A 57,671-nucleotide genomic window follows, 5' to 3' on the forward strand; every position below is an offset into this window, starting at 1 on the left:
CGGGGCAAGGCCGAGACCGGCGTGGACTTCATCTCGGTCGGCCGCATCACCCAGTCGGCGCCCTGCGTCGATATCGGCCTCGACGAGGCCTGAGACCAGGACAAGCGGCAGTACCGGAGCGATCGCCATGGCATTCAAGGGCACCCTGTTTCTCGTCGCCGGACCGAGCGGAGTCGGCAAGGACACCCTGCTCGACGGTGCCCGCGCGGCGCTCGGGGGCCATGAATTCTACCGGTTCTGCCGCCGCTACGTCACCCGCGATGCCGCGGCCGGCGGAGAAGACCACATTCCCGTCGGCGAGGCGGAATTCGCCGCGATGCAGGCGCGCGGCGAATTCTTCCACCATTGGGAGGCGCACGGCCTGCGCTACGGGCTGCCCGGCGACATCCGCAGCGATCTAGGCGCCGGCATCCATGTCATCGCCAATGTCTCGCGCCGCGAACTGGCCGCGCTGGCCGCGCTCTGGGAGGACACCGTCATCGTGTCCATCGAGGCCTCGCCCGAAGTGGTGGCCGCCAGGCTGAGCGCCCGCGGCCGGGAAAGCGCAGGCGAGATCGCCCGCCGCATCGCCCGCCGCGCCGATATCCCCGAGACCGGCCGCACCGTGCTCCGGGTGCTCAATGACGGCACGCCGGAAGCGGGCATCGCCGCCCTCGTCCGCGCCGTCGCCGGCTGCGCCGCGCAGCGGTTCCGGGGCCGTGCCGCCAGCCTGCAGACCGCCGGCGGCAATCTCTGCATCATCTCCGACAGCCATCCGGCGGCGGAGCTGCTGCGCGCGCGCGGCAGCCGGGTGGAGCTGGTCTCGGCCTCCGGACGCAGCCGGGTCGCCGAACTGGCCTACGAGACCGGACCGGGGCTGGAGGGCGATCTGTGCCTGCTCGACCCGAAGCTCGCCCGCGCCCTCGACATCTCCGCCGATCCGGGGCTGGAGCTCCGCCCCGCCCCGTCGCCGGAAAGCCGCGAGGTCCTGCGGCGCAAGATAGGCGGCGGCGAGCTGTCCGGCGCGGATTTCGAGCTGGTCATCGGCGACATGGTCGGCGGCCGCTATTCGCAGGCCGAGCTGGCCGGGTTCCTGGTCAGCGCCGCTGCCTCGCTGAGCACGCCCGAGGTGGTCTCTCTGGCGCGCTCGCGCGCGGCGCGCACCGAGAATGTCCGCTGGGATGCGCCGGTCGTGGTCGACAAGCATTCGATGGGCGGCATCCCCGGCAACCGGATCAGCCCGATCATCATCCCCATCGTCGCCGCGGCGGGCCTGATCATGCCCAAGACCTCGTCGCGGGCGATCACCTCCGCCTCGGGCACGGCCGACGCGATGGAGGTCCTGGCGCGGGTCGACCTGTCGCCGGACGAGCTGAGGCGCGCCGTCGGCGAGGCGGGCGGCTGCATCGCCTGGAACGGCAACCTAACGCATTCCCCGGTGGATGACGTGATGAACGCGATCAACCGCCCGCTCGGGCTGAAATCGGCGCGGCTCGACGTCTCGTCGATCCTGTCGAAGAAGCTGGCGGCCGGATCCACGCATGTCCTGATCGACATGCCGGTCGGCCCCGAAGCCAAGACCCGCGACCGCGCGGAGGCCGCCGAGCTCGAGGCTCTGTTCCGGACCGTCGCGGCCGAGCTCGGCATGTCGGCGCGGGTGATGGCGGTGGACGGCACCGGACCGGTCGGGCGCGGCATCGGTCCGTCGCTGGAGATGCGCGACGTGCTCGCCGTGCTGGGGAACGCGCCCGGCGCGCCGGCCGACCTGCGCGAGAAGGCGCTGCTCTATGCCGGAACCATCCTCGACTGGGCCGATCCGGACGCAACGCAGAGCGGCATGGACCGGGCCCGGCGGCTGCTGGCCGACGGCTCCGCCGCCGCCCGGTTCGAGCGCATTCTCGATGCCCAGGGCCGCGTCCCAGGCGGGCTCCCCGCGCCGGCGCCGCTGACCCGGGAGATCGCGGCCGAACGGGATTTCCGGCTGGAAGGCTTCGGGATCAAGATCGTCTCGGCCATCGCGCGCGCCGCCGGGGCGCCCCTGGTGCCGACCGCCGGGGTCGACCTGCTCTGCGGCCCGGGCGAGGAGGTCGCGGCCGGACAGCCGCTGCTGCGCATCCATGCCGCCACGAGCTACGCTCAGCAGCTGGCCTGCGGCATCGCCCTGAAGGCCCTGGCAGAAGGCACATTGGCGCGGGGCCAGGCCCTGGCCGGCAGCCCCGCACCGGGACCGAAGGCAGAAGAGACGACCTGACCCGGCCGCTCTCCGCAGCCCGCCGCACCGGTGCGGGCTGCGGGCGGCCCCGCCTCCGGCAGTGCCGGTCGCGCCTGCCCGTGCGGATCTGGACCCTCGATGCATGCCGTTCGGCGCGCGCCGTCCTGGCCGGCGCCATGGGATGGCCAACAGCAACCGGAGCAGCCAGCCGCAAATCTGCGGGACGAATGGCGCCGCGCTGCGGAACGCGCGGGGCCGCCTTGCGGTCGCCAAGACCGGACAGCGGCGGATCGCCATCGGCCGCGGCCCCCCTTGATGCGCGCTTGCGGGACCGCCGAGCGGTGCCAGCCGGAGCAGATCTCCCCCGGATCCGGCAACCGGGCATGGCCCTCCCGCCGGAAACTGCAGCATGACCGGCGCCAGAAGGCCGCTCGGGACCGGCCGCAGGAACCAGGCGTCCTCCCGGCGCCGACGGTCCACCGGCGCTGTCTCCATGCCTTCCGCCATGCGACCGGAGCGGGAACTGCCTCTCGGTTCCGTCGCTTCGGACGGCCATCGGCCCGGCGCGGAGGCGGCATCCCGCACATGTCGGCTTCCGGGTCCGCGCGAAGGTTCAGTGCCCCCCGAGAGGCAATGAGATCCGCTTGCGCGGCAAAGCCCGGACGGCGACCCGGGAAGGAGGTCCGGGCCCCCGGCGATGCGGCGCAGGACCGCCGCAAGAGGACAGACGGGGGTGCCGGCGTGTCCTGTTCCCTGCCTTCCGCGGCCACGCCGGGAAGGGCGGCGCCCGCATGCGGCTGCAGGCACGGCGGATTGCCCGCACGGGGCGCGACCCCACCATCGCCGCCTTGCGCCACCGACCATGTCCCGTCGTCCGCCAAAGGCCCGGCCCGGGCGCCTCCCCACCGCGGTCCGGACCAACGCAAAGGTGCGAATGGCGGAATTGAACGGAGGCGCCGGACCTCCTAATGTCGCCGCAGGATCAATTCCCTGCCGGGCAGCGGCCCGCGCAGGCACGGCGCCGGGCGCGGCAAGGATCCGGAAGGAGGAGAAAGATGGCACGGACAGGGCATGCGGAGATCGCAGCGGCGGCGGCAGAGCCGGGTCCGCCCCGCAGGCGGGCGGCGCGCGGCCTGCTGCTGGCCATGGCGCTGCTGCTGCCCCCGGCCGCATGGGCGGCCCCGGACCGCGTGGCGCTGGTCATCGGCATGGGGAAATACGCCGCGCTCAACCAGCTCGACAACCCGGTCCCGGATGCCACCGCGGTTGCCGACACGCTGGAAACCATCGGCTTCGACGTGACCCGCGCGCTCGACGTGCCGCTGGCGGACCTGCGCAAGACCATGCAGAGCTTTGCCTTCGAGTCCGAGACCGCCGATCTGGCGCTGATCTACTTCGCCGGACACGGCGTGCAGGTCGCAGGCGAGAATTTCCTGCTGCCGGTCGATGCCGATGCCCGGACCAATGCCGACGTGCAGCGGCAGTCGGTCTCGCTGAAGGATTTCCTGCAGACCGTGGACGGCGCGCGGCGGATGCGGATCGTCATCCTCGATTCCTGCCGCGACAACCCGCTGGGCGGCCTGATCAAGAACGAGGGCGCCGCGGAGCCCGAGCCGGGAGGGCTCGCCCCCGCCACGCCCGAGCGCGGCACGCTGGTGGCCTTCGCCGCCAAGGACGGGCAGATCGCGCTGGACGGCAGCGGCGGCAACAGCCCCTTCGCCTCCGCGCTGGTCGACAAGCTGCCGATTGCGGGACTGGAGATCAGCCTGATGTTCCGGCAGGTCCGCGACGAGGTGCTCCAGCGCACCCACAACCTGCAGGAGCCGCATACCTACGGCTCGCTCTCCGGCGTGCCGTTCTACATCGCGGGTCCCGCCAAGGGCCAGGACCGCCTGCCCGAAAGCGACCCGGTCGCCGCCTGGGCCTCGCTGCGCCCGCAGGAAGAGGAGCAGCTGGCCGCGCTTGCCACCCAGGGCGACACGCGCTCGATGGTCGGGCTGGCCTACCGCAAGCTGAATGCCGCGGGCGGCGATTTCCGCCCGGCCGAGGCAGTGGACCTGTTCAGCCGCGCCGCGTCTGCCGGATCGCCGGTGGCGGAATTCGAGCTGGGCAAGCTCTACGAGAAGGGCATCGGCGTCGATCCCGACCCGCAGAAGGCGCTGGAGCTCTACCGCAAGTCCGCGGCGCAGGACTTTCCCGACGCGCTGAACGACCTGGGATACCTCTATTTCCAGGGCGGGCTCGGCCTGCCGGTCGACCGCAAGCAGGCGCTTGCCTATTTCGAGCGCGCCGCCGACCAGCGCCATCCCGAGGCGCAGTTCAACTTTGCCGCGCTGATCGATGACGGGCTGGTGCCGGGCAAGGGACCGCAAGACGCGGCGCACTACCTCTATGCGGCGCTGCGCTCGGGCAATTCCAGCGTGCTCGACATCCTCGAAACCCGCTCCGACATGTTCAAGCTCTCCACCCGCAAGGCGCTTCAGGAGCTGCTGCAGGAGAACAACTTCTACAGCCAGGGGATCGACGGCCAGTTCGGCGAGGGCACCAAGCGCGGGCTGCGCCGGGCCTATGGCCAGGAGGGCTGAGCCCGGCGGCGGGCCGGTGCAGCGATGCCGCGCTCCGCAGGTTTGTGCCGCGGGCCGCGAAACAGGCCGGGACAGGGACCGGCGCGATTGCTATCGTGGGGCGAAACAGGCAGGATTTCGACATGGATAAGTTGTTCCGGGGATGGCGCCCCGATCGGTCTTTTTCAATCTGTTCGGGCTGCGCCGCCCCGGTTCTCCTGGCGCTTGCTGCAACCGCGGCCCACGCGCAGGAATCCGCGTCGCTGCCCGCGGCGGTGCCGGACGTTTCGGATGCCTTCCGCAAGAACGTGACGCTGCTGGGCATTCCGCCGGCGACGGTGGCGCCGGACGGGATGGTATTCGCCGCGGTGTCCTGGACAGACCGCCGCGCGGGCGTGCATCCGCAGGACGACGCCTCTGGCGCGGTCGGCTTCGGCCTGGGGCTTGGCGACGGGCTGGTGGACCTGCAGTTCACCGCGAACGTCACCTCCTTCGAGGACGATTTCGGCGATTCCGGCTACTTCAGCGTCAAGGCCTCGCACCGGCTGGATGACGGCGGCATCCCCACCTTTGTCGCGCTCGGCGCGGACTTCCTCGGGGCCTGGGGCGATTCCGAGGACCGGGACGCCGGCTTCGACGCGTCGCTGACGCTCTTCCCGGTGATCGCGCTCGGCGGCGCCTCCTACCCGCTGATGATCACGGTCGGCGGCGGCGACTCGGTGAGCGACTACCGGACCGACCCCGGCATGTTCGCCGGCATCGGCATCGGCCTGACCGAGAATTTCGGCACCAGCATCGCCTTCAACGGCGACAATTACGATCTCGGCGGATCCTTCCGCTTCAAGGCGCTGAAGAACTGGGGCTTCACCGCTGCGGTGGGCGACGTCTTCGACCAGGACGACCAGCAGCGCGTCATTCTCTCCGTCAACTGGATTGCCGCCAATGTTTTCTGAGCCCCGGATTTCCGTCCTCCGCAGCGTCGCGCTCGCCCTGGCCTGCCTGGCGGGCCACGGCGCCGCCTTCGCCGGCGACCTGGCCGTCGCCCCCATGGGGCCGGTATACGGCCCGGTCTTCGTGCCCACTCCCCTCCCGCAGGCCGCCCCGGCCGCCGCGGCCGCCGCGTCCGGCACCATCGGCTACCAGGTCGCCGAGGAGCTGCGCTATGCCGCGAAATTCTGCGGCCAGCTCGGCGACCGCTACCAGGTCGACTGCGTGAGCGAGCGGATCGCCGCCGCGGCGGCGAAACTTCCCAAGACCGGCGACTATGCCGAAAGCTGGGCAGCGCTCGATTCCGCCTCGAAACAGCTCGAGGCCCTGGCGCAGGATGCCTGGGACCGGGACACGCCGCGGATCACCGCGCGGGCCGCGGGGACGACGCCGGTCCGGACCAGCCGCCCGCTGCGCGCGGTCGAGGCCGACAGGATGCCCGCCGTGCGGCAGCAGGCGGCCAGGGTCCTCGAGGAAACCCAGACGGTGCTGCTGCGCTCGGCGTCGCGCTCGGCCGAACGGCAGGGGCAGTTCCTCGAGATCGCCCAGGCGCTCGACTCGAACAAGGTGCTGCTGCGCTCCTGACCCGTGCGCCGGGGGAGTCCCCGGCCGCGGAGCAGCTTTCACGGAAAAGTCATGCCGGGCAGCTAGCTTGCCCGCGGCGGCAGCCGGGCCCCAGCCGCCCGGCGGCAGCCGCCGCCTCTTGACGCCGCCGCCCCGGAGCGGAAGATCGGGGCACAGACACCCTGGCCGTGGAAGAGGGCAGCCCTTTGAAGTTCCGTTTCCCCATCGTCATCATCGACGAGGATTTCCGTTCCGAGAACACCTCCGGACTTGGCATCCGCGCCCTCGCGGACGCGATCGAAAGCGAAGGGTTCGAAGTGCTCGGAGCCACGAGCTACGGCGACCTGTCGCAATTCGCCCAGCAGCAGAGCCGCGCCTCGGCCTTCGTGCTGTCCATCGACGACGAGGAATTCAGCCCCGGCCCGGATCTGGATCCGGCCGTGCTGAACCTGCGCACCTTCATCGAAGAGGTGCGCCGCAAGAATGCCGACGTGCCGATCTATGTCTACGGCGAGACCAAGACATCGCGGCACCTGCCCAATGACATCCTGCGCGAGCTGCACGGCTTCATCCACATGTTCGAGGACACGCCGGAATTCGTCGCCCGCCACATCATCCGCGAGGCCAAGAGCTATCTCGAGGGCATCCAGCCGCCCTTCTTCAAGGCACTGCTCGACTATGCCGAGGACGGCTCCTATTCGTGGCACTGCCCGGGCCATTCCGGCGGCGTCGCATTCCTGAAATCGCCCATCGGCCAGATGTACCACCAGTTCTACGGCGAGAACATGCTGCGCGCCGACGTGTGCAACTCTGTCGAGGAGCTGGGCCAGCTGCTGGACCACAACGGCGCGATCGGCGCCTCCGAACGCAACGCGGCGCGGATCTTCAATTCCGACCACTGCTTCTTCGTGACCAACGGCACCTCGACCTCCAACAAGATCGTCTGGCACCACACCGTCGCGCCCGGCGACGTGGTGGTCGTGGACCGCAACTGCCACAAGTCGATCCTGCACGCGATCATCATGACCGGCGCGATCCCGGTCTTCCTGCGGCCGACCCGCAACGCCTGGGGCATCATCGGCCCGATTCCCCGCGCCGAGTTCGAGCCGGAGGCGATCCGCGCCAAGATGCGCGACAACCCGCTGCTCGAGGGCGTCGATCCCGACACGGTCAAGCCCCGGATCATGACCCTGACCCAGTCGACCTATGACGGGGTGCTCTACAATACCGAGGTGATCAAGGCGGCGCTGGACGGATATGTCGAGAACCTGCATTTCGACGAGGCCTGGCTGCCGCATGCCGCCTTCCATCCGTTCTACGGCAGCTACCACGCGATGGGCCGCAAGCGGGCGCGGACCAGGCATTCGGTGACCTATGCCACCCAGTCGGTTCACAAGCTGCTGGCCGGGATCAGCCAGGCGAGCCACGTGCTGGTGCAGGATTCCGACGAGACCGGGCTCGACCGGCACCTCTTCAACGAATCCTACCTGATGCACACCTCGACCAGCCCGCAATACTCGATCATCGCCTCCTGCGACGTCGCCGCGGCGATGATGGAGCCGCCCGGCGGCACCGCGCTGGTGGAGGAAAGCCTGAACGAGGCGCTCGATTTCCGCCGCGCGATGCGCAAGGTCGACGAGGATTTCGGGCCCGACGAATGGTGGTTCCAGGTCTGGGGGCCCGACGAGCTGGCCGAAGAGGGCATCGGCCGCGCCCGCGCCTGGGAGCTGAAGAAGACCGATGCCGAGGCGGTGGAGACCACCAGCGGAGAGGATGCCTGGCACGGCTTCGGCGACATGGCGCCGGGCTTCAACATGCTCGACCCGATCAAGGCGACGATCATCACGCCCGGCCTGAACATCGACGGCCGCTTCGAGGAAACCGGCATCCCGGCCTCGATCGTGTCGAAATACCTTGCCGAGCATGGCGTCGTGGTCGAGAAGACGGGGCTATATTCCTTCTTCATCATGTTCACCATCGGCATCACCAAGGGCCGCTGGAACACGCTTTTGGCTGCACTGCAGCAGTTCAAGGACGACTATGACCGCAACCAGCCGCTCTGGCGGGTGATGCCGGAATTCTGCGCGGGCCAGCCCAGCTACGAACGCATGGGGCTGCGCGACCTCTGCCAGCATGTCCACGCGCTCTATGCCCGGTTCGACGTGGCGCGGCTGACCACCGAAATCTACCTCTCGGACCATCGTCCGGCGATGACCCCGACAGAGGCCTTCTCGCATATCGCCCGGCGCAAGACCGAGCGCGTGCCGGTCGACCAGCTGGAGGGCCGGATCACGACGAGCCTGGTGACGCCCTATCCGCCGGGCATCCCGCTGCTCATCCCGGGCGAGGTGTTCAACGCGAAGATCGTCGACTACCTGCGGTTCAACCGCGAATTCGCGCGCGACTGCCCCGGCTTCGAGACCGACATCCACGGGCTGGTGCAGGAGCCGGGCGAGGACGGGCAGATCCAGTTCTTCGCGGACTGCGTCGCCGAGTGAGCCAATCGCGGTTCTGCAAGCGGGACCGCATCCCCAAGCGGCAGTCCGGCATCCGGCTTGCCGGCCGGGCGCGGCGTGCCCGCAGCCGCCGGAGAGCCGGCAGCACGGCTCCGGCCCATGGCGGTCCTTCCGCAAAGCGCTCAGGATGACCCACGGCGAGGTCCCGGTGCACCGTCCGGCCAGCCGTTGCAGCCACCGGGTTCCGGGAACAGCCTTTTTGACCACCCATCATGGACAATGAGGCCAGTCGGATGGCGCTGCGCAGAATCGTGCCCAGTGCAGGCCTTTCCTGTGCCCCGCCCGGGCCGGCCACCGGCTTGCCTGGATAGCCCGGACCAAACCAGGCGGGCGCCGGTTCGGCCCGGCCCGGGACGAAGCTATCAGATTTGCATGCCCCGCGGGGCGCGTTCCCCGAGCGCGGGCGGCTCGAGGACACCGCTGCTGCCGCCCGCCGCCCCCTTACCTGCCAGCAGCGGTCTTTAATTGGCACTGCCAATGATTTGTTTGTACAATCATCTCATGCAGAGCGATTCATCTTCCCCGCGCGAGGCCTTCGGCTTCCGCTTCTCGACGACGGCCCGCAACTGGCGGCGCGCCGTCGACCAGCACCTGGCCGCAGAAGGCCTGACCGACACCTCCTGGACGCTGCTCATCCATCTCTCCGAAGGCGGCGACGGGATCTCCCAGACGGCGCTTGCCCAGCGGACGGGGGTGGACACCTCCTCGCTGGTGCGGCTGCTCGACGGGCTTGCCGCCTCGGGCTTCATCGAGCGCAGCATCGACCCGGCCGACCGCCGCGCGCGGCGCATCCACCTGACCGCGGAAGGACGGCACGAGATCGCCGCGATCCGGCGGCGGCTGGAGCCGATCGAGGCCCGGCTGACGGCGGATCTCGACGACGCCGCGCTGGCGCAGCTGGTCGCGGCGCTGGAGCGGATCGGCACGCGCATCGACGAGGTTCTGGGGACCGGCACAGGGGACGGGAAATGAGGGCCGCTCTCGCACGGATGGGCTTCGACCTGCCCCGGCTGGCCTATGCCGGACGCACCGCAGTGGCGGCCTGCATCGCGCTTCTGCTGGCCTGGGCGGCCGGACTCGAACATCCGCAATGGGCGGCGATGACGGTCTGGGCGGCATCGCAGCCGCTGCGCGGGCAGCTGCTGGAGAAGAGCCTGTTCCGCGTTCTCGGCACCATCGCCGGGACCGGTGCGGGGATCGCGCTGGTGCTGGGGATGCAGATCCACCCGGCCCTGCTGGTCGGCGGGCTGGCGCTCTGGGTCGCGGGCTGCACCGCCGCGGGCAACCTCCTGCGCGGCTTCGCGGCCTACGGCACGGTGCTGGCCGGCTATACCGCGGCGATGGTTTCGCTGCTCGACACCACCCATCCCGACCGGGTGCTGCTGCTGGGCGCCGACCGCCTGGCGACCGTGCTGACCGGCGTCCTGGTCGCCGCGGCGTTGGGGCTGGCCTTTGCCCCGGCGGCGGACGGACGGGCGCAGCGGCGGCGGGCCGAGGAACTTCTGGCCGACCTTGCCGCCCATCTCGCGGCGGGGGGCCGGGACGCGGAGACCGAGCGCGACCTGCTGGCGCGGCTTGCCGCGCTGGACGAGACGCTCGACCCGCATGCCGCCGGGAAGCGGGAGGCGAAGGCCGGGGCGCGGGCCATCCGTGCGGCGATGATGGCCGGCATGGCACTGCTCTTCTGGCGCCACGGCAATGACGGCGCGCTGCCCGCGGAGGCGCTCGGCCGGGCCGCGGCATCCCTGCGCGCCGGCGATGCCGGGGGTGCTGCCGCAGCCCTGCGGGACGGCGCGGAGACGCTCCAGCCCGGCACGGAGCGACGCGCGCGGCTCGCAGCTTTCGGCCATGCGCTCGCTACGCTCGGCGGAGCGCCCGCGGAAGGCACCACCCGGAGCCGGCCGCCGGTGGTCCTGCACCGCGACTGGTCCGGCGCCCGCGAGGCCGGGCTGCGCGCAGGGGGATCGATCCTGCTCTTCGGCGCGATCTGGCAGGTCACGGGCTGGAGCTACGGCGGCTTCCTGCTGCTCGGCCTGTCGGTGATGCTCTCCCTGTTCTCCACCTTCGAGAACCCGGCGGGCATGATGCGCAACGTCTGGCGCGGCCAGGTTCTGGGCGTCTGCGGCGCGCTGGCCTGCCGCTGGCTGGCCTGGCCGCTGGCGGGCAGCGAGCTGGACATGATCCTGCTGGTCCTGCCCTTCATCCTGATCGGCCCGCTTTTCGTCGGCCACCGCCGCACCGTCCTGGTCAGCTTCGACTACAACATGGTGATGCTGCTGCTCCTGCAGCCGCACTGGCCCTTGGAGGGCAGTTTCGCGGCCTCTCTCGGCGCGGGCTGCGCGGTGGTCGCCGCGCCCTTCGCGGCAATGGCAGCCTATCGCTGGGTCTATCCGCCGACCATGCGGCGCCGGACCGGGGCGCTGCGGGCGGCAATGCTGCGCAACATCGCGGCGCTGGCGGCCGATGCCGGCGGGCCGGGCCATGCTGGCGTCTGGCGGGCGCGGCTCTATCACCGGGTGCTGCGGCTGATGGCGGCGGCGCGGTCCTCGCGCCCGGCCGAGCTGGCTGCGCTTGAGACCGGCACCGCGCTGCTCGACCTGAACGAGGCGGTGATCCGCTGCCATGCCCTGTGCGACGATGGCGCGACGCCCGGCACGCTGCGCCGCGCGGCGGGACTGGCCCTCGCGCAGGCCTCCGCCTCCGGCACGGCCGGGGCCGCGCGGGCCTTCGCCGATCTCGGCCGCCAGCTGGGACGCGACGGCGGTCCCCTGATGGCGCGCGCGGCCGAGGCCGTCCGCTTCCTCGGAGAGGCGGAGGACAGCCCGCGGGCCGCAGGCTGATCCCGGCCGCGCCGCCTGCCGGCCGCCGACGGAAACCGTCGCAGGCGGGCAGGCCCCGCTTGCGCTTCGACGCGCGCTGGCGGACCCTTCCCGGCGCTCGCTCCAAAAACGAAAAGAATCGAAAGAAAACCGCTTGCGTTGCTGAGTGGTTTCAGCCAGCCTGTCAGCAAGCAGGCCTGGGGAGGATACCTGTGCACACCGGCGGAGAAAGCGAAACGGCCGATCTGTTCGTGATCGGCGGCGGCATCAACGGATGCGGCATTGCCCGCGACGCGGCAGGGCGGGGCATGAAAGTCGCGCTGGCGGAAATGAACGACCTGGCCTCGGCAACGTCCTCGGCCTCGACCAAGCTGTTCCACGGCGGGCTGCGCTATCTTGAGTTCTTCGAGTTCCGCCTCGTCCGCGAGGCCCTGATCGAGCGCGAGGTGCTCCTTCGCGCCATGCCGCATATCGCCTGGCCGATGCGCTTCGTGCTGCCCTACCACAGGGACATGCGCTTCGAGAGCCAGACGCCGACCTCGAAGCTGCTGTCGACCGTCATGCCCTGGATGAAGGGCCGCCGTCCGGCCTGGCTGATCCGCTTCGGCCTGTTCCTCTACGACCATCTCGGCGGGCGGAAGATACTGCCGGGCACGTCCACGCTGGCGCTGAAGGGCACGCCGGAAGGCGCACCGCTGCAGGACAGGTTCGAGACCGCCTATGAATATTCCGACTGCTGGGTCCAGGATTCGCGGCTGGTCGCGCTGAACGCGCGCGATGCCGCCGACCGCGGCGCGCGCATCATGACGCGCACGCGCGTCGTTTCGGCGGAACGCCGCGACGGGCTGTGGGAGATCGTCACCGAGGAGGCCGGGACCGGCGCAACCGCCACGCACCGGGCCCGCATGCTGGTCAATGCCGCCGGTCCCTGGGTCGGCGACATCCTGAAGGGCACGATCCGGCTGAACACCTCCGAAGGCGTCCGGCTGGTGCGCGGCAGCCATATCGTCACCGAGCGGCTGGCGGAGCACGACAAGTGCTATTTCTTCCAGGGCGAGGACGGGCGGATCATCTTCGCGATCCCCTACGAGACCGATTTCACGCTGATCGGCACCACGGACAAGGAGCATCGCGACCCGTCGGAGCGCCCGGTCTGCACGCCGGAGGAACAGCGCTACCTGATCGACTTCGCCAACCGCTATTTCAAGCGCCAGCTGACCGATGCGGATGTCGTCTGGACCTATTCCGGGGTGCGGCCGCTCTACGATGACGGCGCCAAGAGCGCGACGGCGGCGACGCGGGACTACACGCTGAAGGTCGATGCCGCGGGCGGCGCGCCCGTGCTGAACGTCTTCGGCGGCAAGATCACCACCTATCGCCGCCTGGCCGAAAGCGCGCTGGAGAAGATCGGCCGACATGTCGGCCCGGTCGCACCGCCCTGGACCGCGGGCGCGCCTCTGCCGGGCGGCAATTTCCCGGTCGGCGGGGTTCCGGCGCTGGTTGCGGATCTGAGGGCGGCCCACGGCTTCCTGACCGACCGCTGGGCACTGCGGCTGGTGCGGGCTTACGGCACGGAGGCGGCGGCAATCCTCGGGAACGCGACGTCACCTGAAGATCTGGGCCGGGATTTCGGCGCGAGCTTGACGGAAGCCGAAGTCCGGTGGCTGATGAGGAAGGAATACGCGCGCACCGCCGAAGACGTGGCGTGGCGCCGCTCCAAGCTCGGGCTGCATCTGTCGGAGGACCAGATGCAGGCACTCGATGCCTGGATGCAGGAGGAGCGCGCCGCATAGGAGGCGGCGCAGAAACGGGGGGAGACCTATGACGCTCGAACTCAGGGGCGTGACCAGGGTCGTGGAAGGACAGGTACATGTCCACCCGACCGACCTGGTGCTGGAAAAGGGCACGATGAATGTCCTGCTCGGCCCGACCACATCGGGCAAGACGTCGCTGATGCGGCTGATGGCCGGGCTCGACGCGCCGAGCGCCGGACAGGTGATCTGGGAGGGCGCGGACGTCACCGGCAAGCGCGTGCAGGACCGCGGCGTCGCCATGGTCTACCAGCAGTTCATCAACTACCCGTCGATGAGCGTCTACGACAACATCGCCTCGCCGATGCGGCTGCTCGGCCTGCCGAAGGACCAGATCGACGCCCGCGTGCGCGAGACAGCCGGGCTGATGAAGCTGGACGGCATGCTGGACCGGCGCCCGCTGGAACTGTCGGGCGGGCAGCAGCAGCGCTGCGCGCTGGCCCGCGCGCTGGTGAAGAATGCCGGGCTGGTGCTGCTCGACGAGCCGCTGGCCAATCTCGACTACAAGCTGCGCGAGGAGCTGCGGGTCGAGATCCCGCGCATCTTCGAGGCTTCGGGCAGCATCTTCGTCTATGCCACGACCGAACCCGAGGAGGCGCTGCTGCTGGGCGGCAACGTCGCGACGCTCTGGGAAGGGCGGATCACCCAGTTCGGCCCCACCCCGCAGGTCTACCGCCGTCCCGTCGACGCGACGACGGCGCGGGTCTTCTCCGATCCGCCGATGAACTTCCTGCCCATTTCGAAGCAGGGCAGCCGCCTCGCCTTCGGCGACGGCCAGGGCGCGGAGGCCAATGGCAGCCTCGCCGCCCTGCCCGACGGGCGCTACACCGCGGGCTTCCGGGCCAACCACCTGGAGATCCTGCAGCATGCCCCCGACGCGCTGAACTTCACCGCCACGCTGACCGTCACCGAGCTGACCGGGTCGGAGACCTTCGTCCATCTCGACCACCATGGCGAACGCTGGGTCGGGCTGGTCCATGGCGTGCACGACCTGCGGATCGGCGAGAGCCTGGGCGTCTGGCTCGATCCGCGGCATGTCTATGTTTTCGGCGAGGATGGCGGGCTGGTCGCGCCCGCCTCCTACGCCCTGGCCGCGTGAGGGACCCCATGGCGCGCATCACGCTCGACAACCTGGCGCACAGCTACAGGTCCGACCCCGCCTCCGAGGACGACTATGCGCTCAAGGAGCTGAACCATGTCTGGGAGGACGGCGCCGCCTATGCGCTGCTGGGCTCCTCGGGCTGCGGGAAATCCACGCTGCTGAACATCATCTCGGGGCTGCTGCAGCCATCGCAGGGCCGGATCCTGTTCGACGACCGCGACGTGACCCATGCCGAGACGGCGGAGCGCAACATCGCCCAGGTGTTCCAGTTCCCGGTAGTCTACGACACGATGACGGTGCGCGACAACCTGGCCTTCCCGCTGAGGAACCGCGGCCGCGACGAGGCCTATGTCGCCGAACGCGTGAATGAGATCGCCCGGATGATCGGCATGGAGGAGATGCTGGACCGCAAGGCGCGCGGGCTGACCGCGGATGCCAAGCAGAAGATCAGCCTCGGCCGCGGCATGGTCAGGAAGGACGTCAATGCGCTGCTCTTCGACGAGCCGCTGACGGTGATCGACCCGCACATGAAATGGGAGCTCCGGACCCAGCTGAAGAAGCTGCACCACGAATTCGGCCACACCATGATCTACGTGACCCACGACCAGACCGAGGCGCTGACCTTCGCCGACAAGGTGGTGGTGATGTATGACGGCCGCGTCGTGCAGATCGGCACGCCCGAAGAGCTGTTCGAGACGCCCGAGCATACCTTCGTGGGCTACTTCATCGGCTCGCCCGGCATGAACCTGCTTCCCGCCGAGGTGGAGGGCAGCATGGCGCGCGTCGGCGGTCAGCAGATCGGCCTCGGCCGCGGCTACGGCCCGCTGTCGGGCAAGGTGGAGATCGGCATCCGGCCCGAGCACGCGCGGCTGTCGCGCGACGAGGGGCTGCCGGTGACCATCCGCCGGATCGAGGATGTCGGCCGCCACCGGATCATCCGCGCCGATTTCGGAGGGCGCGAGATCAACGTCATCGCGGGCGAGGACGAAAGCGTCGGGCCCGGCATGTCGCGGGTCGCCTTCGACCCGGCGCGGATCAATGTCTATGCCGATGGCTGGCGGGTTCCCGGAACCGCCTGAGCCGGAGCGAACGAGGTCCGGGGCGGGGAGGCTCCGGGGGAGGAAAAGATGAACAAGACGCTGAACAACAAGGCGTGGTTCCTGGTGCTGCCGGTGCTGGTCCTGGTCGCCTTCTCGGCGGTGATCCCGCTGATGACGGTGGTGAACTACTCGGTACAGGACACGTTCGGCAACAACCAGTTCTTCTGGGCCGGGCTCGAATGGTTCGAGGAGATGCTGCACGAGGACCGGATGTGGAACGCGCTGCAGCGGCAGCTGCTGTTCTCGGCCATCATCCTGGCGATCGAGGTGCCGCTGGGCGTGATCGTGGCGCTGAACATGCCGAAATCCGGCATCTGGTCCAGCTTCTGCCTGGTGGTGATGTCGCTGCCCCTGCTGATCCCGTGGAACGTGGTCGGGACGATCTGGCAGATCTTCGGCCGGGTCGACATCGGCCTGCTCGGCCACACGCTGGAGGCCATGGGCATCGACTACAACTACACCCAGAACGTCGTGGACGCCTGGGTGACCATCATCGTGATGGATGTCTGGCACTGGACCTCGCTGGTGGCGCTGCTGGCCTTCGCCGGGCTGAAATCCATCCCCGACGCCTATTACCAGGCGGCGCGGATCGACCAGGCCAGCCGGTGGAAGGTGTTCCGCTACATCGAGCTGCCGAAGATGTCGGGCGTGCTGATGATCGCGGTGCTCCTGCGCTTCATGGACAGCTTCATGATCTATACCGAGCCCTTCGTGGTCACCGGCGGCGGGCCGGGCAACGCGACGACGCTGCTGTCCATCGACCTGGTGAAGATGGCGCTGGGACAGTTCGACCTCGGCCCCGCGGCGGCGTTCTCGCTGATGTACTTCCTGGTGATCCTCGCGATCAGCTGGGTGTTCTACACGGTGATGACCAATCTCGACAAGAAGGGGATGTGAGATGGCTGCTTCCGCCCCCCGCAGGCGCTCGGCGATCAATTCCCGCGCCTTGGTGATGACGCTCTACCTGCTGTTCCTGATGCTGCCGATCTACTGGCTGCTGACCATGAGCCTGAAGACCAATGCCGAGATCCTCGGCGACTTCACGCTCTGGCCGAAGCAGCTGACCTTCCAGAACTACGTGACGATCTTCACCGACCCGGCCTGGTACATGGGCTACGTCAACTCGCTGATCTACGTGGTGATGAACACGGCGATCTCGCTGTCGGTGGCGCTGCCTGCGGCCTATGCCTTCTCGCGCTACAGCTTCATGGGCGACAAGCACCTGTTCTTCTGGCTGCTCACCAACCGGATGGCGCCGCCGGCGGTCTTCGCCCTGCCCTTTTTCCAGCTCTACTCCTCGGTCGGGCTGTTCGACACCCATATTGCCGTGGCGCTGGCGCATTGCCTGTTCAACGTGCCGCTGGCGGTCTGGATCCTCGAGGGCTTCATGCGCGGCGTGCCGCGCGAGATCGACGAGACCGCCTATATCGACGGCTACGGCTTCGGCGCGTTCTTCGTGAAGATCTTCATGCCGCTGATCGCATCGGGCATCGGCGTCGCCGCCTTCTTCTGCTTCATGTTCTCCTGGGTGGAGCTGCTCCTGAGCCGCACCCTGACGACGGTCGACGCCAAGCCGATCGCGGCGATCATGACGCGGACGCAAGGAGCCAGCGGCATCGACTGGGGGCTGCTGGCCGCGGCGGGCATCCTGACCATCCTGCCCGGCGCGCTGGTGATCTGGTTCGTCCGCAACTACATCGCCAAGGGCTTCGCCCTGGGGAGGGTGTGATGACCTCTGCCGACCGCATCCCCATCGAGGCTGCGCTGGAGGTCCGCCCGCCGGGCGAATTCCGCCTGCCCGAGCTGCTCTCCGACTGGGACGGAAGGCCCATCGGCGAGAAGGTCCGGCTCGGAAACGCCTTCCTGCGCGAGGTGCGCAAGGGCGCCTTCGCGGGCATCCGCGATGCCGGCCGCAAGGCCGCAAGCGGCCATCTCTACTGCAAGGAGTCCTGACATGGCGTGGATGGCATGGACCTGGCCGACGGCGATCTTCTTCATGGTCATCGCGGCGCTTCTGGCGCTCTTCACGGTGCTCGCCGTCAAGTTCCCCGAGACCCCGCGCAGGGGCATCCTGCAGATCGAGACCACGCGGGGCGACCGTCTCTTCATCACTCTGCTGGGCTCGGCCTTCATCAATCTCGCCTGGCTCGGGATCATGGGGCCGGACAGCCAGCCCTGGGCGATGGCCGTCTGCCTAGCCTATGCCGCGGCGGTCTTCCGCTGGGTCTGAAACCGGGCGGAAAGCCCAGGCAGCAAGAACAACCAAGAACAACGACGACAAGTTCGAAAGGGAGGAAACTTATGAACTTGAGGAACACGACAGCCCTCGCGCTGGCCCTCGGCCTCATGGGCTCGGGCGCCTTTGCCGACATGGACGCGGCCAAGGCCTTTCTCGACGCCGAGATCGGCGATCTCAGCACGCTGAGCCGCGCCGACCAGGAGGCCGAGATGCAGTGGTTCATCGACGCCGCCAAGCCCTTCGCGGGCATGGACATCAAGGTGGTCTCGGAAACCATCACCACGCATGAATACGAAAGCCAGGTGCTGGCCAAGGCCTTCAGCGAGATCACCGGCATCAACCTGACCCATGACCTGATCGGCGAAGGCGATGTCGTCGAGAAGCTGCAGACCCAGATGCAGTCGGGCGAGAACATCTACGACGCCTATATCAACGACTCCGACCTGATCGGCACCCACTGGCGCTACCAGCAGGCGCGCAACCTGACCGACTGGATGGCGAACGAGGGCGCGGACGTGACCTCGCCGACGCTGGACCTCGCGGATTTCATCGGCACCCAGTTCACCACCGCGCCGGACGGCAAGCTCTACCAGCTGCCCGACCAGCAATTCGCGAACCTCTACTGGTTCCGGTACGACTGGTTCAACGACGAGAAGAACCAGGCCGATTTCAAGGAGAAATACGGCTATGACCTGGGTGTCCCGGTCAACTGGTCGGCCTACGAGGACATCGCCGAGTTCTTCACCGGCCGCGACATGTCCCACATGGGCGTGACCGACAAGGTCTACGGCAACATGGACTACGGCAAGAAGGACCCCTCGCTCGGCTGGCGCTACACCGATGCCTGGCTGTCGATGGCCGGCGTGGGCTCGAAGGGCGAGCCGAACGGCCTGCCGGTCGACGAATGGGGCATCCGGGTGAACGAGAACTCGCAGCCGGTGGGGTCCTGCGTCGCCCGCGGCGGCGCCACCAACGGCCCGGCCGCGGTCTATGCCGTGACCAAGGCGATCGACTGGCTGGAGAACTACGCGCCGCCCGCCGCGATGGGCATGACCTTCTCCGAGGCCGGCCCGGTGCCCGCCCAGGGCAATGTCGCGCAGCAGATGTTCTGGTACACCGCCTTCACCGCGGATATGGTCGGCGACGGCGCCGAGGCGGTGCTGGACGATGACGGCACGCCGAAATGGCGGATGGCCCCCTCGCCGCATGGCGCCTACTGGGAGGAAGGCACCAAGATCGGCTACCAGGACGTTGGCTCCTGGACGCTGATGAAGTCGACCCCCGAGGACCGCGCCAAGGCGGCCTGGCTCTATGCCCAGTTCGTCACCTCGAAGACGGTGGACGTGAAGAAATCCCATGTCGGGCTGACCTTCATCCGCGAATCCACCATCCAGGACGAGAGCTTCACCGAGCGCGCGCCGAAGCTCGGCGGCCTCGTGGAGTTCTACCGCTCGCCCGCCCGCGTGGCCTGGTCGCCGACCGGCACGAACGTCCCGGACTACCCGAAGCTGGCACAGCTCTGGTGGCAGAACATCGGCGACGCGATGTCCGGCGCGAAGACCCCGCAGGAGGCGCTCGACGCGCTCTGCGAGGACCAGGAGAAGGTCATGGAGCGGCTCGAAAGGGCAGGCATCCAGGGCGATATCGGGCCGAAGCTGAACGAGCCGCAGGATCCCGAGGTCTGGCTGGCAGAGGCCGGCTCGCCCAAGGCGAAGCTCGCCAGCGAGGACGAGGAACCCAAGACCATCGCCTATGACGACCTGATCAAGTCCTGGCAGTGACCGGGCCGGCCGGGGTCCCGTCGCGGGCCCCGGCACCTCGCGGCCGGACGGGATGCGGAACGCTTTGCGGATGGCTTCCCGCTGGGGTAGGACTTGCGGACCGAAGCAGAGGCTGCAGGCCCCGGACCCAGATGAAACCCAAGGCAGTGACCCTGAAGGACGTCGCGGCAGCGGCGAACGTCTCGCGCGCGACCGCCGCGCGGGCGCTCAACGGCTACGGCTATGTCGGCGGCGATGCCGCGGAACGGGTGCGCACCGTGGCGCGCGAGCTGGGCTACCGCGGCAACCGCATCGCCCAGGCGCTGCGCCAAGGCGAGCTGCCGCTGATCGGCTTCGTGCCGGGCGACATCCTGAACCCGTTCTTCTCGCAGATCGCCCATGATCTCGACATGGAGCTGCGCGGCAGCCGCCACAACCTGCTGATCGCCGCCAGCCAGGAAGACCCGGAGCAGGAGCGCCAGGTGATCGACAGCCTGCGCGCGCTGGCGCTTCGCGGGCTGATCATCGCCCCGGCCACGAGCGACCCGAACCCGCAGCTCGCGGCGATGCTGGAGGAAGGCTACCCGCTGGTGCTGATCGACCGGGTGCCCGAGGGGCTGGACTGCGACCAGATCACCGTCGACAACCGCGAGGGCGCGCGCAACGCGGTGGACTACCTGATCCGCAGCGGGCACCGCCGCATCGCGCTGATCCATGACGGTTCGCGCATTGGCACGGCACGCGAGCGCCTGGCGGGCTACAGCGAGGCGCTGGAAAGCCGCGGAATCGCCGCCGACCCGGCGCTCATCGCCGAATCGCCCTCGACCGTGTCGCATGCGATCGATGCCACGATCCGCCTGTTCCACCGGCAGGACCCGCCGACCGCGCTGTTCACCGTCGACAGCCTGATGACCCAGGGCGCGATGCTGGCCTTCCGCTCGCTCGGCCTGTCCATGCCGCATGACGTGTCGCTGGTCGGCTTCGACGACTTCGACATGGCGACCTTCTCCGACCCACAGATTACCGTTGTTTCACAGCCGATTAAGAAGATCGGACCGCTCGCGGTCGAGATGATCATGGCACGGATCCAAGGCAGCCGGGCCCCCGCCCGCCACGTGCAGTTCCCCACCCAGCTGACCGTCCGGGGCTCGGTTTCGCGGCCCCGCTCCGCCTGAAATTTTTTTCCCTCCGGGGATCGGAAAGTGCTTGCCAGACGGCACCTGCCTCGTCCTAGACTGCACATGAGACCGATCTCATCCCGCAGGCCGCCGGTGATCCGGCGGCCATTTGACGGCCCCATATGAGACCGGTCTCACAAGATGGACCGACAGCGTTTGCGGCCGCCGCAGGTGCCCTCAGGGCGCGTGCCCGGACAGGCTGCGCGCAGAGAACGAGGACAAGTCCCGATGCTGGACGACAACATGCTGAATTTCGACGGAGAGCGCTTCGTCCGGATCCAGGGCGGCGCGGTTGCGCTGGCCGAAACCGCCCGCCCGCTGATGCGCGGCTTTCTGGATGCCGGGGTGCAGCGCATCTTCTTCATGGGCACCGGCGGCGTCCAGCTGCTGACCCTGCCCGCGATCGAATTCGCGCAGCGCCACACCACCTTCCCGGTCTCCGCCTGCTTCCCGGCCCAGGTCGTGATCGCTCCGCCCGCCGGGCTGGACGAGACCGCGCTGGCCATCCTGCCCTCGCTGTCGGGCACGACCAAGGAAAGCGTCGCGCTGCTCGAGTTCCTCAAGGCGCGCGGCGTGAAGACGCTCAGCCTGACCGGCCATGCCGACACGCCGCTGGGCCAGGACGCCGACCGGACCTTCACCAACTTCGCCGAAGACGACACTTCCTCGGAAAGCTTCTACCTGCAGACGCTGATCCTGATGCTGGCGCTGCTCGAGGAGACCGGACAGGGGCTGGGCTATGACGCGGTGACGGCCGAGCTGGCGCTGCTGCCGGAACTGCTGGTCTCCGCCAAGGCCGCCTTCGAGCCCGAGGCCGCGCGGCTGGCCGCCGAGATCAAGGACGAGGGCTACCACATCTTCACCGGCGCCGGCTCGGTCTGGCCCGAGGCGCACTACTACGGCATGTGCATCCTCGAGGAGATGCAGTGGATCCGCACCCGCCCCGTCCACGCGGCCGATTTCTTCCACGGCACGCTGGAGCTGGTCGAGCCTGGGGTCAGCGTCTTCCTGTTCAAGGGCGAGGATGCCTACCGGCCGCTGGGCGACCGGGTCGAGGCCTTCGCGCGGCGCTACACCGACAAGTTGCGCATCCTCGACACCACCGACACCGCCCTGCCCGGCGTCTCGCCCGAGGTCCGCGCGATGATCTCGCCGGTCGTCCTGGCCACGCTGCTCGAGCGGCTGAGCGCACATCTCGAAGTGCTGCGCGACCACCCTCTGACCACCCGCCGCTACTACAAGCGCGTCGAATACTGAGAAAAACCGGACGCGCCTTTCCCGACAGGAGAAGCAAGATGACACGGAAGACGACGATCGCCGCCCTGCTTGCCGCAGGCACCGCCCTCGCCCCGGCCATGGTTCCGGCGCAAGCGGCCGACCCCGCGGCCGAGGTGGACTATTCGGGCACGCTGACCATCCTGACGAAGTTCGGGATGCAGCGGCTGCAGCCCTATTTCACCGATCTCGCGGCGCAGTACGAGGAGATGCATCCCGATGTCAGCATCGAGCTGATCCAGGAGGATGACGACAGCATCAAGGGCAAGACCAGCACGCTGGTGGCCTCGAACTCGATCCCCGACATCTTCTTCTCCTGGACCGGAACCTGGGGCGGCAATTTCGTGCGCGGCAACCGCGCTGCCGACCTGACCGCAGTGATCGGTCCGGATACCGACTGGGGCAGGACCTTCGCCCCGGCCGCCGTGGACGCCTTCGTCTACAACGGCAGGAACTACGGCATCCCGCTCTATCTCGACGCGAAGTTCATGGGCTACTCCAAGCCGATCTTCGACGCGGCGGGCGTCGGGGTGCCTGCAACCTTCGGCGAACTCCTCTCCGCCTGCGACGCGATCAAGGCGGCGGGCTACCTGCCGGTCTCCTTCGGCAACAAGGAACCCTGGGCCGGGCTGCACTACCTGGGCCAGCTGCTGGCCTACAACGTGCCGCGCGACGTGCTGGAGGCCGATTTCGACCCGGCCACCGCGACCTATGACGATCCCGGCTATGCCGCCGCCCTTGAGCAGTTCGCCGCCTTCGAGGACCGCTGCACCATAGGACCGGACGTCAACGGCGTCTCCTACCAGACCGCCATCCAGCAGCTCAGCGACGGCAAGTCGGCCATGTACTACCAGGAGATCATCGAGTTCGACAGCGCGGCCCGGCCCGATACGGCGCTGACCGCCGACCAGTTCGGCTTCTTCGCCCTGCCCGCCCCGGCAGATGCCGCAGGCGACCCGATGGCGCTGGAAGGCGCGCCGGAGGGCTACATGATCTCCTCGGCCTCGGACAACATCCCGCTGGCGATCGACTTCATGAAATTCGCCACCTCGCCCGGGCATGCCCGCACCCTGTCGGCCCCGCCCTACGGCCAGCCGAGCGCGGTGGTCGGCGGCGGCGACCCGGAGACGATGAACCCCTCGGTCGTGGCAGGTCTCGACGACATCGCAGAGGCGTCCTACCTGGTGCCGTGGCTCGACACGGTGAACCATCCGCGGGTGGCCGCGGCCTGGCTCTCCGAATTCCAGGGCTTCGCCGGCGGCACGTCCTCGGCCGAGGACGTGATGGAGGCCGTGCGCAAGGCGGCCGCCTCGGTGGCGAACTGATCGGCATGGCCCGGAGCAGTTCCCTGCAATTCGACGGAGCCGCGCCCGCCGGCTCCGCCGTCCCTGAGCTCCGCCTGCCGCGGCTGGCGGAACAGCTTCTCTCGTGGCGGTGGGTCGCGCTGGCCGTCCTGATCGTCGGGTGGTTCGTCTATTATCCGATCATCGACAATTTCCGCGTCAGCACGACCACGCAGGACATCTTCACCGGCGAGGTTCAGCATGTCGGGCTGGAGAACTACGCCCGCCTGGCCGGGGATCCGGTGGTGCTGACCGCCCTGTTCAACAATCTCGCCTATGCGGTCCTGTCGATCGTCTTCCAGGTCTTCGGCGCCTTCGTGCTGGCCTCGATCATCGAGGACATCGCCTCGCACCGGATGCGCAACCTGTGGCGGGCAATCTACTTCATCCCCTCGGCAATCTCGACCACGGTCACCGGCCTGCTGTTCTACTTCATCTACCAGCCGGACATCGGCATCCTCGACGGGCTGCTCACCGCCGCGGGCCTCGGCGGCTGGTCGCGGGCCTGGCTGGGCGACCAGTCGACGGCTATCTACGCGGTCATCGCGATGAGCCAGTGGCAGGGCTTCGGCTATTCGACGCTGCTCTTCACCATCGCGATCCAGAAGATCCCGCGGGACCTCTACGATGCCGCGCGGATGGACGGCGCCGGACCGCTGCGCCAGCTCTGGTCGGTGACCCTGCCGATGACCCGCGAGATGACCGGGATGATGATCATCGTGACCATCACAGGCGCCTTCCAGGTCTTCAACGAAGTCATGGTCATGACTTCGGGCGGGCCGAACAATTCCTCGCAGGTGCTAGGCACCTGGCTCTACCAGATGGGGTTCAGCCAGAACGAGATGGGCTATGCCGCCGCCATCGGCTCGCTGATCTTCGCGGTCACCATGGCCTGCGGGCTCGCGCAGCTCTGGCACACCCGCCGAAGGAGGGTCGCCGCATGACCGCCACTGCCGAACACGCGGCCGAGGACGGCATGGGCCCGGCCCCGCGCGCGCCCTGGGCGGTCATCGGCCGCGCGATGCTGCAGGCGCTGCTGGTCGCGATGGCCGTGCTGGTGCTCTATCCGCTGGCCTGGATGGCGCTCAACGGGTTCCGCAGCAACACCGAGATCTTCAACGATCCCTTCGCGCTGCCGCAGCACTGGTCCTTCGCCGCCTATGCCGCCGCCTGGCAGAACGGCGTCAGCCAGTTCGTCGCCTCCAGCCTGCTGGTGACCGGCGTGTCCATCGTGACCACGGTCTTCATCAGCGCCTGGGCGGCCTACGGGCTGACCCGCACCCGCATCCCCGGCCAGCCGCTCGTCACCGGCTTCATCCTCGGCGGCATGATGCTCAGCCCGACCGTGGCGCTGGTGCCCCTGGTGCGCATGATGCAGGATTTCGGCCTCTACAACACGCATTGGGCGCTGATCCTGCTCTACACCGCCTTCCGCGTGCCCTTCACCACCTTCCTGATCCGGGCCTACATGCTCGACCTGCCGCGCGACCTGGACGAGGCGGCGCGGATGGACGGCGCCAGCGAGGGCCAGATCTTCCGCCGGATCATCCTGCCGCTCTGCCGACCCATCCTGGTCTCCTGCGTGATCCTGCACATCCTCTTCGCCTGGAACGAATACCTCTTCGCCATGATCTTCACCAACTCGCCCTCGACCCAGACCCTGCCGGTCGGGCTGACTTCGCTGATGTCCAAGCACGGCACCGATTTCGCCCAGGTCTTCGCCGCGATGACCATCTCGGCCCTGCCGATCGTCATCGTGTTCTTCCTGACCCAGCGCTACTTCGTCCGCGGCCTGACCGAGGGGATCGGCAAATGACCCCGCACGGACAGTTCCGGCGGGACCCTCTGCTCGGGTCGAACTTCGCCTTCCAGCGCCTGCCCTTCGGCGAGTTCCTCGACTGCATGGCCCGCAGCGGCGTCGACCGGATCGAGCTCTGGGGGATCGCGCCCCATCTCGGCATCGCCGGGCCCGGCCCGGCCCGGGTCCGCGCCATCGCCCGGGAGATGGCCGATGCCGGGGTCGCGCTGCACTGCCTGACGCCCGAACAGGTCGCCTATCCGGTCAACATCGCCCCGGGCGACGCCGGGCTGCGGGCGGCGAGCCTGGCGCATTTCATCAAGGCGGCCGGGATCGCCGCCGATCTCGGCGGGCGCTGCCTGTTCCTCACCTGCGGGCGCGGCCACGAAACCGCCCCGGCGCAAGAGGCCTGGGACCGCGCGGCCGAGGCGCTGTCGCGGATTGTCGCGCACGCGGCAAGCCTCGGGCTGCACTGCCTGCTGGAGCCGCTGCAGCGGCGCGAGAGCAACATCGTCAGAACCGCCGCCGAGCTGGATCGGATGATCGCCACGGTCGGCCATCCCGCGCTCGGCGCAGTGCTGGATGTCTGCGCCATGGCCGCGGCGGGCGACGACGTGGCCGCCTATGCCGACCGCTTCGGGCCGCGCCAGTCGCATGTCCACCTCGCCGACGGGACGCCGGCCAGGCACCTGGCCTGGGGCGACGGCAGCCTGCCGCTCGATGCCATTCCGGGCGGACTTGCCGCTGCCGGATACGGGGGCACCTTCGCCTTCGCACCCTTCGGCGACGGCAGCTACGCGCTCTACCCGGTCGCCGCGTGGGACCGCAACCGCGGGGGCCTCGCGCCCTGGCTCGGCGGGGAAAGGCACGCGGCATGACGGACGGACGCAAGCCCCCCGCCCTGATCGCCGTCGGCGACAACTGCCTCGACGTCTACCTCTCCCACGGCAACATGGCGGTCGGCGGCAATGCCCTGAACGTCGCCGTCCAGTGGCGCCGCGCCGGGCGCGAGGCCGCGTATTTCGGCCGCGTCGGAGCGGATGCCGAGGCCGGGATCATCGCCGATGCGCTGCGCCGTGCCGGGCTCGACCCGGAGGATCTGGAAACCGGCGCCGCCGCCACCGCGGTGACGCTGCTCCTGGAGACCGCGGGCGAGCGGGAATTCCTGCTCGAAGACCTCGGGGCCGGGCTGGACTATGTCCCCTGCGCGGCGCGGTTCGAGCAGCTGGCCGCGGCGGGCTGGGTGCATCTGGGCACCAATTCCGCGCCGGAACTGCTGGCGCGCCTGAAGGACCGGGGCATCCCGTTCAGCGTCGACCTCTCCACCCGGCATGGCGAGCACGACCTCGCGGGCGTGCCGCTGGCCGTCGCCTCCGGCCTCCGCGGCGCAACCGCGGCGGAGGACGAGATCGCGGCCCTGAGATCGAAGGGCGCGGAGCAGGTGCTGCTGACCTGCGGCGCGGACGGCGCCTGGCTGCATGACGGCAAGGCGCTCCACAGGGCGGCGGCGCGGCCGATCGCGCCGGTCGACACCTGCGGCGCCGGGGACAGCTTCGTCGCCGCCTTCCTCGCCGCCCGGCTCCTCGACGGCGAAGGTGCCGCCGCGGCGCTGGCCCGGGCCACCGAAGCCGCGGCGGCCACCTGCCTGCACCGCGGCGGCTTCCCGCAGCCGCTCTCGCCGATCCCGGACTGGCTCCTGCGGAAATATTCAAGCTACATCTCCATGGCGGACCGCGCATGACCGAAATCCAACTGCAAATCCCCGTCCCCGCCTCTTCCGCCGAGCGGTCCTACTGGCTGCAGGAGGCCGGGGCCGCCCCGGCAACGCCGCCGCTCTCCGGCACCCACGAGGCCGACATCGCGATCATCGGCGGCGGGTTCTGCGGCCTCTGGACCGCGCTCCGGCTGCGCGAGGCCGATCCCGAACTGCGCATCGCCGTGCTGGAGGCCGATCACTGCGGCGCCGGAGCCTCGGGACGCAACGGCGGGCAGGTCCACAGCTGGTTCGCCGAGATCGACCTCCTGGAACGCGTCGTCGGCGCCGAAGAGGCGCTGTCGCTGTGCACGGCCACGGCGGAAGCGATCGGCGAGCTGGAGGCGCTGCAGGCCGCCGGCACCATCGACATGCAGCTGCGGCTCGACGGCTGGTACTGGACGGCCAGCTCCAAGGCGCAGGAAGGCGCCTGGGACGGCGCGATGGACGGCTGCCGGGCGCGGGGCACGATGCCGTTCGAGACGCTCGATGCCGCCCGCATCGCGGCGGGCACCGGCTCGGACGTTTCCTATGCCGGCATCGCCGAGACACGGGCGGGCACCGTGCATCCGGGGCGGCTGGCACTGGGTCTGCGCGACCTCGCCCTGGCGCGCGGCATCGCGATCCACGAGCGCAGCCCGGTCACCGCCATCGCGCCCGGTCGGCCCCTGGCCGTGAAGACCGCGGCTGGCAGCGTCACCGCGCCGAAAGTGGCGCTCTGCACCAATGCCTGGGCGGCCAGCCTCCCGGAACTGGCGCGCTACATGTATGTCGTCGAAAGCCAGGTCATCGCCACCGAACCCGCCGCCGGCACGCTCGACGCGATGGGCTGGAGCGACGGAAAGTCGATCTGCGACAGCCAGGCCAATGTGCTCTACTATCAGCGCACGACGGACGGACGGGTGATCTTCGGGCGCGGCAGCGGCCACATCGCCTATGCCAACCGCATCGGCAGCAGCTTCAACCGCAGCCCGGAGCGCGGCCGCGGCAACGTGCGGGAACTGGCGCGGGTCTATCCCGGCCTCGCCGGGGTTCCTGTGGCACATGACTGGTCCGGGCCGATCGACTGCACGGCCGAGCACCTGCCGGTCTTCGGCGAGAGCCGCGCCACGCCGGGCCTGTTCTACGGCGCGGGCTTCAACGGCACCGGCATCGCCCAGACGCCGGTCGGCGCGCGCATCCTGGCCAGCCTCCTGCTGGGGCGCGACGACCGCTGGAGCCGCAGCGGGCTGGTCGGGCTGGAGACCCGCACCGCGCTGCCTCCCGAACCGCTGCGCTATCTCGGCGCGCGCATCGTGCGAAGTGCCATCCGCCGCCGCAACGACCTGGAAATCGCCGGCCGGGAGCCGTCGCGCCTGCTGCGCGCGGTGTCCGATCTGAAGCCCGGCCGCTGACCGCAAGGAGTCCACAGGAATGGCACATCTCACGCTCCGCGACGTCCGCAAGACCTATGGCCACATGGAGGTTCTGCACGGCATCGACCTGGACATCCCCTCGGGCGAATTCGTGGTCTTCGTCGGCCCCTCGGGCTGCGGGAAGTCCACGCTCCTGCGCAGCATCGCCGGGCTGGAGGAGATCTCCTCGGGCGAGTTCCGCCTCGACGGGCGGCTGATGAACCGGGTCGCCCCGGCGCGGCGCGGCATCGCCATGGTGTTCCAGAGCTACGCGCTCTACCCGCACATGACGGTGTTCGACAACATGGCCTTCGGGCTAAAGATTGCCGGGCTGCCGCGCCGGGAGATCCGCGCGCGGATCGAACGCGCCGCCGAAAGCCTGCAGCTGGCCCCCTATCTGGACCGCTTCCCCAAGGCGCTCTCCGGCGGCCAGCGCCAGCGGGTCGCCATCGGCCGCGCCATCGTGCGCGATCCCAAGGTCTTCCTCTTCGACGAGCCCTTGTCGAATCTCGACGCGGCGCTGCGCGTGGCGACCCGGATCGAGATCGCGCGGCTCAAGCAGGCCATGCCCGGCACGACGATGATCTACGTTACCCATGACCAAGTGGAGGCGATGACGCTGGCCGACCGGATCGTGGTGATGAACGGCGGCTCGATCGAGCAGGTCGGCACGCCGCTGGAGCTGTACCGCACCCCGGCCAACCTGTTCGTCGCCCGATTCATCGGCTCGCCCGCGATGAACGTGATCGGCGCCGAGAGCCTCGGCGGCACCGCGGTCGCGCTGGACGGCGGCGGCATCACATCGGCCGCGGCTCCGCTGGCCCGGGGCGCCAGGGTGCAATTCGGCATCCGCCCCGAGGATCTGGTGCCCGCGCCCGCCGCCGGGGCGCCCTTCCGCGGCCGGATCGCGCTGGTCGAGCAGCTGGGAGAGGTGCAGATGGTGCATGTCGAGCTGGACGGCACCGGCGCGCCGCTGGTCGCGAAGCTGGCCGGCACGCTCGAACTCGCCGCAGGCGATGCGATCGCGCTCGGCCATGCGCCGGAGGCCGCGCATCTCTTCGGCGCGGACGGGGACAGGCTGCGCCCAGCGGCACGCTCGGCCGCCTGAGGCGCGGCTGCCCCGCCCGTCCGGCGGGGCGGCCGCTCAGAGCGCCAGCACCTGCTCCATCGCGCCGAAGAACACCAGCGCCTCGGCCTCGCCGAAGCACAGCGGCGGGCGGATCTTCAGCACGTTGCCATGCGGGCCCGTCGCGCCCACCAGGACGCCGCGCTCCTTCAGCCCGTTGATCACCTTGCGCGCCATCGCCGCGTCGGGCCGGTTGCTGCCCGGCTCGCTGATCTCGACGCCGAGGAAGCATCCCGCGCCGCGCACGTCGCCGATCGCGGAGCCGCTGCCCTGCATCGCGCGCAGGCCCTCCATCATCGTCTTGCCGGCCGCCCGCGCGTTCTCCAGAAGCCCTTCGCTGCGGATCGTGTCGAGCACGGCAAGCCCGGCCGCCGCCGCCAGCGGGTTGCCGCCGAAGGTGTTGAAATAGCCCGCATGCATCTCGCAGAAAGCGGTCAGCACGTCGGGGCGGGACACCACGCCGGACATCGGGAAGCCGTTGCCCATCGGCTTGCCCATCGTCACCATGTCGGGCATCGCGCCGTGCCGGGCGAAGCCCCACATCGCGTCGCCGGTGCGGGCGAAGCCGGGCTGGACCTCGTCGGCGATGTAGAGCCCGCCCGCCTCGTGCACCGCCGCGACAGCGCCGTCGACCAAGCCGGGCGGCCCCGCATAGACTCCGTCGCTGGAGAAGATCGTGTCGACGATGATCGCGGCGCAGCCATGGCCCTCGGCCTCGAGGCTGGCGATCGCGCCGCGGACCCGCGCGGCGAAGCTGCCGCCGGGATCGTTGTCGCCGGAGCGGAAAGCCTCGGGCGGGGCGACGGTGCGCACATGCGCCGGCACCGATCGGTCGGAGCGCGAGCCCGGCGAGATCGCCGTCGTCGAGGCGCTGTTGCCGTGATAGGCGAGGTCGGTGACGATCACGCCGCGCTTGCCGGTGAAGGCCTCGGCCATGCGCAGCGCCAGGTCGTTGCTTTCCGAGCCGGTGCAGGTCAGCACCACGTTGTCGAGACCGGCGGGATATTCCGCCAGCAGCCGCTCAGCGTAGTCGTGCACGATGTCGACCAGATAGCGGGTGTTGGTGTTCAGCACCGCCGCCTGCCGCCCGATCGCCTCGGCCACCGCCGGATGGGAATGGCCGATGCAGGGCACGTTGTTGTAGAGGTCGAGATAGCGCGTGCCGTCCGCCGCCTGCATCCAGGAGCCGCTGGCGCTGGCCATGTGGATGGGCTTGTCGTAGAACAGCACCGACGAGGCGCCGAAGGTCGCCTTGCGCCGCGCAAGCGCGCGGGCCAGGTCGGGATCATCGACCTGCGAGGTTTCGTCGAAGCGGTTCAGCTCGATGACTTCGCCGATTTCGGTCATGGGAGGTCCTTCCGGAATCTCAGGCATGTTGGGAGAGGAAGCGCTCGGCCAGGGCGAGCGTGTCTTGCGCGAAACCGCCCCCGGCCACCTGGCCGAAGGGCGTCTCGGAATGGGTGGCGGCCCAGGCGCTCAGCTGGATGCGGCGCAGCATGACGAAGGCCGGAATCATCGCCTCGTGTTCCGCCGCCAGCGGCGCGACGCGGCGGTAGCCGTCGAGCCAGGCGGCCAGGCACTCGCCGTAGCGCGGATCGGCTTCCAATGCGCTGACGGAACCGGCGAAATCGACCATGAACCATCCCTGGCCGCAATCGTCGAAATCGATCACCGCCAGGCGGTCCTCCTGCGCCAGCAGGTTGCCGGGCTTCATGTCGGAATGGATCAGCCCCCAGCGGTCAGGCGCGCGGCCATAGGCATCGGTGATCGCGCGCAGCCGCAGCACGGCACGCTCGAGCAGCGCGATGCCCTCGCGGCCGAGGCCGGGCGCGATCCGCCAGTCGCCCCAGTCGGCATCGGGACCGATGCAGCTGTCCCAGTCCCAGGTCCGCCGCGCGAACCCCGCCGGCGGGGTCCAGGCGCGCGCATGGAGATGCAACCGCGCGGTCACGCCGCCGAGCGCGCCGAACCACTGCACGAGATCGCCGGTCTCGTCGGGCGGCACGCCGGGAAAGTACTCGAAGGCCGTCACCAGCATCTCCGTGCCGTCCGCGGCGAAGCGCGACAGGGCCGCGCCCGAGCGGCAGGGAACCGGTGCCGGGGCATGGACCGCGCCGTCCGCGCGCAGGGCCGCGACCCAGGCCAGTTCCGACAGGATTTCCGCCTCGGAGTTGTAGCCCGGGCGCTGCACGCGGAAGACCAGCGGCGCCTCCGGCCGCTCCAGCAGGAACGTGGCGTTCTCGGAGACCGCAAGCAGCCGCACCGGCGCGTCGCCGGGCAGGTCCCAATCCGGCAGGCAGGTCCTCAGCCCCCGCTCCAGCAGCGCGATGTAGGCGGCATCATAGAGCATGGGCGGCGCCCCGGGGAATGCTGCGGGTGGTGGCGGGATCGAAGAGATGCAGCCGCGCCGTGTCGGCATGGAGCGTCACCGGCTGACCGGCCTCCCAGTCGCCGTCGGCAGGCAGGCGCGCGGCAATCTCGGGCCCGTTCCGCCCGAGGCGCAGGTTCAGGATGGTTTCCGGCCCCAGCGCCTCGACCGTCTCGACGGACAGCTGCAGCGCAGCCGGGGCCGGACCTTCGGGCGCTTCGGCAAGATGTTCGGGACGCAGCCCGATGATCACCTCGCGTCCCGCATGTCCGCCCCAGCCCGGCGCGGTTGCCGCCGGGACCGGGATCTCGGCGCCCTCCGCCACCAGCACGAGCGAGTCGCCGCGCGCCTCCAGCCGGCCGGGAAAGAGGTTCATCGGCGGGGTGGCGAGGAAGCCCGCGACGAAGGTGTCGGCGGGATTGCGGTAGACCTCCTGCGGGCGGCCGACCTGCACGATCTCGCCGCCGCGCATGATGCAGATGCGGGTGCCCATGGTCATCGCCTCCACCTGGTCATGGGTGACATGGACCATGGTGGTGCCGAGCTTGCGGTGCAGCTTGACCAGTTCGGTGCGCATCACCGAGCGCAGCTTGGCGTCGAGGTTGGACAGCGGCTCGTCCAGCAGGAAGGCGCGCGGCTCGCGCACCAGCGCCCGCCCCAGCGCGACGCGCTGGCGCTGCCCGCCCGACAGCTGCGCCGGGCGGCGGTTCAGCAGCGGCTCCACCGACAGCACGCGCGCCACGTCGGCGATGCGGGTGTCGATCTCGCTGCGGGGAAGCCCGCGCAGCTTCAGCCCGAAGGCCATGTTGGCCCGCACCGTCATGTGCGGATAGAGGGCGTAGTTCTGGAACACGATCGCCAGGTCGCGCTCGGCCGGATCGACATCGTTGACGCGCGCGCCGTCGATCAGCAGGTCGCCGCCGGAGACGGGTTCCAGCCCCGCGATCATCCTCAGCGTGGTGGACTTGCCGCAGCCCGAGGGGCCGAGGAAGATCATGAACTCGCCGTCCTCGATCTTCAGGTCGATCCCCTTCACGGCATGGACCGCCGAGGCGCCCGAGCCGTAGATGCGGGATACGGAGTTCAGTTCTATGGATGCCATGGTCAGTCGTCCTGGGCGGTGCGCATCGTCCGCCAGAGCAGCGCGGTCATCCCCGCGATGACGATCAGGAGCATGGCCGCCATGGCACAGGCTTCGCCCAGATCGAGGCTCACGAAGGCGCGCCGGTAGATGAAATAGCTGATGAGGTCGGTGGCGGTGCCGGGGCCGCCGCGGGTCATGATGTAGATGATGTCATAGGTCTTGATCGCGAAGATCATCCGGATCAGCAGCGTGATCGCGATGACCGGCTTCATCATCGGCAGGGTGATGTGCCAGAACCGCTGCAGCGCCGAGGCGCCGTCGACGCGCGCGGCCTCGTAGGGTTCGGCCGGCAGCGAGGACAGCCCGGCCAGCAGCAGAACCACCATGAAGGACACCTGGTGCCAGATGTCGACGAGAACGACGGTCCAGAACGCCATGTCCGGCGCGCCGAGCCAGTTCACCGGCTCGATGCCCACGGTCGAGAGCAGCCAGTTCACGATGCCCAGCGTCGGATGCAGGATCATCCGCCACATCAGGCCGACCACCACCGGGTTGATCAGCAGCGGGCACAGCAGGATCAGGTAGTAGACGCCCTTGCCGCGCTCGGTGTCGTTCAGCATCAGCGCGACCAGCAGGCCGATGGCGAACTGGATCGACACCACCGCCAGCACGAAAAGCACCGTGATCCAAGCCGCATGCAGGAACTCTCCGTCCCCTGCCGCCTTGGCATAGTTCCCGAAGCCCGCGAAATTGTCGTAGCCGGGCATGATCAGCGTGTAGTCGAAGAAGGAGGTGGTCCCGGCCCAGAGGATCGGGAACAGGACCACCGCCGCGAGAAGCGCGAGACCCGGCGCCGTCAGCATCCAGCCGAAGCGCCGGTCGCGCATCTCCATCGGAGTCGCAGCCGTCATCGCGTCACTTCTGCCGCCCGTCCTTGGCCGCCATCTCGTCGAATTCCGCCGCCGCGGTGTCGAGCGCCTCCTGCGCGGTCTTCTCGCCCGCAACCGCCAGAGACAGCTCGCGTCCCAGCACTTCGACGAATTGCGGCGTGTAGGTGAAGGTCGGGAAGTTGTGGCTGCCCAGCAGAAGCTCCTTCAGCGCGACGGTCTGCGGGTACTTGGCGATCACCTCCTCGTCGTCGAACACGTCGAGCCGGGTCGGCGAGCCGCCGAGCAGCGCGCGTTTCTTGGCGATCTCGGGGCTTTCGACCCATTGCAGGAATTTCCAGGCGGCATCCGGGTTCGGCGAGGATTTCGGGATCGCCCAGCCCCAGGCGCCGTTGAGCGATCCGCCCTCTTCCGGCGTCTGGCCCGGCACACCCATGATCTCGGCCTTGCCGACCACGGCCGAAGACGACGGATCGTCCACCGCGGCGCGGAAGAAGTTGTAGGTGATGTAGCTGTAGGCCTGGCCCTGGCTGAAGACGTTGAACGCCTCGTCGAAGGAGAAGCTCGCCGCGCCGACCGGACCATAGTCGTTGAGGTTCTTGATGTAGGTCTCCAGCGCGGCGACGCCTTCGGGGCTGTTGAAGGTGGCGTGCCAGCCCTCGTCCATGAAGCTGCCGCCAGAGGCGAAGAGGTAGTTCGACCATTCCATCGCGATCGGGTCGGGCCGCAGCCCCTGGTTGACCACGCCGTACTGGCCGTCCTTGGTGAAGAACGCGACCTGCCTGAGATACTCGTCCCAGGTCTCCGGCGCCTTCAGCTCGCTGCCGGTCGCCTCCAGATAGGCCGCCTTGTTCGCCTCGTCCTCCAGAAGGTCGGTGCGGTACAGGAGCCCCATCGCGTAGTTGTAGAAGGGCAGCATATAGGTCGTGCCCTCGACCTGGCCGACCAGGTCCATCATCGCAGGCACATAGACCGAGGTGTCGAACCCGTCTGCCTCGATCCGGTCGTCGAGCGGCTGCATCCAGCCGGCCTTGTAGAACTCGCCCACCCAGTAGAAATCGACCACGATGGCCGAATAGCTGCCCGAGCGCGCGACCAGCTGCGGCACCAGCTTGGTGTGCATCTCGGCATAGTTGACCACTTCGAGATTGACCTTGATGCCGGTCTCTTCCTCGAATTCGGGCAGGAGCTGCTGGATATAGGTCGTGTCGGGCACGGCCTCCATCAGGATGTTGACCTCTTCGGCCTGGGCCGCGGCCGCCAGGGCGAGACCGCTGAGGGAGGCAAGCAGGATGCGTTTCATGGGGATCTCCGTGCTGGGGGTGCCGGACTTGGCGTCGGCTATTTGAGGGCTCCGAGGGAAAGGCCCTTGATCAGGTATTTCTGCAGGAAGGGCAGCAGGACGAGCACCGGCGCCAGCGCCAGCAGCGTGGCCGCGGCCAGCGGCGCGATGTTCACCCCGGCATGGGTCTCCATGCTGGCCAGCCCGACGGCCAGGGTCTGGCTGCCGTGGTCGCCGAGGATCAGCGCGTAGAGGAACTCGTTCCAGCTCATGATGAAGCCCAGAAGGCCGGCTGCGATGATCCCGGGCATGGCGACCGGAACGGTGATCATCCGGAAGGCCTGCCAGCGGCTGGCCCCGTCGGAGCGCGCGGCCTCCTCCAGCGACCGGGTGTCGGCATCGAAGAAGCTGACCATGATCCAGGCCATGAAGGGCAGGTTGACGGCGACATGGGCGATGGTGATCGCCACGAGACCGGGCACGGGCAGGAGCGTCATGAAGACCAGGAACATCGGCAGCACCAGCACGATCGGCGGGATCATCTGGCTGGCCAGGACGCCCAGCAGCAGCGGCCAGCCGCCGGTGCGGTAGCGCGCCGAGGCATAGGCCATCATCGCGGCGGCAGGCAGCGAGACCAGCGTCGCGGCGACGGCGACCGCCACCGAGTTGCCGAACCACTTGCCGAAATCGTACTGCGTCAGCACCTCGGCATAGTTGTGCAGGCCGATCTGGCCGATCTCGGGCGGCAGCTTGTAGGCCGTCAGCTTGTCGGTCAGGCTGACGCGCAGCACCCAGAGCAGCGGCAGCGCGATCGCCGCCGAGAACCCGGCCAGCACCAGGTGCCGCGCGAGGACAGCCAGCTTCGGCCTCATCTCCCCTTCCCCGGAATTTGTTCGCCTTTGTTTGCCAAACCGTGGACTCCTTGCGGTTCAAGGCCATCCTTGCCGTCCGATGTGCTTATTGCAACAATTTTTTGTAAATCTTCTTGCTTGTTTGTTTGTTTTTGTGCGTATTGGATGGCAATGCCGCTTATCCGGGCATGGCGCCGGGCAGATTCCGGACATGCCCCAAGGACTTCCGCAGGACACGGCGCCTGCGGCCCAAGGAAAAGGAAGACATGATGGCCCTCGACTTCTTCGGATCCCGCCCGAAAGGCGTGATCGCCATGGCGCATATCGGCGCCCTGCCCGGCTCGCCGCTCTACGATGCCGACGGCGGCATGCACAAGCTGATCGACGATGTCGCCGAGGACATCGGGAACCTGCAGGCCGGCGGCGTCCATGCGATCATGTTCGGCAACGAGAACGACCGCCCCTACCAGCTGAAGGCCTGCCCGCAATCGCTGGCGGCGATGACCGCGATCGTGATGGCGGTGAAGCCGATGTTGAAGGTGCCCTTCGGCGTCAACTACCTGTGGGATCCGGCCGGCTCGGTCGCGATGGCCAACGCCACCGGCGCCTCCTTCGCGCGCGAGATCTTCACCGGGCTCTTCGCCTCGGACATGGGGCTGTGGGAACCCAATGCCGCCGAGGCGCTGCGGCTGCGGCGCAATCTCGGCTGCAAGGACCTCAAGCTGCTGTTCAACATCAACGCCGAATTCGCCTCCAGCCTCGACGCCCGCCCGATCGAGCTGCGCGCGAAAAGCGCGGTCTTCTCCTCGCTGGCCGACGCCATCCTGGTCTCGGGGCCGCTCACCGGCCAGTCGGCCGAGACCTCGGACCTGCGCAAGGTGCGCGAGGCGGTGCCGGACACGCCGGTCCTGGCCAATACCGGCGTGCGGCTCGACACCGTGAAGGAGATCATGTCGATCGCCGACGGCTGCGTCATCGGCACCCACTTCAAGATCGGCGGCGACACCTGGAACAAGGTTGATCCCGAGCGGGTGAAGCGCTTCATGGACGTGATCGACACCCTTGGATGAGCCTTCCATGACGCAGGATGCCTATGTCATCGGCCTCGATATCGGCACCACCAGCACCATCGCGGCGCTGGTGCGGCTGCCCTTCGAGGTGACCGCAACCGCCAGCCGTCCGGTGGCGCTGTCCTCGCCGAAGACCGGCTGGGCCGAGGAAGACCCGCACGAATGGTGGGACAACAGCTGCGCGGTGCTGGCTGAGATCATGGCCGCGCTGCCCGCCGGAGCGGAGCTGAAGGGCATCTGCGTCACCGGCATGCTGCCTGCCGTCGTGCTGCTCGACGGGGAGGGCCGCGTGCTGCGCCCCTCGATCCAGCAGAGCGACGGACGCTGCGGCGCCGAGGTACGGCAGCTGGCGTCCGAAACCGACGAGGCCACCTTCATCCGCCGCACCGGGAACGGCATCAACCAGCAGCTGGTCGCCGCCAAGCTGCGCTGGATCGAGACCCATGAGCCGCAGGTCTTCTCCCGCATCGCCACGGTGATGGGCGCCTATGACTACATCAACTGGCGGCTCTCGGGCCATCGCGGGGTGGAGCGGAACTGGGCGCTGGAGGCGGGCTTCATCGACCTCGCCGACCATTGCATCGCGCCGGATCTGGTGGCGCTGGCGCATCTGCCGCCCGGCGCCGTGCCCCCGGCCCATGCCGCCCACGAGGTGATCGGCAGCGTGACGGCAGAGGCCGCCGCCGCCACCGGCCTGCCCGCCGGCCTGCCGGTCTTCGGCGGGGCGGCGGACCACATCGCCTCGGCGCTCGCCGTCGGCCTGACCGCGCCGGGGGACGTGCTGCTGAAGTTCGGCGGGGCGGGCGACATCATCGTCATCACGCCCGAGGCGACCGGCGATCCGCGCATGTTCCTCGACTACCATCTGGTCCCCGGGCTCTACGCCCCGAATGGCTGCATGGCGGCGACCGGATCGGCGCTGAACTGGCTGGCGCGGGTCCTCGTGCCCGCGCCCGGCGGGAAGAAGCCGCATAAAACGCTGGACGCCGAGGCGGCCGCCATCCCAGCGGGAAGCGACGGGGTGATCTGCCTGCCCTATTTCCTGGGCGAGAAGACCCCGATCCACGATCCGCTGGCGCGCGGCACCTTCACCGGGCTGAGCCTCGGGCACACATCCGGCCATCTCTGGCGGGCGCTTCTGGAATCCGTGGCCTACGGCTTCCGCCACCATCTCGAGGTGCTGGCCGAGATGGGACAGCGGCCGGGGCGGATCTTTGCCTCCGATGGCGGCAGCGCCAGCCGCATCTGGATGCAGATCGCCGCCGAAGTCACCGGCCGTCCGGTCCAGGTGCTGGCGCGAGACTACGGCTCCGCAGCCGGGGCCGCCTGGGTCGCTTTCGTCGCCTCGGGCCAGCTCGGCTGGGAGGAGATCACCGCCCGCGTCGAGCTGGGCGAGACCTTCACTCCAGACCCGGCCAATATCGCCGTCTACGACAAGGGATATGCCGATTTCCGCGCGCTCTACGAGACGCTGAAACCCTTCTTCCACCGCGGCTGAGCGGAGACGCTCAGCCCACCGGATCGATCGCGGCGTCGTCGGCGCCGCAGATCAGCGTGCAGACGACCTCCTGCGGACCGAGCCGTACCAGGCCCCTGCGCAGCGCCGCGATGGCAGCCGCTGCCGACAGATCCGCGCGCAGCGAGAATTCCGTCCAAATCCAGCGCGCGGCCGCCGCCATGTCCTCGTCCTCGACCAGAACAACCTCGTCGACATTGCGCGAGACGATCTCGAAGATGCGCTCGTCGGTGCGCCCGCAGGACATGGTCGCGACCTGGGTCGTCACGCTGTCCAGCGTCACCACGTGCCCGGCCGCCAGGCTGGCCTGCAGCGTCGGGCATCCCGCGGGCTCCACGCCGATGATCCGCGCCTTCGGCTTCTTCGCGCGCAGCACCGTGGAAAGACCGGCGATCAGGCCGCCGCCGCCGATCGACACCAGGTAGACATCGGCCTCCGGCAGGTCGCGGACCAGTTCCAGCCCCAGCGTGCCCTGCCCCGCCACCACCGCCGGATCCTTGAACGGGTGGAAATAGGCCGCGCCCTCGCGCGCCGCATGCTCGGCCGCCGCGCGGTCCGCCTCGTCCCAGCGCGAACCGGTGACGCAGACCTGCGCGCCCCAGCCGGACAGCGCCCGGATCTTCGCCCGCGAGGCATTGGTCGGCAGGTAGACCGTGGCCGGAACGCCGGCGATCAGCCCGGCCCGCGCCACGGCCAGCCCGTGATTGCCGCCCGAGGCTGTGACGATGCCGCGCGCGATGTCCGCCTTGTCCGCGGTCAGCAGCCGGTTCATCGCGCCGCGGGTCTTGAAGGCGCCAGTCACCTGCAGGCATTCGAGCTTCAGGAACAGCGGGTTCGGCACGGGACGGTCGCGCACGCAGGCGACCTCGATCAGCGGCGTGGCGCGGATATAGGGTGCGATCCGCTCTGCCGCGGCCTCGATGCCGGCGAGCGTCACCATCGGCGCGGCGGTGTCCTGAACTGTCATGTCAGCCTCCGACATGGAATGTGATGGTCTTCAGATCCGACATGGCCAGCAGCGTGTGCCGCCCGCCGGTGCGCCCGTGGCCCGAGCGCGTGCCGGCAGCGCCGCCTGCGGGCATGTGCATCTCCCAGTAGCTGCTGGCCTCGTTCACGTTGACGCTGCCGCAGCGCAGACGTTCCGCCAGCCGGAAGGCGCGGGACAGGTCGCGGGTGAACAGCGCCGCGCTCAGCCCCATCGGGCTGAGCCCGGCCAGCCGGAACAGGTCGTCCTCGTCCTCGAAGGCGAGGATCGGGACCACCGGGCCGAAGGTCTCGTCGAGATGGAGCGCGCTTTCCGGCGGAACGCCGGTGATCACGGTCGGCCGGTAATAGAGTGGCGTCGGCATCCCCGCGGCCCGGCCGCCGCCCATGCGGATGGTGGCACCGCCCGCCACGGCCTCCGCCAGATGCGCGTCGACCTTGCAGGCATTCTCCTCGTTGTTGAGCGCGCCCACCCGGCTGGACTCCTCGGTGGACAGCCCGGGCACGTAGTCCGCCGCCTTCTCCAGCACCTTGCCGACCAGCGCATCATGGACGGAGACATGGACCAGCACCCGCTCGGTCGCCGTGCAGATCTGCCCGGCATTGGAGAAGGCACCGCGGGAGATGCAGTCGGCGGCGCGGTCCAGATCGGCATCCTCAAGCACGACGCTCGGCCCGTTGCCGCCCAGTTCCAGCAGCTGCGCCTTGCCGGCCGCGCGCTTGGCAATGCTGTCGCCCACGGCGGAAGAGCCGGTGAAGGCGATGCCCTGCAGCCGCTCCGACATCACGAGCGCGTCGCCGACGACCGGCCCCTCGCCGGTGACGAGGTTCACCGCGCCCTCGGGCACGCCGGCCTCGATCATGCACTCCATGACCAGCGCGGCCGCCAGCGAGGTGGTCGGCGCCGGGGTCCACACCAACGCGTTGCCGGTCGCTATGCCGGGACCCAGATAGTAGATGCAGGGCAGCGCCACCGGAAAGTTCCACGGCGTGATCACCCCGAAGGCACCCTTGGGCTGCAGGATCGACATTGCGCGCTTGGCACCGTCCTCGACCGGGAAGGCCGCCGTTTCCAGCCACTTGATCTGCTCTCCGGCATTGCGGAAGGCCGCGGCCGCGGCCGCGGCCTCGCCGCGCGCTTCGGTGATGGTCTTGCCCTGCTCGAGGCAGACCATGCGGGCGATCTCGGCGCCGCGGGCCTCGATCCGTGCGGCAATGGCCTGGCATAGCCCCGCGCGCTGCCAGACCGTCAGCCCGGCCAGCTTCGGCGCGGCGGCCACCGCGGCACCGATCGCGCGCTCGGCATCGGCGCGCGCGCCGAGCGGCAGGTAGCCCAGGTCCTCGCCGGTCGCCGGGCTCGCCACGCGCAGCCAGTCCCGCCCGGTGCCGTGCTCCCAGCGCCCGCCGATATGCATCCTCGCACGGACCGCGCCGGCGGGCGGCGCGTCGACCACATCCAGGCCCTTGAAGAGCCGGCGGAAGCCCGTAAGATTCAGCATCTTTCCATCCTTGAGGTTCTTTATGTTCGCTTATGTTTCTTTTCGATCCAACTGCACAGCCAACAACCAGCACCGCGCCCGTTCATCCCGGTGAACAGGTTTGTCCTGCGTAAAGATTGACAATCTCAACAAAATCGAACAGTTTTGAACGCCGGGAGAGCCGCGCGCCCCGGACGGCCGGACGGCATCCGCACGGCGCAGCGGCAGGCGAAGGAGACGGACGACCCCCATGGAGAAGGCATCGAGCAAGCACCGCGGCAAGCTGATGGGCCGGGTGCGCAAGGACCGGATCACCCAGATGGTCCACGAGAACGGATTCATGTCCTCGGCCGACCTGGCCGAAGCCTTCGACGTTTCCGAAATGACCGTCCGCCGCGACCTGGCGGAGCTGGAGATGCGCGGCGAGGTGCGGCGCACCCATGGCGGCGCGATTGCCGGGGATGGCGGAGAACCCGCCGCCGACGCGGTCAGCGAACCGGTCTTCGACGAGCGCCAGCGCCGCAATTCGGGCGCCAAGCAGCGCATCGCGCGGGCCGCCGCCAAGCTGATCCAGCCCGGGCAGATCACCGCGCTGGATGTCGGCACCACAACCTTCGAGCTGGGCCGCCTTCTGGTCAGCGATCCGTCGCGGCGCATCTTCACCAACAACCTGCGCATCGCCGCGCTCGACGCCAAGGCCGAGGTCTACCTGCTCGGCGGGCGGCTGCGCTCCAACGAGAAATCCCTGGTCGGCCCGGTCGCGCTGGAACAGGCGCGCAAGCTCTGGTTCGACCTGGTGTTCCTCGGCGTGTCCTCGATCTCCTCGAACGGGATCTTCGACTATTCGATCGAGGATACCGAGATCAAGAAGGCGCTGATCGGGCGCGCGACCACCCGCGTGGTGCTGGCCGACAGCTCCAAGTTCGACGAGATCTCGCTGGTCCAGATCGCCACGCTCAATCAATTCGACATCCTCGTGACGGACAGGGCGCCCGAAGCCGCGCTTGCCGCCGATCTTGCTGCAACAGGGGTGAAGGTGATCGTCGCCGAAGGCGACGGCTGAGCCGCGCCTAGCCGGGCGGCGCCAGGTACTGGTCGGGCACGACGGGCCGGCCGGTGCGCGCCGCCTCCTCGCAGGCGAAGAGGATGCGGTGCATCTCCCAGGCGGCATCGAAGCCGGAATAGGGCATCGGGGCGTCCTCGCGCAGGTTGGCGAGGATGCGGCCGAACATCGGGGTGAACATGTCCGGCGACAGCACCCCGGCATCGTTGATCGAGCGCGTGGCGAGTTCGGTCCAGCCCTGCGGCTCCAGCCCCTGCATCATCGTCCGCGACAGGATCCGCGTGTCGATCAGCGAACCTTCGTCTCCGATCAGCGAGTTGCGCCAGTAATAGGGGTGCAGGCTGTCGAGGCAGGAAGTGACCTTGCCGATCCGCCCGTCCTCGAAGCGGATCAGGTTGACCTGGGTCGCCTGCCATTCCAGCGCCTCGAAATCCCTGGCCGAGGAATGCGTGGAAAACGCCGAGACCTCGGCCACGCGGGTGTCCTTCATCAGGTTCATCAGCAGCATCAGCGGATGGCAGCCGCAGAACAGCATCGACGAGCCGCCGACGCGCTTGGTGCGCGCCCACCAATATTGCTGGACCGACGGGTTGATGCCGTTGAAATACTCGATCTCGGCCAGGTGGACACGGCCGAGATAGCCCTTTTCCACCGCCTCGATCGTCGCCTGCAGCTGGCCGTAATGGAATTCCTGGAAGCCGATGAAGACCCGCGTGCCCGCGGCCTTCACCGCCTTGCGGACCGCGATCAGATCCTCGGGCGTCAGGCAGATCGGCTTTTCCAGCAGCACGTGCAGCCCCCGCCCCACCGCCTCGATGATCTCGGCGGCATGGGTGTCGTGCAGCGTGCAGATCGACACGAAATCGCACTCCACCGCATCGAGCATCCCGGCAAAGCTGCCGAAGACCGGCACGTCCGGGCCGCACGCGGCCGCAACGGCCGGGGCCTCGGTCTCGGGGCGCAGCGAATGGACGCCCACCACATCGACGCCGTCCATGCCCGCCCAGGTTTCCGCGTGGCAGCGCCCGGCCATGCCGAAGCCCGCGATGCATACCCGCAGCGGGCGGCCTTGCTCGAGCACGGGCATCAGGCGGCCTCCCGGTCCTGCACCGCGAAGGGGCGCTGGGTTCCGGGATCGTAGAGCAGCGCATCGGCCGGGTCGAAGCGGGCATGCAGCACCGTCCCGACCTGCGCATGGAACCCTGCGGGCGCGACCGCCCGCACCCGCGCGCCCGAGGGCGTGTCGGCGATGACGATGGCCTCGTTGCCGAGCTGCTCGATCGCATAGACCTTCATCGGCAGCGCGCCGGGCCCGGAACCGGCCAGCTGCATCAGATAGGGGCGGATCCCCAGCACCGCCGCGCTGGCGGGCGCCATGCCCGCGAAGGCACCCGCCAGCGGCAGGCGGAAGTCCTTGCAGGCGAAAACCTTCATGCCGCCCTCGGCCACCACCTCGCCCTCGATCAGGTTCATCGGCGGCGAGCCGATGAAGCCGGCCGCGAACAGGGTCTCGGGACGGTTGTAGACCTCTTCCGGCGTGCCGATCTGCTCCAGCTTGCCGTTGCGCATTATGCCGATCCGGTCGCCCATGGTCATCGCCTCGACCTGGTCGTGGGTGACGAAGACCATCGTGGTGTTGAACCGCTTCTGCAGGTTGACCAGTTCCGCGCGCAAGCTCATCCGCAGCGCGGCGTCGAGCGCGGAAAGCGGCTCGTCGAGCAGGAAGCAGTCGGGCTCGCGCACGATCGCCTTGGCAGTGGCCACCCGCTGCCGCTCGCCGCCCGAGAGCTGGCCGGGCAGCTTGTCCAGCAGCCGCCGCACGTCCACCATCTCGGCGGCGCGCAAGATCCGCGCCTCGATCTCGTTCCTGGGCAGTCCCGAGCGCTTCAGCGACATGTAGATGTTCTGGTAGGCGGTCAGGTGCGGGTAGAGCAGCGAGGACTGGAACACCATCGCGATGTTGCGCTCGTGCGGCGAGGTGTCCGTGACGTCCTTGCCGTCGAACAGGATCCGGCCGCTGGTCGGCTCGGTCAGCCCGGCGATCATGTTCATTGTGGTGGACTTGCCGCAGCCCGACGGGCCGAGCAGCACCAGCAGCTCGCCGTCATGGATGGTCAGGTCCAGGCTGGAGACTGCGTCGTGGCTGCCGTAGCGCTTGACGATGTTCTGCAGGTCGATGCGGGCCATGGGGGTCTCCGGCGTCAGGCAAAGTTCATTTCGGCGACGTGCTTCTGGAGGAAGAACGCGATGAAGAAGGGCGGCAGAAGGCTGAGGAACAGGCTCGCGGCCAGCTGCGCGGGTTCGGGCACCTGGAAGAGGAAGCCGGACATCGCCGCGGGCAGGGTCACGGCATCCGATCCGGTCACCAGCACCTGGGCATAGACGTATTCGTTCCAGGAGAAGAGGAAGCCGATCACGCCCGCCACCAGGATGCCGGATTTCGCCATCGGCACGATGATCCGCACGAAGATGTAGAGCCGCGAGAACCCGTCGATCCGCCCCATCGCCTCGATCGGCGGGAGGTTCTTGAAGAAGCCGATCAGCAGCCAGGCGACGATCGGGATGGTGATGGTCAGCGTGATGATCACCAGCCCGCCCAGCGTGCCCACCAGCCCGAGCTGGACATAGAGCGTGTAGAACGGGATCAGCGTGGAGACCGGCGGCAGCGACACCGACAGCAGGACCGCGGCCAGCATCTTGCCCTTGAAGGGGAAATCCATGCGGGCGAAGACATAGGCCAGCGGCAGCACCACCACCATGGTGACGATGGTGACGATCGCCGAGACCAGCAGCGAGTTGCGCAGCCCCAGCATGATCTGGTTCGCCTGCCCCGAGGCCGGGAAGACCGTGCCGTCCGCGGCGGTGTAGTCGAAGCCGAAGATGTTGTAGAACGCGGCCAGCTGCGGCGCGTGCGGGTAGAGTTCGGGCGGGAAGCGCGCGATCTCGGATTTCGTCATGAAGGCGTATTTCACCACCCAGTACATGGGCAGGAAGGTCCAGAGCAGCGCCACGGCCACCGCGAGGATCAGCCAGACGGGATAGCGGGACCGGCTCATTTGCGCTCCTCCCTGCGGCCCCAGAGGGCATAGATCAGACCCGTCGTGCCGAGGATCAGCGCCAGCAGGAAGAAGGACATCGCGGCCCCGTAGCCGAGGTCGAGATTGACGAAGCTGATCTGGTAGAGGAGGTAGGTCAGCACCGTCGAGGAATTGCCCGGTCCGCCCTGGGTCTCGGTGAAAATGTAGTCGAAGGTCTTCAGCGCCAGAACGGTCGAGATGCAGGTGAAGACGAACAGAGTGAAGCGCAGCGGCGGCAGGGTGACGTGCCAGAAGGTTTCGTAGCTGCGCATCCGGTCGATCTTGGCCAGGTCGTAGAGCCGCTTCGGCGTGGTCAGCATGTTGGCCAGCAGGAAGAAGGCGACCAGCGGCGCCATGTTCCAGGCCGCGCCGAGAGCGAGATACTCGATCACCGCCGCCTGGGTGATCAGGTTCAGCGTGCCGTCGAAGCCGAAAGCCGAGATCAGCGCCGTGCCGATGCCGGTCTGGCCGCGGCCGAAATAGGCGAAGAAAATCCCCGCGCCATAGGGCGACACCGCCCAGGGCAGGATGATCATCGCCCGCAGCCAGCGCCAGCGCGGCTTCAGATCCCGCAGCACCAGCGCCAGCGCCAGGCCGATGCCGATTGTCAGCACCACGGTCTCCACCGTGAACCGCAGCGACAGGCCCAGCGACCGCCAGAACTTCGGATCGGCCAGCGCCGCCTTGTAGTTGGCGAGCCCGACGAATTCCGCCGAATAGCCGCCGAAGAAGCGGATCTCGTGGAAGGACAGGTAGAGCGCGTAGCCGAGCGGATAGGCGACCACGACGAGAAGGAAGAGGAGCACCGGCACCGTCACCACGAGGGCAAACTGCAGGTTGCTCAGCTCCTTTCGGCGCGGCGGGCGGGCCGCTGCGGCGGCGGCGGCCGGATCGGCGCCTGCGGTTTGGGGGAGGCTAGGCAAGGCGATGGCTTTCCTTCGGCATCGGCAGGGGGCGGGCGGCCCGGGAGCCGCCAGCAGGGCTGTCCGGCCGGAAGGGACCGGCCGGAGCGGGGCGATCAGATGTTGTAGCGCTTGTTCAGCCGTTCCATCTCGGCATTGGCGGCGTCGATGACGTCTTCCGGAGCCAAGTCGTTCTGCAGGAACTCGAACAGCTTGTCGCGCAGCCAGAAGTTGAATTCCTCCGACCAGACGACGTTCCAGATGCTCTTGGGATAGGGCGCGCTGGCATAGACGTCGAGAACGGTGTCGTAATCCTCGGGCTTCATCAGCGACTTGGAGACGCTGTCGCGCGCCGCGTCGCTTTCCATCACCGGCTTGTAGGCCGAGAACAGCATGTTCTCCTCCAGCCAGCGGTTCGCCACCGCGAAGGTGCCGTCCTGGTCCTTGTAGCCGTACCAGCTGACGAATTTCTCGACATCCGACTCCAGCGCCGCGGACCGCTTGCGGTTGGTCATGACGTAGAGCGCGCTGTCGATCAGGCCCCAGCTCTGCTTCTCCGCCGAGAGCAGCGTCACAGACCCGGCGATGTCCGCCGACTGGGCCGGATCGTTGAAGGTCTTGATGTCGTAGAGCTGCTGCGGGCTGAAGGCATAGCGGCCGGAACGGAAGGCGTCGATATAGCCGGCCTCGTTGTAGGACAGCACCTCTTCGGGGATGATCCCGGATTTCCACAGCTTCTTCCACGCGCGCAGCGTGTCGCCGGCAGGTCCGTCGGCGGTCAGCACCGGCGCATGGGTCTCCGGATCCGCGACCTGGCCGCCGCGGTTCATGACCTCGAAGACGAAGCCCCAGCTCACCCCGAAATACTCGGCGAACCAGTGCGGCAGGAACGGGTTCTCGATCCCGGCCTCGTGCATCTTGTAGACGGCGTCGTAGAACTCGTCCCAGGTGGTGGGCAGGTCGGCCGCGGTCATGCCGGCCTTCTCGACGGCCTTCATGTTGACCAGCATCGCGCCCCGGGTCGTCACGAAGTAGCTGAGCCCCAGGAGCTTGCCATCGACGGACCAGGCCTCGCGGATGTTGGGATACATCGCGTCGGCGATTTCCTGGCCGTTGGGCAGTTCGGAAGCGGGTTTCACCCAGCCGCCGCCCATGTAGCGCACCGCGCTCGACGGGTTGGCGTAGAGCACGTCGAGATCGCCCTTGGCAATCAGGGTCTTCTCCATGATGGACGGATAGTCGCCCGTGACGGTGGCATAGTCGACATTGCCGCCCATCTCGGAATTGTAGCGGTCGACATTGCCCTGGACCACGTCGGTCCGGAACTGCCAGCCGCGGAAATACACCGTCTCGCCGGAGGAGGCCGCCAGATCCTCGGCGCGCGCCGGAAGCCCGCCCGCAGCCAGCGCGGTCGCGCCCAGCAGCATGGCGACCGCCTGCCGCCTCGTGGTCTTGATCCCTGTCATCTTCTTCGTCCGTCCTCTCTGGTTGCCGTGCATGCCGGGGCCGGCGGAGAGCGCTCCGCGATGGTCCGTGTCGTGACGTGTTTGATTTTTGTTTGTATGTGTTCGATTGAGACGTCTCGAACTGTTCGGGTCAAGAAAATTTCGATCACCTTTACGCAAAAAATTCATGATCCCGACATGCAGCTTAAGATCTGGGCAAAGCGCATTCTGCGCTGAAATGATGGAAAACGGTACGAATTCAGGCCATTTCAATGAATTTATCTGATTTTCCGGCGGAAACTGAGCAGATGGCGCATACCCCCGCAGCCCGTCTCCGGGATGCAGGGTTGCGCGCCACATTCGTGCGTTTTTGTTCGATGCAGCCGCCGGTCCCGGCCCCGTCAGAGGCCCCGGGCCAGCTCGGCCAGCATCACGGCCGCCTCGACCACCTGGGCGACCTCGACATGCTCGTCGACCGCATGGGCCTGCGCGATGTTGCCCGGCCCGAAGACGATGGTCGGCACGCCCGCGACATTGACCATCTTGGTGGCGTCCGAACCGTAGGGCACGCCCAGGGCCGGACCGGACCGTCCATGCGCCGCGCAGATCGCGCCCATCCGGGTGACGATCTCCGCCGTCTCCGGGACATCCATCGCCGAGGAATCGACGAAGGGCTCGGACACCTCGACCCCGAGGCCGGGCATCTCCGCGGCCAGCCCCCCGGCCAGCGCGCGGAAGGCCGCATGGACGGCCCGGCTGTCCTCGGACGGCAGGTAGCGGTAGTCGAAGCGCAGCCGCGCCGAAGACGGCACCGTGTTCGGCCCTTCCCCCGACTCGAAGCCGGTGCAGACAAGCGTGGCCGCGCCCAGCAGCGGATGGGCCTCCGTGCGCCGCGCCATTTCGGCGTCGCAGAGCGCGAGGAAGCGCCGCCCCGCCTCGATCGCGTTCAGCCCCTCATGCGGCTTCGAGGTATGGGCCGGGCGCCCGCGGAAAGTGACGGTCCAGCGCAGGCAGCCCTTGCAGGCGCGAACCACCTGGCAATCGGTCGGCTCGCCGGCGACGCCGAGCGCGTAGCTCTCGCCGCGGGCGAGATGGTGCAGCACGCCGACATAGTTGTATTCCTCGTCGACGGCGAGGACGACATCGACATCGCCGGGCGGCGGATCGGCCGCCAGCGCGCGCGCCGCCAGCAGGAAGGCCGCCACCGAGGCACCGTCATCCACCGCGCCGCGCCCGTAGAGCCGCCCGTCCTGCAGCCGCGGCGCGAAGGGATCGGCCATGCCGGTGACCTGCACCGTGTCGAGATGGCCCTCCCACATCATCCGCGGCCCGGCCGAGGCCCCCTTCACCCGGACGACCAGGTTCGGCCGCCCCGGCTCCACCTCGTCAAGCTCCGCCGCCAGTCCCTGCGTTTCCGCCCAGTCCTTCAGCGCCAGCGCCAGCGCCGCCTCGCCGAAGATCTCCGGCGGATCGGCGGCAGTGCGGAAGGCGGGATTGACGGAGGGCACCGACACGATCAGGCGCAGCAACGCCTCCGCCGCCTCCGCGGCGATGGCGCCGGTCATGTCGTGTAGACCCCGCCGGTGACGTTGATCCCCTGCCCGGTCATGAAGCCCGAGGCGCCGGAGCAGAGGAACACGGCGAGCCCGGCAATGTCCTCGGGCTCTTCCAGCCGGCCCAGCGGGGTCTGGCTGACATAGTCGGCGATCACCGCTTCGGGGGAGATGCCGCGCAGCTCCGCCTCCCAGCCGACCTCGCGCTCCTGCATGCCGGTGCGCACGAAGCCCGGGCAGACCGCGTTCACCCGGATGCCCGCCGGTGCCAGCTCGCGCGCCAGCCCCTGGGTCCAGCCGAGCACGGCGAATTTCGAGGCCGAGTAATGCGCCAGCAAGGGCGCACCGACCTTGGCAGCCAGCGAGGCGGTGTTGACGATCACCCCCTTGCCCGTGGACAGGAAATGCCGCGCCGCGACCTGGTTGGTCAGGAACACGCCGCGGGTATTGACGTCGAAGTTGAAGTCCCATTCCTCGTCGGTCAGATCGACCGCGCGGTTCATGGTCGAGACCCCGGCATTGGCGCAGAGGATGTCGTAGCCGCCCATCGCCTCCGCCGCCGCTTCCATCGCGGCCTCGACGCTCTCGCGTTTCCGGACGTCGATGCCGATCCCGGAATGCTCCGGCCCCAATGCCGCGGCCGCGGCCTTCGCCGCCTCCGCGTCCAGATCGGCGATGGTCACGGTGACGCCATGGGCGGCCAGTGCCGCCGCGATGGCCCCGCCGATGCCGCGCGCGCCGCCCGTCACGATGGCCTTGCGTCCCTTGAGATCACTGCCGATCAGTGCCTGCTCCGTCATGCCTGTCCGTCCTTGCCGAGGGGCGCGGTCGGGAACGGTGCCGGGTCCAGGAACCGCTTCAGCACGTTGCCGGTAATCCGCGACACGTTGTTGTCATAGCCATTATGCGACAGCGATCCGCACCAGGCGATCGAGGCGGTGGCGAAGATCGCGCCGCCCGCGGGGGTCTCGCCGAAGGCCATGTCGGCGCGCACCTGCATGTTCTGGTCGCCGCCAAGCGCCGGGGGCACCACGCCGAACTCCTCGTTGACCAGCAGCATCATCGAGCCATGCAACTCAGAGGTTGCCAGCCGCAGCATGTTCGGCGGCGAGCCCAGATCGGTGTTGATGCAGTCGAGCTCGATCCCCGCCGCACCGCCGCCGACCAGGCCGAAATCGCCGATGATCTCGTCCGGCACGCCCTCGAAGATGAAGGCCGCCCGCGGATTGTCCGCATCGGGCGCGCGCCGGTAATAGGAGGAAAAGTCGAAGCCCTGCGCGACGAAGCCGACCCCTGCCATGACGTTCGGCGCCCGGCCGATCCGCCGCCAGAGCCCGCCATATTCGCCGGTGAAGCTGTGGTAGTACTCGCCCGGCTCGGAGATCCAGGGCCGGATGCCGTCCTCGGCACGGCGCAGCTCGATCGCGCCGGGATAGTGGTCCGAGAAGGCAACGCGCCAGTACCAGCCGTTGCCGCCCATGTACATCAGCCGCCCGCCGCGGTCGATCCAGGCCTTCATCGCGTCCCACATCCGGGTGGAGTGGTATTCCGGATGGGTGCCGGTCATCACCACGTCATAGGGGGCGAGCAGGTCGAGCCCGCCCTCGTGCAGGTCCTCGTCGGTGATGACGTCGTAGTCGTAGCCCATCTGCTCCAGCCAGTCGAAGAGATGGGTATCGGCATTGTACTGGTAGACCGCCGAGCCGTGCCCGCCCAGCCAGGAATGGTACTGCGCGGTGAAGTTCAGGATCGGCCGCAGCCGCGAGGAATAGGCGACGCCCGAGCCGTCCAGATGGGTGTCGTAGAGCGAGCCCCCCAGTTCGGGATGGTCGTACATGTAGAGGTCGGAATGGCCGAAATGCACCATGCGGTTCATCTGCAGCTCGACGCCGCGGGCGGTGATATGCTCGCCATGGTTGGCATAGGCCATGTAGGAACAGGTCGGCGCGAGGAAGAGGAGCCGCGGCCGCTCGCCCCGCTTCGCCCCTTTCGGCGGGGTGACGAAGAAGGACAGGTAGTCCTCGCGCGTCGCCTCCCGGTCACTCGGTCCGCAGCTGACATGCAGCGCATAGGGGCCGGAGGGCAGGTCCGCGGGCAGCTCCAGAGCCACCGAGGGCGTCCAGCCCGCGTCGTAGACATCGTCGGAATGGAAATGCACCGCGCCGTAATGCTCGGGCTTCTCTCTCCAGGAATGGCTTTCTCCGGTCCAGTTCCAGCCCTTCATCCCGCGGGTCGGCAGGTTCTCCAGCCGCCCGTGCCGGGCGAAGGGGCCGATATCGACAGCCTCGGGCGTGTCGATCTTCTTCGAGAAGTCGTATTGCGCGATGACTGCGCGGCGCAGCGACGGGTCGCCCGGGCGGGTCATCATCCGGTCGTGCAGATCGGGGCCATGGCGTCCCGCGATCAGGGCCGGACCGTCGATCTTGCCGTCGAAATGCGCGCCGACCGTGCCGTCGGGCATCGCCAGCCCGGCCATCGCCAGCCCGGGAACCGGGGCGGCCGGAACCAGCTGGGCCTGCACCGACACGGTGTCATCCGCCAGCGCGTAGGGCACGACCGGCGCCTGGTCCAGCACGGCGAGCCCCGAGACCGGGTCGACATGGATGCACAGCGCGTACCACTGCCGCTCCACCATCGGCCGGCTGCCGGTCAGCGTCTTCACCCCGCCGGGTCCGCCCAGCGTCACGCTCACCGCCCCGCCCTTCTCCATGGCGACGCGCCAGCCCGACTGGCTTGCCTCGTCCCATTGTGCCGCGATGGTCTGGTTGCCGAGGCGCAGCAGCGTCGGCCAGATCATCGTGTAGAAGGTGAAGGGACCCGTCGCGGCCGGCACCGACGGCGCGCTCATGTAGCTGCCCGCGTCGATGCGCTGCGGCCCGCCCGGATGGCTGCCATCGGCATTCGACGGCACATGCCGGAATTTCAGCCCCGGCCCCTCGGGATTGCAGTCGCCATGGATGACGCGCACCAGCCGCGCGTCGAAGCGCTCGCCCTCCTCGAGGGACACCATGAAATTGACCGTCTCGCCGGCGGCGGCGCTCAGGCGATCGGGATAGCCCGTGATCTTCAGCATGGCTCAGGCTTCGTCCTTCAGCGGCATGTTCAGGCTTTCGCCGGTGTGTTGCTTCCAGCGGCGGCAGAAGAGCTCCCACTCGGCCTCCTCGCGGGTGGCGAAGACCATGTCCTCCTCCACCACGATCGGGTCCTCGCGGTGCTCGGGCATGCGTCCGATGACGAACTCGGCGAATTCGACCCGGGCGATCAGGATGTACTGGTCGCCGCCCGTCCAGGTCCGCATGATGTTCAGCATCCGCTGCAATCCGGGCGAATGCGGCGCGATCGGGTTGGCGCGGAATTCCTCGATATGCTGGCGGTCCGCCTCGGCGGTGATCCTGTAGACCATGTCAGGCCTCCGCCGGCATCAGCCCGAGATGCCCCGGCAGGGCCCCGAGCGATGTCATGGTGGCGCGCGTGCCGGGCACCGTGCCGCCTTCGGGCAGGATCCCGTAAACGGCAAGTCCCGCCGCGCCCGCTGAGGCGGCACCGGTCGCGCTGTCCTCGACCGCCGCCATCTCGCCGGGCTGCAGGCCCAGCCGCGCCGCGGCCGACGCGTAGGGTTCGGGGTCGGGCTTGCCCGCGGCCACGTCGTCGAGGCTGATGGAGAAGCCGACGAAGCGGGCGATGCCGAGCGCGGCGATGTTCGCATCGACCACGCGCCGTCCGGAATTCGACACGCAGACCTGCGCGATCCCCGCCGCGTCGAGCGCCGCCATCGTCTCGGCCGCGCCGGGCAGCGGCTGCAGTTCGGCCGCCCGCGCGCAATAGAGATCGACGATCTGCTCCGCCCAGACCGCCTCGGCGAGCTCCGGCGGGCGCCGCTGCGCGAGCCCGGTCCACACGTCGCGCAGATGCACGCCGCGGAAATGGCCCTGGTCCAGCCCGGACAGGTCGATGCCCGTCGCGGCGCAGACCGTTTCCAGCACGTCGAGATGCAGGGGTTCGCTGTCCACCAGCGTGCCGTCGATATCCCAGGCAACGGCCTTCACGGGATCACTCATCATGCGCGTCTCCATACTCACCCAGCCGATGATGAACGGACCTCCGCACAGTTTCAAACATTTTAGATCATTTTACACCAAAAAGACACATCCTGACCGAAAATCGGGCAGGCCGGCGCGGCATCCGCACCGGCCCGTCGCGTCAGGCCAGCGCCACGGCGGTCATCTCCACGCGCAGGTCGGGATCGGCCAGCCGCGCCTCGACGCAGGCGCGCGCCGGTGCTGCGCCGGGCACGATCCAAGCGTCGTAGACCGCGTTCATCGCATCGAAATCCGAGATGTTCGGCAGGAAGACATTGACCGCCACCAGCCTGTCCTTGGAGGTGCCGGCCTCTTCCAGCAGCGCCTCGATCTTCGCCAGCACGGACCGGGTCTGGTCCTCCAGCGGGGCCTTCGGGTCATCGGCGACCTGGCCCGCGACATGGACCATGCCGCCGGCCTTCACCGCCATGCTCATGCGGCTGTTCTGCTTGATGCGTTCGATCATGGGAAACCTTCTTCTGATCTTGGGGGGAATGCGTGGCTCAGCCGAAAGAGGTCGGAAGCGCCGCGGCCACCCGCCCGTCCCCGTCGAGGCACCAGACCAGCGCATGCCGGTCGAGATTGGTGCAGGGATGGGAGAGGCCGAATTCCAGCACGTCGCCGACGCGCAGCGGACTGCCCGGCGCCACGGACAGGAATCCGTGCTGGTCGTTGAACTTTTCGAGCGCGATCCCGCCGGCGCGCGCCAGCCGCTCGCCGCCGCGCCAGACATGCAGCGGCACCGGCAGGCCCTGGTCGGAGGCGGCGTCGCGCATGCCGAGCCCGCAGACCGCCAGCCCCGGCTCTGGGCAGGACAGCACCTCGGCCCAGAGCCGCAGGGCCGGAGAGAAACTGCCCGCGGACAGCGCCCCGCGCGCGGCCATTGCCGCCAGGCCGCGCTCGTACACGCCGTGATCGTGGAAGAACACCGCGCCCGAGCGCAGGATCAGCCGCGTGCGCCCGTCCGCCGCCGCGACCGGCGCGAGAATCTCCAGCACCCGGTCGAACCACAGCGACCCGCCTGCCGTCAGGATCAGCGGCTGCGCCGGGCCGGTCCGCGACCGGATCGCCGCATGCAGCGCCGCCATGCGCTGCATCAGCGCATCGACCCGCATCAGCGACTGCGCCCCGTCCGCCACCGTCGCGGCGCCCTCATAGGCGGCCACGCCGCTGAGGAACAGGCCGCCTTGCGGATCGAGCGCCAGAACCTCGCCGACCAGCTCCGCCGCGGCGCCATCCGTGCGCAGCCCGCCGCGCCCGGTGCCCAGCTCCGCCAGCAGCCCCAGCGGCGGCATCGTCCCGGCAATGGCCGCCTCCGCCGCCCAGGCCGCCGCCAGCTCGCGCACCGCAACGGCCGAGTCGACGAAGACATGCAGCTCGGCCCGGCGGTGATGGCGCATCAGCCGCGCCAGCCGCCGCGCGCCGCCGCGCCCGCCGACGCCGTTGGCCAGCAGGATCCGCTGCAGCCCGCCCTCCAGCATGACCGAGGCCTGGCGCGCATCCGCCACAGTTGCCCCCCAGGCGCCCGCCTCTTCCAGCCGACGCGCCAGGTCGACCGACATCGGCGTCTTGGCATGCGGCGCGATCAGCCCGCCCTCGGCCGCCAGCAGATCCATCATCGCCGCGGCATTCGCATCGAAATCCGGCAGCGACATCGACAGCAGCGGCAGCGCCATCGCCCCGTCGGCCGGATACCAGCCGCGCCCGCCGATCGCATTGGCCGGCATCGGGTCGTGGCCGGAGGGAAAGCCGCGGTAGCGGTCGTCGAGCCAGCCGTCCCAGCCGGTAGCGAACTCCCTGCGCATGTCAGGCCTCCTGCGCTTCGGGCGCGATCCGGTAGATCCGCACCGCGGTGTCGTGGAAGAAGGCCCGCTGGTCCGCCTCCGGCAGCACGGACAGCCGCGAACGGTAGACATCGAGCAGCGCCCCGAACTCCGCCTGCAGCCCCGACACCGGCAGGTCCGAACCGAAGAGCGACCGCTGCGGCCCGAAGGCATCGAGGCAGGTGCCGATCACCGCGCCAAGGCTCTCCCCGGTCCAGTCATGGTCATAGGCGACCGGGTTCGATATCTTCAGGCAGACATTCGGACAGGCGCCGAGCCGCGCGAGGCCCGCGGCCCAGTCCGCCATGCCCGCCGCGCTGCGATCGGCCGGACTGCCGCAATGGTTCAGCACGAAGGTCAGATCCGGAAAGTCGCGCGCCAGCGCCTCCGCCTCCGCCATCTGCGGCGGGTAGAGCATCAGCTCGAAGACCAGCCCGGTTTCCGCCAGCGCGGCGAGGCCGCGGCGCCAGGCCGGATCGGACATCCGTCCGGCCGCGGCCGCGAAGGACCGCGCCGGATCGGGGTGCCAGGCGACGATGTCGCGCAGCCCGGCCGCGCGGGGATGCGCCGCCTCGGCCCGCACCAGTTCGGCCGCCTCCGGCAGCCCCAGATCGACGCGGAAGACATGGCGGCGCGCCACCGCCGAGCGGTCGAGCGTGTCGAGCCACGCCGTCTCGCTGCCCGGCGGGCCGTCCCAGCCTGCCTCGACATGGACCGTCGCCACCACGCCCTGCCCGGCCGTCTCGGCCAGGTAGCCGGCGACCAGATAGTCGCGCCGCAGCGGCGCCAGGCTGCCCATCGGCAGGCCGTCGCCATCGCCGCCGTCCGAGCCGAGCCAGCCATGCCGCCCCATCCCGTAGGCCCACAGGTGATGATGCGCATCGATGATCGGCCCGGAATATCGGCTCATGGCGGTCCCCAGTTCAGTCGGCATCCGTGAAACAGGTATTGTCCGCTATAACGGACATGTGTACCTTATACCGGAATTGATAGACGGGACTCGGCGGAATGATCAAGGGCGAAGACGCGCCGAAGCGGCGCGAGCACGGGCTGGACCGCGCCATGGACCTGATGGAGGCCCTGCGGCGCGCCCGCGAACCGATGCGGCCCAACGAGCTGGCAACCCTGCTGGGGGCGCCGCGGTCTTCGGTGCACGAGATGGTGGGGCGGATGCTGGCGCTGGGGCTGCTCGACGCCGCCGACGGCGACGGCCGGGTGTTCCTCGGGCGCAAGCTCTATCTCTTCGGCATCGCCTACCTGGAATCGAGCCGCGGCCTGCGGCTGGCGGAGGCCGCGCTGGAACGGATCACCGCCGAGACCCGCGAGCTGTCGCAGTTCTGCGCGCTCGACGGCAACCGCTACGTGGTTCTGCGCCAGCGCGAGAGCGCCCGTCCGTTCCGCATCTCCGCCGATACCGGCCAGCCGATCCCGATTCCGCAGACCGCCTCGGGGCGGCTGCTGGTCTCCGATCTGGGCGACGACGAGATCCGCGCGCTGATCCCGCCGGAGGATTTCCGCACGCCCGCGGGCGCGCCGATCGACCCGGACGGCTTCATCGCAGAAGTCCGCGCCGCGCGGCAGGCAGGCGTCTTCTCCTTCGACAGCATGGCCGACACCTTCACCCACTGCTTCGCCGTGCCGGTGGAGGACGCCTCGGGCCGCGTGGCGGCGACGCTGTGCATCGTGGCGCCGATCGACGACGCGAATGCCAACCGCGACGCCTATGTCGCCTGCCTGAAGGCCGCCGCGGAACCGCTGCACGGGCGCATCTGAAGGGAAGGACAGCGCATGTATCTGGGACTCGACATCGGCACCTCGGTGATAAAGGCGGCGCTGTTCGGCACCGACGGCCGCGAAATCGCCGAGGCGGCCCGCCGCGCCGCGCTGGCCCCGGCGCCGCCCGGCTGGTCCGAGGTCGAGGCAGAGGATGTCTGGCAGGCGGCCTGCGCCGTGCTGTCGGAACTGCTCGCCGGGCGGGACACGTCGCAGCTGCGCGGGATCGGCCTGACCGGCGTGATGGTCGGCGCCTGGCTGACCGGCGGCGACGGCGCAGTGCTGCGGCGGCCGATCCTGTGGAACGACGCCCGCGCCCAGGGGCTGATCGACCGCAAGCTCAGGGAAATGCCGGATCTCTATCCTGCGGTCTTCTCGGAGTCGGGTTCGGTCATGCAGCTCGGCTGCACGCTGCCGGTGCTGGCCTGGCTGGCCGAGAACGAGCCCGAGACGCTGGCGCGGGCGCGCCATGCGCTCCCGGCCAAGGACTACATCCGCTTCCGCCTGACCGGCGAGATCGCCACCGACGAATCCGAAAGCGCGATGGCGCCCGGATCCGCGCGGGACCGCGGATTTTCCGCCGCCCAGGCGGAGCGGCTCGGCGTCGGCGGCCTGACCGGCCTGCTGGCGCCCGTGCGCCGCGGCGAGACCCTGGCCGGGCATGTCACCCGCGCCGCCGCCAAGGCGACCGGCCTGCCCGAGGGCCTGCCCGTCGCCATCGGCACCGGCGACACCTCGGCCTGCGTGCTGGGCGCGGGCTGCCATGCGGCGGGACAGGCGGCCAGCGTGCTGGGCACCACCTGCCTGAACGGCGTGCTCTCCGACAGGCCGCTGTTCGAACCCGAACAGGGGCTGCTCTTCATCGTGCCGGGCGGGCTGTGGATGCGGACCATGGTGAATGTCGCCGGGACCACGG

At 69.0% G+C, this 57,671-nt stretch carries 50 protein-coding genes (1 of these 50 running past the window's edge); 29 read left to right on the top strand and 21 right to left on the bottom strand.

Annotated features, from left to right (window positions below; all coding sequences use genetic code 11):
* Positions 1–127: 127 nt before the first annotated feature.
* The 24 genes from phnN (at position 128) to HCC78_RS06205 (ending at position 29,502) form a co-directional block, all read left to right on the top strand.
* Positions 128–2,230: a phosphonate metabolism protein/1,5-bisphosphokinase (PRPP-forming) PhnN gene (phnN, locus tag HCC78_RS06090; RefSeq protein ID WP_172327860.1), complete on the top strand. Its 2,103-nt coding sequence runs from the start codon at positions 128–130 to the stop codon at positions 2,228–2,230.
* 1,016 nt (positions 2,231–3,246) lie between these two features.
* Positions 3,247–4,776: a caspase family protein gene (locus HCC78_RS06095; protein ID WP_253949067.1), complete on the top strand. Its 1,530-nt coding sequence runs from the start codon at positions 3,247–3,249 to the stop codon at positions 4,774–4,776.
* Between the two features lie 122 nt (positions 4,777–4,898).
* Positions 4,899–5,708: a hypothetical protein gene (locus HCC78_RS06100; protein ID WP_172327861.1), complete on the top strand. Its 810-nt coding sequence runs from the start codon at positions 4,899–4,901 to the stop codon at positions 5,706–5,708.
* Positions 5,698–6,327, top strand: a complete 630-nt coding sequence (locus tag HCC78_RS06105) for a hypothetical protein (RefSeq protein ID WP_172327862.1) — start codon at positions 5,698–5,700, stop codon at positions 6,325–6,327. Before HCC78_RS06100 ends, HCC78_RS06105 begins: the two co-directional genes overlap by 11 nt.
* Before the next feature lie 185 nt (positions 6,328–6,512).
* Entirely contained in the window at positions 6,513–8,804 is a 2,292-nt protein-coding gene (locus HCC78_RS06110; protein WP_172327863.1) for an arginine/lysine/ornithine decarboxylase, read from the top strand.
* Between the two features lie 519 nt (positions 8,805–9,323).
* Positions 9,324–9,794, top strand: a complete 471-nt coding sequence (locus tag HCC78_RS06115; protein WP_172327864.1) for a MarR family winged helix-turn-helix transcriptional regulator — start codon at positions 9,324–9,326, stop codon at positions 9,792–9,794.
* The gene (locus HCC78_RS06120) at positions 9,791–11,662 is read left to right on the top strand and encodes an FUSC family protein (protein ID WP_172327865.1); all 1,872 of its coding nucleotides are present in this window, start codon (positions 9,791–9,793) and stop codon (positions 11,660–11,662) included. The genes HCC78_RS06115 and HCC78_RS06120 overlap by 4 nt, the downstream gene beginning before the upstream one ends.
* Positions 11,663–11,853: 191 nt before the next feature.
* Entirely contained in the window at positions 11,854–13,434 is a 1,581-nt protein-coding gene (gene glpD, locus HCC78_RS06125; protein ID WP_172327866.1) for a glycerol-3-phosphate dehydrogenase, read from the top strand.
* Positions 13,435–13,462: 28 nt separating this feature from the next.
* The gene (locus tag HCC78_RS06130) at positions 13,463–14,551 is read left to right on the top strand and encodes an ABC transporter ATP-binding protein (protein WP_172327867.1); all 1,089 of its coding nucleotides are present in this window, start codon (positions 13,463–13,465) and stop codon (positions 14,549–14,551) included.
* 8 nt (positions 14,552–14,559) lie between these two features.
* Positions 14,560–15,633, top strand: coding sequence for an ABC transporter ATP-binding protein (locus HCC78_RS06135; protein ID WP_172327868.1), 1,074 nt, complete (start codon positions 14,560–14,562; stop codon positions 15,631–15,633).
* Between the two features lie 48 nt (positions 15,634–15,681).
* Positions 15,682–16,551, top strand: a complete 870-nt coding sequence (locus HCC78_RS06140; RefSeq protein WP_172327869.1) for a carbohydrate ABC transporter permease — start codon at positions 15,682–15,684, stop codon at positions 16,549–16,551.
* 1 nt (position 16,552) lies between these two features.
* Complete coding sequence (locus tag HCC78_RS06145) at positions 16,553–17,383, top strand: carbohydrate ABC transporter permease (protein ID WP_172327870.1); 831 nt, start codon at positions 16,553–16,555, stop codon at positions 17,381–17,383.
* Complete coding sequence (locus HCC78_RS06150) at positions 17,383–17,607, top strand: DUF1413 domain-containing protein (RefSeq protein WP_172327871.1); 225 nt, start codon at positions 17,383–17,385, stop codon at positions 17,605–17,607. Before HCC78_RS06145 ends, HCC78_RS06150 begins: the two co-directional genes overlap by 1 nt.
* A gap of 1 nt (position 17,608) precedes the next feature.
* A complete protein-coding gene (locus tag HCC78_RS06155; RefSeq protein WP_172327872.1) occupies positions 17,609–17,884 on the top strand; it encodes a DUF2160 domain-containing protein in 276 nt (91 codons plus the stop codon).
* A 71-nt stretch (positions 17,885–17,955) separates the two neighbouring features.
* Positions 17,956–19,674 (top strand): ABC transporter substrate-binding protein, encoded by a 1,719-nt coding sequence (locus HCC78_RS06160; protein WP_172327873.1) that lies wholly within the window; start codon positions 17,956–17,958, stop codon positions 19,672–19,674.
* Positions 19,675–19,805: 131 nt separating this feature from the next.
* Positions 19,806–20,828: a LacI family DNA-binding transcriptional regulator gene (locus HCC78_RS06165; RefSeq protein ID WP_172327874.1), complete on the top strand. Its 1,023-nt coding sequence runs from the start codon at positions 19,806–19,808 to the stop codon at positions 20,826–20,828.
* Between the two features lie 231 nt (positions 20,829–21,059).
* Positions 21,060–22,088: an SIS domain-containing protein gene (locus HCC78_RS06170; protein WP_253949068.1), complete on the top strand. Its 1,029-nt coding sequence runs from the start codon at positions 21,060–21,062 to the stop codon at positions 22,086–22,088.
* A 38-nt stretch (positions 22,089–22,126) separates the two neighbouring features.
* Complete coding sequence (locus HCC78_RS06175) at positions 22,127–23,431, top strand: ABC transporter substrate-binding protein (RefSeq protein WP_172327875.1); 1,305 nt, start codon at positions 22,127–22,129, stop codon at positions 23,429–23,431.
* Between the two features lie 5 nt (positions 23,432–23,436).
* Complete coding sequence (locus tag HCC78_RS06180) at positions 23,437–24,393, top strand: carbohydrate ABC transporter permease (RefSeq protein ID WP_172327876.1); 957 nt, start codon at positions 23,437–23,439, stop codon at positions 24,391–24,393.
* Positions 24,390–25,265, top strand: a complete 876-nt coding sequence (locus tag HCC78_RS06185; RefSeq protein WP_253949069.1) for a carbohydrate ABC transporter permease — start codon at positions 24,390–24,392, stop codon at positions 25,263–25,265. Before HCC78_RS06180 ends, HCC78_RS06185 begins: the two co-directional genes overlap by 4 nt.
* Positions 25,262–26,125 carry a sugar phosphate isomerase/epimerase gene (locus HCC78_RS06190; protein ID WP_172327877.1) on the top strand — a complete coding sequence of 288 codons (864 nt, stop codon included), beginning with the start codon at positions 25,262–25,264 and terminating at the stop codon, positions 26,123–26,125. The genes HCC78_RS06185 and HCC78_RS06190 overlap by 4 nt, the downstream gene beginning before the upstream one ends.
* On the top strand, positions 26,122–26,988 hold the full coding sequence (locus tag HCC78_RS06195) for a PfkB family carbohydrate kinase (RefSeq protein ID WP_172327878.1): 867 nt from the start codon (positions 26,122–26,124) through the stop codon (positions 26,986–26,988). The genes HCC78_RS06190 and HCC78_RS06195 overlap by 4 nt, the downstream gene beginning before the upstream one ends.
* The gene (locus tag HCC78_RS06200; protein ID WP_172327879.1) at positions 26,985–28,394 is read left to right on the top strand and encodes an FAD-binding oxidoreductase; all 1,410 of its coding nucleotides are present in this window, start codon (positions 26,985–26,987) and stop codon (positions 28,392–28,394) included. The genes HCC78_RS06195 and HCC78_RS06200 overlap by 4 nt, the downstream gene beginning before the upstream one ends.
* A 19-nt stretch (positions 28,395–28,413) precedes the next feature.
* The gene (locus tag HCC78_RS06205) at positions 28,414–29,502 is read left to right on the top strand and encodes an ABC transporter ATP-binding protein (RefSeq protein WP_172327880.1); all 1,089 of its coding nucleotides are present in this window, start codon (positions 28,414–28,416) and stop codon (positions 29,500–29,502) included.
* 36 nt (positions 29,503–29,538) lie between these two features.
* On the opposite strand, the gene HCC78_RS06210 is transcribed toward HCC78_RS06205, so the two are convergent.
* The 6 genes from HCC78_RS06210 to HCC78_RS06235 are packed head-to-tail and all read right to left on the bottom strand — an operon-like array spanning position 29,539 to position 36,013.
* Positions 29,539–30,867, bottom strand: a complete 1,329-nt coding sequence (locus tag HCC78_RS06210; RefSeq protein WP_172327881.1) for an aspartate aminotransferase family protein — start codon at positions 30,865–30,867, stop codon at positions 29,539–29,541.
* Between the two features lie 19 nt (positions 30,868–30,886).
* Positions 30,887–31,870: a phosphotransferase enzyme family protein gene (locus HCC78_RS06215; protein ID WP_172327882.1), complete on the bottom strand. Its 984-nt coding sequence runs from the start codon at positions 31,868–31,870 to the stop codon at positions 30,887–30,889.
* Positions 31,860–32,990: an ABC transporter ATP-binding protein gene (locus HCC78_RS06220; protein ID WP_172327883.1), complete on the bottom strand. Its 1,131-nt coding sequence runs from the start codon at positions 32,988–32,990 to the stop codon at positions 31,860–31,862. Before HCC78_RS06220 ends, HCC78_RS06215 begins: the two co-directional genes overlap by 11 nt.
* Before the next feature lie 2 nt (positions 32,991–32,992).
* On the bottom strand, positions 32,993–33,883 hold the full coding sequence (locus tag HCC78_RS06225) for a carbohydrate ABC transporter permease (protein ID WP_172327884.1): 891 nt from the start codon (positions 33,881–33,883) through the stop codon (positions 32,993–32,995).
* Positions 33,884–33,887: 4 nt separating this feature from the next.
* Positions 33,888–35,162 carry a sugar ABC transporter substrate-binding protein gene (locus HCC78_RS06230; RefSeq protein WP_172327885.1) on the bottom strand — a complete coding sequence of 425 codons (1,275 nt, stop codon included), beginning with the start codon at positions 35,160–35,162 and terminating at the stop codon, positions 33,888–33,890.
* A 38-nt stretch (positions 35,163–35,200) separates the two neighbouring features.
* Positions 35,201–36,013, bottom strand: coding sequence for a carbohydrate ABC transporter permease (locus tag HCC78_RS06235; RefSeq protein ID WP_172327886.1), 813 nt, complete (start codon positions 36,011–36,013; stop codon positions 35,201–35,203).
* 245 nt (positions 36,014–36,258) lie between these two features.
* Here HCC78_RS06235 and HCC78_RS06240 point away from each other — a divergent pair, with 245 nt between their 5' ends.
* Positions 36,259–37,062: a BtpA/SgcQ family protein gene (locus HCC78_RS06240; protein WP_253949070.1), complete on the top strand. Its 804-nt coding sequence runs from the start codon at positions 36,259–36,261 to the stop codon at positions 37,060–37,062.
* Positions 37,063–37,069: 7 nt separating this feature from the next.
* Positions 37,070–38,560, top strand: coding sequence for an FGGY-family carbohydrate kinase (locus HCC78_RS06245; protein WP_172327887.1), 1,491 nt, complete (start codon positions 37,070–37,072; stop codon positions 38,558–38,560).
* Between the two features lie 10 nt (positions 38,561–38,570).
* Here the strand turns inward: HCC78_RS06245 and HCC78_RS06250 are convergent, their stop codons facing one another.
* Entirely contained in the window at positions 38,571–39,545 is a 975-nt protein-coding gene (locus HCC78_RS06250) for a threonine/serine dehydratase (protein ID WP_216671048.1), read from the bottom strand.
* A gap of 1 nt (position 39,546) precedes the next feature.
* Complete coding sequence (locus HCC78_RS06255) at positions 39,547–41,061, bottom strand: aldehyde dehydrogenase (RefSeq protein ID WP_253949071.1); 1,515 nt, start codon at positions 41,059–41,061, stop codon at positions 39,547–39,549.
* Between the two features lie 229 nt (positions 41,062–41,290).
* Between HCC78_RS06255 and HCC78_RS06260 the strand changes: the two genes are divergently transcribed.
* Positions 41,291–42,103: a DeoR/GlpR family DNA-binding transcription regulator gene (locus HCC78_RS06260; RefSeq protein WP_172327888.1), complete on the top strand. Its 813-nt coding sequence runs from the start codon at positions 41,291–41,293 to the stop codon at positions 42,101–42,103.
* A gap of 7 nt (positions 42,104–42,110) precedes the next feature.
* Here the strand turns inward: HCC78_RS06260 and HCC78_RS06265 are convergent, their stop codons facing one another.
* From HCC78_RS06265 to HCC78_RS06325, 13 genes are all read right to left on the bottom strand, one after another.
* Complete coding sequence (locus tag HCC78_RS06265) at positions 42,111–43,190, bottom strand: Gfo/Idh/MocA family protein (RefSeq protein WP_172327889.1); 1,080 nt, start codon at positions 43,188–43,190, stop codon at positions 42,111–42,113.
* On the bottom strand, positions 43,190–44,290 hold the full coding sequence (locus HCC78_RS06270) for an ABC transporter ATP-binding protein (RefSeq protein WP_172327890.1): 1,101 nt from the start codon (positions 44,288–44,290) through the stop codon (positions 43,190–43,192). Before HCC78_RS06270 ends, HCC78_RS06265 begins: the two co-directional genes overlap by 1 nt.
* 14 nt (positions 44,291–44,304) lie before the next feature.
* Positions 44,305–45,159, bottom strand: a complete 855-nt coding sequence (locus HCC78_RS06275) for a carbohydrate ABC transporter permease (RefSeq protein WP_172327891.1) — start codon at positions 45,157–45,159, stop codon at positions 44,305–44,307.
* Positions 45,156–46,103 (bottom strand): carbohydrate ABC transporter permease, encoded by a 948-nt coding sequence (locus tag HCC78_RS06280; RefSeq protein ID WP_172327892.1) that lies wholly within the window; start codon positions 46,101–46,103, stop codon positions 45,156–45,158. The genes HCC78_RS06275 and HCC78_RS06280 overlap by 4 nt, the downstream gene beginning before the upstream one ends.
* A 95-nt stretch (positions 46,104–46,198) precedes the next feature.
* Positions 46,199–47,548 (bottom strand): ABC transporter substrate-binding protein, encoded by a 1,350-nt coding sequence (locus HCC78_RS06285; RefSeq protein WP_172327893.1) that lies wholly within the window; start codon positions 47,546–47,548, stop codon positions 46,199–46,201.
* A 380-nt stretch (positions 47,549–47,928) separates the two neighbouring features.
* Entirely contained in the window at positions 47,929–49,092 is a 1,164-nt protein-coding gene (locus HCC78_RS06290) for a M20 family metallopeptidase (RefSeq protein WP_172327894.1), read from the bottom strand.
* The gene (locus HCC78_RS06295) at positions 49,089–49,880 is read right to left on the bottom strand and encodes an SDR family NAD(P)-dependent oxidoreductase (RefSeq protein ID WP_172327895.1); all 792 of its coding nucleotides are present in this window, start codon (positions 49,878–49,880) and stop codon (positions 49,089–49,091) included. Before HCC78_RS06295 ends, HCC78_RS06290 begins: the two co-directional genes overlap by 4 nt.
* Entirely contained in the window at positions 49,877–52,153 is a 2,277-nt protein-coding gene (locus tag HCC78_RS06300; protein WP_172327896.1) for a N,N-dimethylformamidase beta subunit family domain-containing protein, read from the bottom strand. Before HCC78_RS06300 ends, HCC78_RS06295 begins: the two co-directional genes overlap by 4 nt.
* Before the next feature lie 3 nt (positions 52,154–52,156).
* The gene (locus HCC78_RS06305; protein WP_172327897.1) at positions 52,157–52,483 is read right to left on the bottom strand and encodes a hypothetical protein; all 327 of its coding nucleotides are present in this window, start codon (positions 52,481–52,483) and stop codon (positions 52,157–52,159) included.
* Between the two features lies 1 nt (position 52,484).
* Complete coding sequence (locus tag HCC78_RS06310; protein ID WP_216671049.1) at positions 52,485–53,141, bottom strand: HAD family phosphatase; 657 nt, start codon at positions 53,139–53,141, stop codon at positions 52,485–52,487.
* A 139-nt stretch (positions 53,142–53,280) separates the two neighbouring features.
* Positions 53,281–53,625, bottom strand: a complete 345-nt coding sequence (locus HCC78_RS06315; RefSeq protein ID WP_172327898.1) for a RidA family protein — start codon at positions 53,623–53,625, stop codon at positions 53,281–53,283.
* 37 nt (positions 53,626–53,662) lie between these two features.
* Positions 53,663–54,964 (bottom strand): amino acid deaminase, encoded by a 1,302-nt coding sequence (locus tag HCC78_RS06320; RefSeq protein ID WP_172327899.1) that lies wholly within the window; start codon positions 54,962–54,964, stop codon positions 53,663–53,665.
* Position 54,965: 1 nt separating this feature from the next.
* Positions 54,966–55,892, bottom strand: coding sequence for an amidohydrolase (locus HCC78_RS06325; RefSeq protein ID WP_172327900.1), 927 nt, complete (start codon positions 55,890–55,892; stop codon positions 54,966–54,968).
* Positions 55,893–55,990: 98 nt separating this feature from the next.
* Here HCC78_RS06325 and HCC78_RS06330 point away from each other — a divergent pair, with 98 nt between their 5' ends.
* Both HCC78_RS06330 and HCC78_RS06335 read left to right on the top strand, forming a co-directional pair.
* The gene (locus tag HCC78_RS06330; RefSeq protein ID WP_172327901.1) at positions 55,991–56,755 is read left to right on the top strand and encodes an IclR family transcriptional regulator; all 765 of its coding nucleotides are present in this window, start codon (positions 55,991–55,993) and stop codon (positions 56,753–56,755) included.
* A 15-nt stretch (positions 56,756–56,770) separates the two neighbouring features.
* A protein-coding gene (locus HCC78_RS06335) for an FGGY-family carbohydrate kinase (protein ID WP_172327902.1) crosses the window boundary here: on the top strand, positions 56,771–57,671 show its 5' portion. The gene runs 611 nt beyond the window's last position; 901 of the gene's 1,512 nt are visible here — the first part of the coding sequence; it begins with the start codon at positions 56,771–56,773; its stop codon lies off the right edge, out of view.

The sequence above is a fragment of the Mangrovicoccus sp. HB161399 genome (assembly GCF_013184745.1).
Lineage (GTDB): Bacteria > Pseudomonadota > Alphaproteobacteria > Rhodobacterales > Rhodobacteraceae > Mangrovicoccus.

Coding starts and splice junctions, on each gene's coding strand:
- phnN (WP_172327860.1), top strand. CDS start 128: ATGGCATTCAAGGGCACCCTGTTTCTCGTCGCCGGACCGAGCGGAGTC.
- HCC78_RS06095 (WP_253949067.1), top strand. CDS start 3,247: ATGGCACGGACAGGGCATGCGGAGATCGCAGCGGCGGCGGCAGAGCCG.
- HCC78_RS06100 (WP_172327861.1), top strand. CDS start 4,899: ATGGATAAGTTGTTCCGGGGATGGCGCCCCGATCGGTCTTTTTCAATC.
- HCC78_RS06105 (WP_172327862.1), top strand. CDS start 5,698: ATGTTTTCTGAGCCCCGGATTTCCGTCCTCCGCAGCGTCGCGCTCGCC.
- HCC78_RS06115 (WP_172327864.1), top strand. CDS start 9,324: ATGCAGAGCGATTCATCTTCCCCGCGCGAGGCCTTCGGCTTCCGCTTC.
- HCC78_RS06120 (WP_172327865.1), top strand. CDS start 9,791: ATGAGGGCCGCTCTCGCACGGATGGGCTTCGACCTGCCCCGGCTGGCC.
- HCC78_RS06130 (WP_172327867.1), top strand. CDS start 13,463: ATGACGCTCGAACTCAGGGGCGTGACCAGGGTCGTGGAAGGACAGGTA.
- HCC78_RS06135 (WP_172327868.1), top strand. CDS start 14,560: ATGGCGCGCATCACGCTCGACAACCTGGCGCACAGCTACAGGTCCGAC.
- HCC78_RS06140 (WP_172327869.1), top strand. CDS start 15,682: ATGAACAAGACGCTGAACAACAAGGCGTGGTTCCTGGTGCTGCCGGTG.
- HCC78_RS06145 (WP_172327870.1), top strand. CDS start 16,553: ATGGCTGCTTCCGCCCCCCGCAGGCGCTCGGCGATCAATTCCCGCGCC.
- HCC78_RS06150 (WP_172327871.1), top strand. CDS start 17,383: ATGACCTCTGCCGACCGCATCCCCATCGAGGCTGCGCTGGAGGTCCGC.
- HCC78_RS06155 (WP_172327872.1), top strand. CDS start 17,609: ATGGCGTGGATGGCATGGACCTGGCCGACGGCGATCTTCTTCATGGTC.
- HCC78_RS06160 (WP_172327873.1), top strand. CDS start 17,956: ATGAACTTGAGGAACACGACAGCCCTCGCGCTGGCCCTCGGCCTCATG.
- HCC78_RS06165 (WP_172327874.1), top strand. CDS start 19,806: ATGAAACCCAAGGCAGTGACCCTGAAGGACGTCGCGGCAGCGGCGAAC.
- HCC78_RS06170 (WP_253949068.1), top strand. CDS start 21,060: ATGCTGGACGACAACATGCTGAATTTCGACGGAGAGCGCTTCGTCCGG.
- HCC78_RS06175 (WP_172327875.1), top strand. CDS start 22,127: ATGACACGGAAGACGACGATCGCCGCCCTGCTTGCCGCAGGCACCGCC.
- HCC78_RS06180 (WP_172327876.1), top strand. CDS start 23,437: ATGGCCCGGAGCAGTTCCCTGCAATTCGACGGAGCCGCGCCCGCCGGC.
- HCC78_RS06185 (WP_253949069.1), top strand. CDS start 24,390: ATGACCGCCACTGCCGAACACGCGGCCGAGGACGGCATGGGCCCGGCC.
- HCC78_RS06190 (WP_172327877.1), top strand. CDS start 25,262: ATGACCCCGCACGGACAGTTCCGGCGGGACCCTCTGCTCGGGTCGAAC.
- HCC78_RS06195 (WP_172327878.1), top strand. CDS start 26,122: ATGACGGACGGACGCAAGCCCCCCGCCCTGATCGCCGTCGGCGACAAC.
- HCC78_RS06200 (WP_172327879.1), top strand. CDS start 26,985: ATGACCGAAATCCAACTGCAAATCCCCGTCCCCGCCTCTTCCGCCGAG.
- HCC78_RS06205 (WP_172327880.1), top strand. CDS start 28,414: ATGGCACATCTCACGCTCCGCGACGTCCGCAAGACCTATGGCCACATG.
- HCC78_RS06210 (WP_172327881.1), bottom strand. CDS start 30,867: ATGACCGAAATCGGCGAAGTCATCGAGCTGAACCGCTTCGACGAAACC.
- HCC78_RS06215 (WP_172327882.1), bottom strand. CDS start 31,870: ATGCTCTATGATGCCGCCTACATCGCGCTGCTGGAGCGGGGGCTGAGG.
- HCC78_RS06220 (WP_172327883.1), bottom strand. CDS start 32,990: ATGGCATCCATAGAACTGAACTCCGTATCCCGCATCTACGGCTCGGGC.
- HCC78_RS06225 (WP_172327884.1), bottom strand. CDS start 33,883: ATGACGGCTGCGACTCCGATGGAGATGCGCGACCGGCGCTTCGGCTGG.
- HCC78_RS06230 (WP_172327885.1), bottom strand. CDS start 35,162: ATGAAACGCATCCTGCTTGCCTCCCTCAGCGGTCTCGCCCTGGCGGCC.
- HCC78_RS06235 (WP_172327886.1), bottom strand. CDS start 36,013: ATGAGGCCGAAGCTGGCTGTCCTCGCGCGGCACCTGGTGCTGGCCGGG.
- HCC78_RS06240 (WP_253949070.1), top strand. CDS start 36,259: ATGATGGCCCTCGACTTCTTCGGATCCCGCCCGAAAGGCGTGATCGCC.
- HCC78_RS06245 (WP_172327887.1), top strand. CDS start 37,070: ATGACGCAGGATGCCTATGTCATCGGCCTCGATATCGGCACCACCAGC.
- HCC78_RS06250 (WP_216671048.1), bottom strand. CDS start 39,545: ATGACAGTTCAGGACACCGCCGCGCCGATGGTGACGCTCGCCGGCATC.
- HCC78_RS06255 (WP_253949071.1), bottom strand. CDS start 41,061: ATGCTGAATCTTACGGGCTTCCGCCGGCTCTTCAAGGGCCTGGATGTG.
- HCC78_RS06260 (WP_172327888.1), top strand. CDS start 41,291: ATGGAGAAGGCATCGAGCAAGCACCGCGGCAAGCTGATGGGCCGGGTG.
- HCC78_RS06265 (WP_172327889.1), bottom strand. CDS start 43,190: ATGCCCGTGCTCGAGCAAGGCCGCCCGCTGCGGGTATGCATCGCGGGC.
- HCC78_RS06270 (WP_172327890.1), bottom strand. CDS start 44,290: ATGGCCCGCATCGACCTGCAGAACATCGTCAAGCGCTACGGCAGCCAC.
- HCC78_RS06275 (WP_172327891.1), bottom strand. CDS start 45,159: ATGAGCCGGTCCCGCTATCCCGTCTGGCTGATCCTCGCGGTGGCCGTG.
- HCC78_RS06285 (WP_172327893.1), bottom strand. CDS start 47,548: ATGACAGGGATCAAGACCACGAGGCGGCAGGCGGTCGCCATGCTGCTG.
- HCC78_RS06290 (WP_172327894.1), bottom strand. CDS start 49,092: ATGACCGGCGCCATCGCCGCGGAGGCGGCGGAGGCGTTGCTGCGCCTG.
- HCC78_RS06295 (WP_172327895.1), bottom strand. CDS start 49,880: ATGACGGAGCAGGCACTGATCGGCAGTGATCTCAAGGGACGCAAGGCC.
- HCC78_RS06300 (WP_172327896.1), bottom strand. CDS start 52,153: ATGCTGAAGATCACGGGCTATCCCGATCGCCTGAGCGCCGCCGCCGGC.
- HCC78_RS06305 (WP_172327897.1), bottom strand. CDS start 52,483: ATGGTCTACAGGATCACCGCCGAGGCGGACCGCCAGCATATCGAGGAA.
- HCC78_RS06310 (WP_216671049.1), bottom strand. CDS start 53,141: ATGATGAGTGATCCCGTGAAGGCCGTTGCCTGGGATATCGACGGCACG.
- HCC78_RS06315 (WP_172327898.1), bottom strand. CDS start 53,625: ATGATCGAACGCATCAAGCAGAACAGCCGCATGAGCATGGCGGTGAAG.
- HCC78_RS06320 (WP_172327899.1), bottom strand. CDS start 54,964: ATGCGCAGGGAGTTCGCTACCGGCTGGGACGGCTGGCTCGACGACCGC.
- HCC78_RS06325 (WP_172327900.1), bottom strand. CDS start 55,892: ATGAGCCGATATTCCGGGCCGATCATCGATGCGCATCATCACCTGTGG.
- HCC78_RS06330 (WP_172327901.1), top strand. CDS start 55,991: ATGATCAAGGGCGAAGACGCGCCGAAGCGGCGCGAGCACGGGCTGGAC.